This is a genomic window from Micromonospora echinofusca, from assembly GCF_900091445.1.
GTDB lineage: Bacteria > Actinomycetota > Actinomycetes > Mycobacteriales > Micromonosporaceae > Micromonospora > Micromonospora echinofusca.
Window position 1 is genome coordinate 5305745 of the sequence record NZ_LT607733.1, and the last position, 56955, is coordinate 5362699.

Sequence of the window (56955 nt, forward strand, 5' to 3'; positions counted from 1 at the left end):
AGCAGGGCGAGGTCGTCCTCGCCGTTGACCACCATGCGCTGGTCGAGCAGGCCGGCGGAGAGCCGCTGGGCCGTCCGGGCGGCGACCCGCACCGGGGTCACCACCAGCCGGGTGACCAGGCCGGCGAGCAGGCCGAGCAGCAGCACCAGGGCCGCCCCGGTGGCGGCCACGGTGTCCCGGACCTCGGCGGCCGTGGCGTCCTGCCGGGCCAGCGGTACGAGGTAGTAGAGCTCCACCTGACCGAACCGGGTGGGCACCGGGGAGCCGTAGACCAGGTACTTCGTGCGCTCCTCGCCGAGGCGCCCGGTGCGGATCTGGCTGGCGACCTTGCCCCCGGCGACCGTCTCGCGCAGCTCCGGGCTGATCAGCGGGCGGACGTTGACCGCGGGCGAGGAGCGGGGCTGGATGGCGTCGTTGTGGTTGTCGGCGACGAGCGCCACGATCACGCCGGTGGTCTGCTGCGGGTCACCGCCGGCCAGGTAGTTGACCGTGCCCTCGATGGTCTCCTGCAGCTGCGTCTCCTGCGGCTGGTCGTAGAGGCCGAACTGCTTCGCCGCGTAGTCCGCGCCGCTGTCCAGCCGCACCCGCACGTCCGTCTCGACGTTCTCCACCAGGATGCCGGTGATCTTGTCGGCGATCAGGTAGGCGAAACCGCCCACCAGGAGACTGGACGCGACCAGTGTGATGGTCACCACCCGCAGCTGGAGCGACCGCCGCCAGGCCTGGTGCAGGCCGGCGAGCAGGCGCGCGGCCCGGCCGTGCACGCCACGCCACAGCTCCCGCGCGGCGACGTGCCGGCGCGGGGCTGCCGTCGGGGGGTCCGGGATGAGGGAGGTGGCCACAGTGTGACCAGGCTATCCGGTGCCTGCCTTGTAGCCCACGCCCCGCACGGTGAGGATGATTTCCGGCCGCTCCGGATCCGGCTCGATCTTGGCCCGCAGCCGCTGCACGTGCACGTTGACCAGCCGCGTGTCCGCCGCGTGCCGGTAGCCCCAGACCTGCTCCAGCAGCACCTCGCGGGTGAAGACCTGGCGCGGCTTGCGGGCGAGCGCGACCAGCAGGTCGAACTCCAGCGGCGTCAGCTTCACCTCCTCGCCGTTGCGGCTGACGGTGTGCGCCGGGACGTCGATGGTGATCTGGTTGCCGGGCGGCCCGATGGTCAACATCTCCGGGGCGACGTCCTCGCCGCGGCGCAGCCGCGCCCGCATCCGGGCGACCAGCTCCTTGGGCTTGAACGGCTTGACCACGTAGTCGTCGGCCCCGGACTCCAGGCCGAGGACCACGTCGACCGTGTCGCTCTTGGCGGTCAGCATGACGATCGGCACGCCCGACTCGGCCCGGATCGACCGCGCCACGTCGATGCCGCTCATGCCGGGGAGCATGAGGTCGAGCAGGACGATGTCGGGGCGGTTCTCGCGGAACGCCGCCAGTGCCCGCTCGCCGTCGGCGACGAACGAGGGCAGGAAGCCCTCGCTGCGCAGGACGATGCCGAGCATCTCGGCGAGCGCGGGGTCGTCGTCGACCACCAGTACCCGGGCTCTCATGGGGTTAATGTTTCCATCCCCTTCAGTTCGGTGGGATCCCCGTCACCCGGCACGGTACTGCCGTGGGACGTCGCCGCCCAGCAACAGGTGCCCGGCGTCGCCGCCCCGACGTGCGGGTCCACCCGATCGGAACGGGCGTGTCACCATGATCCCCGCGTGCGCCGTCACGCGCCACCGCCGTCCCTCCCCAGGAGTACGCGTGCCCGACGCCGGCCCGACCGCCGTGCTTCCGCGCCGCCCCCTCACGGTCGGCGAGCTGCTGGACTCCGCGGTCCTGCTGCTGCGCGCCCAGGCCCGGGTGCTGGTGCCGGTCGCCCTCGCGCTGGCCGTGGCCGAGCAGCTCCTGCTGTACCCGCTGCGCCTCGCCGCCGGCACCGTACCGCCGGTCTGGTTCGTCGAGTTCGACCGGTTCGGCGTGTTCTGGCTGCTGCTGGCGGTGGGCGCGGCGACCGAGGCGATGATCATCCTGCTGCTCGGCAACCCGGCCGCCCGGGCCGCCGGGGCCGCGCTGTTCGGCCGCGCGACCTCCCCACTGGAGCTGCTCCGCCCGGCCGGCGCCCGCTGGGGCGCCACCGCGCTGCTCGCCGCCCTGGTCGGCCCGCTGATGTTCGGGGTCGCGCTGTTCGGGCCGGTGTGGATCGCCGGTTTCGCCCTGCTCGGCGCCGTGGCGCCGGCGCTGGTCGTGGACCGGGTGCACCCGCTGCGCGCCCCGTTGCGCTCCGCCGCCCTGGCCGTCCGGGGCGCCGGCCGGGCCGGCTGGATCCGGCTGCTCGGCTACCTGGTGTGGTGGATCGTGCGCCTGGGCCTCGGCATCGGCGTCTACCTCGGGCTGGACTCGTTCGACCTCGTCGACCGGGCCTGGGCCGGCTGGCTGTCGCTGGCCGTCTGGGCGGGCGTGAACGCCGTCGCCTACCCGGCCCTGGCCTGCCTCGACGCGGTGCTGCACCTGGAGACCCGGATGCGTACCGAGGGACTGGACATCCGGCTCTCCCGGGCCAGGGCGGGCACGCCCGAGGCCGTCCTGCTGGCGGCGGGGCGATGAGCTTCAGCCGGTGGTGGACCGAGACCACGGCGGCGCTCAGCGACCGGCTGCCGCTGCCCCTGGTCGCGCTGCTGCTGGTGCTCGCCACGGTGCTGGTCGCGGCCGGCTGGTACACGTTCCCGGCCTGGATCCCCCGGCGGCTGCCCCGGCTGCGTCGACGCCGCAGGCCCGCGCCGCCGGAGGCCACCCCGCAGCCGGTCGTCCCCGCGCCCCGCGAGCCGGAGCTGCCGGCCGCCGCGTACGTCTCCCTCGCGGACCGGCTCGCCGCCGAGGGCCGGTACGCCGAGGCCGTCCGGGAGCGGCTGCGGGCGATGGTCCGGGAGCTGGCCGCCCGCCGCGTGGTGCAGCCGCAGCCCGGCATGACCGTCGTCGAGCTGGTACGCGCCGCGACGGACAGCCGGCCGCAGGTGGGCCCGCCGCTCGGCGCCGCCGGGGCGGTCTTCTCCGAGATCTGGTACGGCCAGCGCCCGGCCTCCGTCGAGCACGACCACCGGATGCGGGAGCACGCCGCCGAGCTGGACCGGGTGCTGACCGGGCACCCCGAGGACGGGCCCCGAGCATGAGCGCAACCGCCACCGCCGCCCCGCCGGCCCTCCGGCCCGCCGCCGCTCCCCGGCGCCGCCGGCACCGGCTGCTGATCCCGCTGGGCCTGGCCGCGCTGCTGCTGACCACGACCCTGGTCACCCACGCGGTCGACCAGCCCGACCCCGACGACCGGGGGTTCCTCTCCCCCGTCGCGACCGGGGACGACGGCGGCAGCCGGCTCGCCGACGCGCTGCGCGAGCGGGGCGTCACCGTGCAGCGGGAGACGGAGACGCTGCCGGCGCTGCTGGCCGCCCGCAGCGGTGCGACCACGCTCTTCGTGCCCGCGCCGACCCTGCTGCACCCCGACACGGTCGGCGCGTTGGACTCGCTGCCCTCGACCACCAGGCTGGTGTTGGTGGATCCGCCGCGCCGGGTGCTGGAGGCGGTCGGGCTGCCCGTGGAGCCGGCCGGCCGCCGGTGGGCCGCGCAGGCGGTGGGGCCGGACGCGCGGGGCCTGCCCTGCCCCTTGCCCGAGCTGCGCCAGCTGGGGCGGGCGGCGGTCGGGCGGCAACGCTACGCGGCCACCCCGGACGCCTCGGCGCCCGTCCGGTTCTGCTTCGCCGACGGGCTCGCCCTGCTGCCCCGGGTCCCCGACGGCACGGTGGTGGTGGGCGCCAGCGACCCGTTCCGCAACGACCGGATCGACGAGTGGGACAACCGGGCGTTCGCCACCGCGCTGCTCGGCCGGCCCGGTCGGGTGGTGTGGCTCGACCTGGACGGCCCCGAACCCCCGCCGGTCTTCGGCAACGGCAGCACCGGCCGCCCGGCCTGGTCGCCGACGCCGGGCGGCTCCACCGGGAACGGCGGCCCCGGCACCGGAGACGGGACCGGCGACGGGCGCCCCGGCGGCTCGGCAGCCCCGGTCGGGGAGCCCGACGACAGCGACAGCGAGGGCCGGGACGGCTCCCGGGCCGACAGGCCCGATCCGCCGAACCCGCTCTGGTCCGCCTTCCCCGGCTGGCTGTGGGCGTTGCTGGCCCAGCTCGCCGTGGCCGCCCTGCTGGCCGCGCTCTGGCGGGCCCGGCGGCTCGGCCCGCCGGCCCCCGAGCCGCTGCCGGTCACGGTCCGCTCGGCCGAGACGGTGCTCGGCCGCGCCCGCCTCTACGAGAAGGCCGGCGCCCGGGACGCGGCCGCCCGGACGCTGCGGGCCGCCGCCCTCGACCGCCTGACGCCCCGGCTGCACCTGCCGCCGACCGCGCCGCCGGCCGACGTGGCCGCCGCGGTGTCCGCCCGTACCGGCGACGACCCGCGGTGGACCGACGAGGTGCTGCACGGCGCCGAGCCCGAGACCGACGGGGAACTGCTGGACCTGGCCCGCGCGCTGGACCGGCTCACCCGAGCCGTCGCACCGCACACCACCGACGGACCGTCCCCGCACGCCGGGGCACCGCACCCGGCCGCGGTGCCGTTCCACGAGGGACCGCCACCGCCCGCCGAGGGACCGCCACCGCCCGCCGAGGGGCCGCCACCGCCCGCCGCACCGCATCCGCACCGAGCCGAAGGAGACCCCCGGTGACCCGACCCGCCGGCACCGCCGAGCCGTCGACCATCGAGCCCGTCGACCCGCGCGCCGCCCTGCACCGGCTGCGCACCGAGGTCGCCAAGGCGGTCGTCGGGCAGGACGCGGTCGTCACCGGCCTGGTGATCGCCCTGCTCTGTCGCGGGCACGTACTGCTGGAGGGCGTGCCGGGCGTGGCCAAGACGCTGCTGATCCGCACCGTGGCCACCGCCCTCGACCTGGGCTCCAAGCGGGTGCAGTTCACTCCCGACCTGATGCCGGGCGACGTCACCGGCTCGCTGATCTTCGACCCGCACACCGCCGCCTTCACCTTCCGCGAGGGGCCGGTCTTCACCAACCTCCTGCTCGCCGACGAGATCAACCGGACGCCGCCGAAGACCCAGTCGGCGCTGCTGGAGGTGATGGAGGAACGGCAGGTCTCGGTGGAGGGCGAGCGGCGGCCGCTGCCCGACCCGTTCATCGTCGCCGCCACCCAGAACCCGATCGAGTACGAGGGCACCTACCCGCTGCCGGAGGCACAGCTCGACCGCTTCCTGCTCAAGCTCACCGTGCCGCTGCCCAACCGGGACGAGGAATTGGGCGTGCTCCGCGCGCACCACGCCGGCTTCGACCCGCGCGACCTGGCCGCTGCCGGCGTACGGCCGGTGGCCGACGCGGCCGACCTGGCGGCTGCCCGGGCGGCGGTCGGCCGGGTGCACGTGGCCGAGCCGCTCTTCGGCTACATCGTCGACCTCTGCCGGGCCACCCGCAACACCCCGGCGCTGGAGCTGGGCGCCTCGCCCCGGGGCGCGACGGCGCTGCTCAACACGGCCAAGGCGTGGGCCTGGCTGGCCGGCCGTGACCACGTCGTACCGGACGACGTGAAGGCGGTCGCCCGGCCGACGCTGCGACACCGGCTGCGGCTGCGCCCCGAGGTGGAGCTGGAGGGCGTCGGCGTGGACGCGGTGCTGGACACGGTGCTCGCCACCGTGCCGACGCCGCGATGACCTGGCGGGCGGCGCTCCTGCTGGCGGTCGGCGCGCTGACCCTGCCGGCCTGGCCGGCGCCGTTCGTCGGGCTGCTGGTGATGACCGGGACGGTGCTGCTGCTGGTACTGCTCGACCGGGCGCTGGCCGCGCCGCCGGGCGCGCTCACGGCCGCCCGGCAGGGGGACCGCGCGGTCCGGCTCGGCGGCACCGCCACCGTCGCGCTGCTGCTGCACAACCCCTCCGGCCGTACGCTGCGGGCCAAGGTCCGCGACGCCTGGGTGCCCTCCGCCGGTGCCCGCCCCGACGTGCCCCCGTCGCGGCTCGTACGCGTCGATCCCGGCGTGACGGTGGCGCTGCCCAGCCGGCTGACCCCGCTGCGGCGGGGCGACCGGCCGGCGGTGGCGCTGACGGTGCGCTCGTTCGGGCCGCTGGGGCTGGGGTTCCGGCAGCGCTCCGGCCGGCCGGCCACGCCGCCGTGGACGCTGCGCGTGCTGCCGCGCTTCGACTCCCGCCGGCACCTGCCGGAGAAGCTGTCCCGGCTGCGGGTCATCGACGGCACCCAGGTGAGCCGCGGACGGGGCCAGGGCACCGAGTTCGACACGCTGCGCGAGTACGTGGTCGGCGACGACGTCCGCTCGATCGACTGGCGGGCGAGCGCGCGCCGGGCCGACGTGCTGGTGCGTACGTGGCGGCCGGAGCGGGACCGCCGGCTGCTGTGCGTGCTGGACACCGGGCGGACCTCGGCGGTGCGGGTCGGCGACGAGCCCCGGCTGGACACCGCCATCGACGCCGCCCTGCTGCTCACCGCCCTCGCCGCCCGCGCCGGCGACCGGGTCGACGTGCTCGCCGCCGACACGGTCGTACGGGCCACGGTCACCGGCACGGGCGGGCCGGCCCTGCTCCCGCGCGTGGTGCACGCCCTCGCCCCGCTCCAGCCGACGCTGGCGGAGACGGACTTCGACCTGATCGCCGGCGAGCTGCTGCGACGGCAGCGCCAGCGCAGCCTGGTGGTGCTCTTCACCGCGCTGGAGGCGGGCGCCCTCGGCGAGGGGCTGCTGCCGGTGCTCCCCCGGCTGGCCGCCCGGCACCGGGTGGTGATCGCGGCGACGCATGATCCGGTGCTGACCGCCCTCACCACCACCGTCCCGCAGCGCCCGGCGGACGCCTACGCCGCTGCGGCGGCCTGGCGGGCCCTGGCCGAACGCGACCGCGTCCGCACCGCCCTGGGTCGCCACGGCGTGACGGTCGTGGACGCCCCGGCGGGCCGCCTGGCCCCCGCCCTGGCCGACACCTACCTCCGCCTCAAGTCCCTCGGTCGGCTCTGATCAGGTTCGGCGGCGACGGCGCGGCGGCCGAGGAGCACCACGTACGCCAGGAAGGCGAGCCAGACGGCGGCGCCCACGGCGACGCGCACCGGGACCGGCACGGGCGCCGGGGTCACGAACGCCTCGATGACGGCGGAGACCGCGAAGAGCCCCACCAGCCCGACCGCGACCAGGACTCCCTCGCGGCCGGCCCGGGCCACCGCCTGCCCCCGGGTGAGCTGTGTCGGTGGCGCGATCCAGGACCAGCCGATGCGCAGGCCCACCCCGGCGGCCACGAAGACCCCGGTGAGTTCCAGCAGCCCGTGCGGGGTGATCAGGCCGAAGAAGACGTCCGCGCGGCCGTAGGCGACCATCACCCCGCCGACCACGCCGATGTTGAGGGCGTTCTGCCAGAGCAGGTAGAGCACCGGCACGATCAGCACCCCGGCGGCGAGGCACTGGGCGGCGAGCCAGGCGTTGTGCGTCCACAGGTGGAAGGCGAAGGTCGGCGCGGCGTACTCGGTGTAGTAGCCGGCGAAGCCGGACTCGACCAGGTCGGCGGCCGCCTCGTCGCCGATGAAGGCCGCGGCCGTCTGCGGGTTGTCGGCCACGTACCAGATCAGGAAGAGGCTGAGCAGGGTGAAGCCCGTCGCCACCCCGCACCACCAGGGCCAGGCGCGGTAGACGGCGGCGGGGAAGCCGGCCACGAGGAACCGCCCGACCGCCGCCCACGACGGACGCGGGCGGCCGGTGAGCCGGGCCCGGGCGCGCAGCACCACCTGGGAGAGCTGGCCGACCAGCGCCGGGTCGGGTGAGCGGCTGCGCAGCACCGACAGCTGGGTGGTGGCCCGCTGGTAGAGGGCGACCAGCTCGTCGACCTCGGCGGCGTCGAGCCGGCCGCGCCCGGAGAGCTCCTCCAGCCGTCGCCACTGTCCGCTGTGTTCCGCGACGTACGCGTCGAGATCCACCGTCACCCCCGTCCGGGGATCATAGTGTTCACTGTCGGGGTGAGAGCACAACCGCGACCCGCACCGTGGGCGGACGCCGGGCTGGTCAGCGGGGAGGCCGTGGAGCTGGACGTCCGGGCCGCCCGGATCGGTTCCCGGGTGCTCGCGCTGCTGCTCGACGTCCTGGCCCAGGCGGCCCTCATGCTGGCGCTGTCCATGAGCGTCGGCACCGCGCTCCTCGGCCTGCCGGACGGGCTGGTCGACGGCGCCCTGGCCGGCGGGCTCGCGACGGTGGGCATGATCCTGGTGCTGGTCGGCTACCCGGTGCTGTGCGAGCGCTTCAACCACGGCCGCACGCTGGGCAAGATGGCCGTCGGGCTGCGCGTGGTCAGCGCCGACGGCGCCCCGGTCGGGGCGCGGCAGTCGCTGATCCGGGCGCTGGTCGGCGTGGCCGTGGAGTGGCCCGGCCTGGTGCTGCCGCTGCTGAGCTGGGTGGCCGGGGTGTCGGTGATGCTGACCGACCGGCGCGGGCGTCGGCTGGGCGACCTGGTGGCGGGCACGCTGGTCGTGCACACCCGCGCGGCGACCGCCTGGCGGCCGGTTCCGACGGCGGTGCCCGCGCTGGCCGGCTGGGCGTGCACGGCGGACCTGAGCCGGCTGGACGACGACCTGGCGCTGGCCGCCCGGCAGTACCTGGCGCGGGTGCACCAGCTCGCGGAGCCCGCGCGCGGGCGGCTGGGGCGCGGCCTGTGGGCCGAGGTCTCCGCGGTGATCGCGCCGCCCCCGCCCGTGGGCATGCCCGAGTCGGTCTACCTGGCCGCGGTCCTCGGCGAGCGCCACCGACGGGCGCGGTACCGGCTGGCGGTCGGCCGGACGGCCGTCGCGTCGCTCTGGCCCGAACTGGTGCCCGCGCCGCCCGCGCCGGCCGGCCCGGTCCGGCCGCCGGCACCCGACCTCGCGCCAGCGCCCCGGACCGCCGTGCCGACCCAGGCCACGCCCGCGCCGGCCGTGACCGTACGGCCTGCGGTTGCCCCGTCGGCGTGGGACGGCGGCGGGTCGATCGCCGGCAGCTGAGCGGGCTCGGCGGTCGCCCCGAACCGTCCGGGGAGGCGTGCCGCGCGTCGATTGTGGCAGGATCCGGCTCGCCCCTACCGAGACAGGATCACCGTGGCCGACGACCTGTTCACCCCCACGATCGCGCCGGCGGCGTACGAGACGCGGCGCCCGCCGTGGCGGCCCCAGTCGTTGATCTTCCCCGCCGTCTTCGGCGGCCCGACGGCCGTCACCGTGCTCGCCCTGCTCAACGGGCGCCGGCTCAGGGTGTCGCGCCCGGCGCAGATGGCGGTGCTCGGCACGGGCCTGGTCGGGTTGCTCGCCCGGCTGGCGATGACGCTCGCGATCGTCGACGACGGGGCCGGCCGACCCGTACGGCTGGTGGGGGCGCTGGCCGGCGCGCTGGTCTGGCTGGTGGCCGCCGCCACGCAGAAGCGCCCGTTCCGGTCGTACGAGCTGCGTGGCGGCCAGCCCGCGTCGTTGTGGCTGCCCGGCCTCGGGGCGGTGCTGCTGCTCGGCTTCACCGAGGCCGTCCTGGTCTTCCTGGTGGCCGTCGCGTGACCGGCCCGGAGCCGCAGCTCGCCCGGGTCGCCCACCTGCTGGAGGTGAACCGCCCGGAGCAGGCCCTGACGGAGGTCGACCGGCTGCCCGCCCCGCTGGCCACCAGCCGGCTCGCGTTCCGGCTGCGGGCGGGCGCGCTGACCGTGCTCGACCGCTGGGACGACGTGGTGACCGTGGCGCGGCAGGGGCTCGCCGAGCACGGCCCGGACGCCGAACTGCTCGGCCGGCTCGGCCTCGCGCTGCGCCACCGCCGCGAGCACGCCCTCGCCGAGCGGGCGCTGCTCGACGCGCTCGCCATCGAGCCGGAGAACCCGTGGCTGCTCTGCCAGTACGCCGACCTCTGCTCGGCCGCCGGCCAGCCGGACAAGGCGGAACGCCTGGTGGCCCGCGCGGCGGCGATCGCGCCGGGCGCGCCGGCCGTCTTCGCCTCGCGGTTCCAGCTCGCGTACGCCCGGGGTGACGACCGGGCGGCCGAGCGGGTGGCCCGGGAGTTCCTCGGGGCGTGGCCGGGCAACCCGGTGGCACTCGCCCTGCACGGTGTCGCCGCCGCCCAGCGCGGCCGGGTGGGCGCCGCGCACCGCGCCTTCGGGCAGGCGTCGGCGCAGGACCCGACCGACGCCGACTACGCCGACGCGGCCTGGGAGACCCGGGTGTACGCGCACCCCCTGCTGCTGCCGTTGCGCCCGCTCTACCGGCTGGGGATCCTGCGCACCTGGCTGCTCGCGGTCGGCGTGATCGTGCTGCTCTCGGCGGCCGGCCTGGACGTGCTCGGCGGCCTGTTCGCCCTGGCCTGGATGCTCTTCTGCGTCTGGTCGTGGATCGCTCCGCCGCTGGTCCGGCGGATGGTGCTCGGCCGGTGGCGAGCGTGAGGGCGTTCGGGCCGTGGCTGGCCGTACTCGCCGTGGTGCTGCTGCTCGACGCGCTGCGCCTGCACGTGCTGGCCGCCGTGGTGTCGGTGGCGTGGCTCGTCTGGTGCGTGTGGAGCTGGGTCCGCCCCGCCCGCCGCCGCGCCCGCCGGGACTGACCGCCCGGCGGCACGCGTCCGCCGCGCGGCAACGCCGGCCGGCTCGCCCCCGTGCCGGCGGCGCGCCCACCCCCGGAAAAGCCGACCGGGCCGGCCGCTCGGCTGGGAGCGGTCGGCCCGGTCGGTGCGGCCGGGATCAGTAGCGGTAGTGCTCCGGCTTGAACGGGCCCTCCACGGAGACGCCGAGGTAGGACGCCTGCTCCTTGGTCAGGGTGCTCAGCTTGGCGCCGAGCGCCTCGAGGTGCAGCCGGGCGACCTTCTCGTCGAGGTGCTTGGGCAGCACGTAGACGCCGATCGGGTATTCCTCGGTCTTGGTGAACAGCTCGATCTGGGCGATCGTCTGGTTGGCGAACGAGTTCGACATCACGAAGCTCGGGTGGCCGGTGGCGTTGCCCAGGTTCAGCAGGCGGCCCTCCGACAGCACGATGATGGCGTGCCCGTCGGCGAACTTCCAGAGGTCGACCTGCGGCTTGATGTTGACCCGCTCGACGTCGGAACGCTTCGCCAGGCCGGCCATGTCGATCTCGTTGTCGAAGTGGCCGATGTTGCCGACGATGGCCTGGTGCTTCATCCGGGCCATGTGCTCGTTGGTGATGACGTCGAAGCAGCCGGTGGCGGTGATGAAGATGTCGGCCTGCTCGACCACGTCGTCCAGGGTGGCGACCTGGTAGCCGTCCATCGCCGCCTGGAGGGCGCAGATCGGGTCGACCTCGGTCACCACGACCCGGGCGCCCTGCCCGCGCAGCGACTCGGCGCAGCCCTTGCCGACGTCGCCGTAGCCGAGCACGACCGCCATCTTGCCGCCGATCAGCACGTCGGTGGCCCGGTTGATGCCGTCGATCAGCGAGTGGCGGCAGCCGTACTTGTTGTCGAACTTGCTCTTCGTCACCGAGTCGTTGACGTTGATGGCGGGGAAGAGCAGGGTGCCGGCCCGGTGCATCTCGTAGAGCCGGTGCACGCCGGTGGTGGTCTCCTCGGTCACGCCCTTGATGCCGGCGGCGATCCGGGTCCACCGCTGGCCGTCCTCGGCGAGCGAGCGGTGCAGCACGCCGAGGATGACCGCGTACTCCTCGGAGTCGGCGGACTCGACCGGCGGGACGGCGCCGGCCTTCTCGAACTCGGCGCCCTTGTGCACCAGCAGGGTGGCGTCGCCGCCGTCGTCGAGGATCATGTTCGGGCCCTGCCCGTCGGGCCAGGTGAGCACCCGCTCGGTGCACCACCAGTACTCCTCCAGGCTCTCGCCCTTCCAGGCGTAGACCGGGACACCGGCCGGGGCCTCAGGGGTGCCGTCCGGGCCGACCACGATCGCGGCGGCGGCGTGGTCCTGCGTGGAGAAGATGTTGCAGGACGCCCAGCGGACCTGCGCGCCGAGCGCGACCAGGGTCTCGATCAGGACGGCGGTCTGGATGGTCATGTGCAGCGACCCGGTGATCCGGGCACCGGCGAGAGGCTGGGCGTCGGCGAACTCACGACGGATCGCCATCAGGCCGGGCATCTCGTGCTCGGCGAGCTGGATCTCCTTGCGCCCGAACTCGGCGAGCGACAGATCCGCCACCTTGTAGTCGCCCTCGGCGAGAGTGCTCGGCCGGGCCTCGGACGGCGTGCCACTGGCGGACGCCGGGAGGGTGCTGGTCATGGAATCTCCTGTCGGACGATGTGCTGCGCGACCATTCACCTTACGCTCGCGAGCCGCCGCCGCGAGGACCGGCCGGGTGAAGAGGACACGAAGACATCGGCGGACAGCGCACGGGGCGACCGGTCGTGGACGAGGTCCCGTCCATGGCCGCCCGCCCCGTGCATCCCCCCGGTTTGGTTCCCCCGCGCGCGTTCTCGGACCGTCGTCGCGATAACGCTGCGTACTCATAGAGTCACACTGCGCCAAGGTGGAGTCAAGCTATTCCGGGAAAGTCGGACTCGTGTCGCCGTCCCGGCGCCGGTCAGCGCAGGCCGCAGCTCGCGACGTACGCCTCCCCCGCGCCGCCCACCCGCAGCGCTCCGGCGGTCGCGCTGCCGACGGCGGCCCGGCCGGGCCCGAGCGTCACCGCGCCGACCCCGTCGTCGACCGAGACCTCGCCGGAGCGGCAGAGCACCACCCGGGGCCCCGGCACCTCGACCGTCACCCGCGGCAGCCCCGCGCCCACCGTCACCCGGTGCAGCGCGAAGTCCTCCACCGGCACCGGCCAGGTGACCAGCCCCGGGGCCACCTCCAGCGGCGGCACCACCGGGTCGTGGAGCACCTCGAAGCGCAGCACCCGCAGCAGTTCCTCGACGTCCACCCGCTTCGGCGTGAGCCCGCCGCGCAGCACGTTGTCGCTGGCCGCCATGATCTCGACGCCGGTCCCGCGCAGGTAGGCGTGCAGGTTGCCGGCCGGCATCCAGATCGCCTCGCCGGGCGCCAGCCGCACCCGGTTGAGCAGCATCGCCACCAGCACCCCGGGGTCGCCCGGGTAGGCGCCGGCCAGGTTCCGGGCCAGCTCCGCGTCCGGCCCCGCGACCGGCGCCGACGCCACGGCCGCCACCAGCGCGTCGCGCCGGTCGACCGGCCAGGTCAGCAGCAGCCGTACGGCGTCGCGCAGGCCGGCCGGGCCGGTGCGCAGCGCCGCCAGCACCGGCTCCAGCGCAGGTACGCCGAAACCGGTCAGCACCGCCGCCGAGGCGGCCGGGTCCCGGAAACCGCAGAGCGCCTCCATCGGCGAGAGCGCGACCAGCAGCTCCGGCTTGTGGTACGGGTCGACGTAGTTGCGCTGCCCGTCGGGGCGGGCCGCGTCGGCGGCGTGCCCGGCGCGGGCCTGCTCGGCGTCCGGGTGCGCCTGGAGGCTCAGCGGGGCGTCGGCGGCGAGCACCTTGAGCAGGAACGGCAGCCGGGTGCCGAACCGGCCGACCAGCCGCTCGCCGAGCCAGTGGTCCGGCTCGGCGAGCAGCAGGTCGGTCAGGCTCACCCGGTCGCCGTCGCGGTCGACCGCGGCCGGCGCGCCCGGGTGGGCGCCCAGCCACAGTTCGGCCTCCGGGCCGTCGCTCGGCACCGGCCGCCCCTGCAGCTCGGCGATGGCCGAGCGGGACCCCCAGGCGTAGTCGCGGATCGGACCGTGCAGCAGTTCCACCGGTCAGCTCCCGGGCCGCCCGGCGGCCTCACCCGACTCGGCCCCCGCCGCGGCGGACGACGCCGCGCCGGCACCCGCCCGCTCGGCGGCGACGCTGTAGATGTCCGGCTCCAGGTAGATCACCCGGGCCGTCGGCACAGCGGAGCGGATCCGGGTCTCGACCGTGTTGATGCTGCCGGCCAGCACCTCCGCGGTGACGCCCGCCGGCACGGCGACCTTGGCGGCCACCATCAGCTCCTCGGGACCGAGGTAGAGCGTCTTCATGTGGATGATCCGCTCGAACTCAGGCCCGTCGGTGACCGCCTTCTCGATCGCCGCGACGTCCTGCGCCTCGGCGCCCTCGCCGAGCAGCAGGCTCTTGGTCTCGATGGCGAGGATGATCGCGATCGCCACCAGCAGCACACCGATCATCGCGGTGCCGACCGCGTCCCACCGGCCGTTGCCGGTGATCAGCGTCATGCCGACGCCGAAGAGCGCGAAGACAAGACCGACCAGCGCGCCCAGGTCCTCCAGCAGCACCACCGGCAGCTCCGGGGCCTTGGCCCGGCGCACGAACCTCACCCAGGACTGGTTGCCCCGGACGAGGTTGGACTCCTTGATGGCGGTACGGAAGGAGAACGTCTCCATGATGATCGCCGCCACCAGCACCGCGACCGGCACCCAGTGCCACGAGGTGATGCCCTCCTTGTGCGACCACTTGTGGTACGCCTCGTAGAGGGCGAACAGGCCACCGACGCTGAACAGCACGATGGACACGATGAACGCGTAGATGTAGCGCTCCCGGCCGTAGCCGAAGGGGTGCTGCGGGGTGGCCGCGCGCTTGGCCCGCCGCCCACCGAGCAGCAGCAGACCCTGGTTGCCGGAGTCGGCGACCGAGTGGATCGACTCCGCCAGCATCGACGACGATCCGGTCAGCAGGAACGCGACGAACTTGGTGACGGCGATGCCGGCGTTGGCCAGCAGGGCGGCGACGATCGCCTTCGTACCACCGTTGGCGCTCACGCGGTCGCTCCGTCGCGTCGCGCGGCCCCGCCGGGCGTCGGCGCGGTGCGCCGCTCGGCCCGTTCCCTGCTATCGCTCACTGGTTTGCCAGCTCCTTCATTTCGGTGATGGCCGGTACGGCCATCGGGTCCAGTCCGTGTGCCAGGGCGAGGTAGATCGAGGCGAAGTCCGGCACGGCGACCAGCGAGGCGAGCCGTTCCAGCGCGGAGCCGCCCTCGGCGGTCACCACGTCGCAGCGCACGCCCCGCCGCTCGGCGAGGGTCTGCACCGCGTCCGCGCGGCGCTCCTCGACGTCGAGCGGCTCGTCGGCGTCGTCCTCCGGATTCAGCCCGCCGTCGCGCAGCAGGACCAACCGCAGCCGGGTGCCCGACGGCTCCTCCTCGTCGGGGTCGGCGAAGATGTCCCGCTCCCCCTCCGCCAGGCCGCCGAAGACGCCGTCGAGCAGGCCGACCCGGCCGCGCCCCGCCTCGCCGAGCGCACCGCTGACCACCGGGTAGCGGGCGTTGGCGGACAGGGTGTCGCCGAAGCGGCGGGCCGCGACGGTCGCCAGCGGCGACGAGCCCCAGACGATCGGCACCGAGCCGGCCAGGCCCAGGGCCAGCGACTTCGCCGGGTTGACGAAGGACTCGGCCGTCGGGCGGCAGCGGTCGGCGTCCGCGTCCAGCCGGGCCGCGGTCTCCGCCAGGTCCGCCTCGTTGACCTTCACGAGGCCGAGCGTACGGGCGGCGAGCAGGACCGGCACGGTGAGCGCCCAGAGGCTGGCCCGGGCCGGGGCGCGCCGGGGCACCGGGATGAACGGCGCCCGGGCCCGCTCCGCCACGGACTGCAACTGCGAGTCGGGCGCGCCGACGGCGACCAGCCGGGCGCCCCGCCGGTGCGCGGCCTCGGCGGCGCCCAGCGCCTCGGGGCTGCGACCGGAGGCGCTGACGGCGATCACCACGTCGGCGGCGCCCACCCAGCCGGGCACGCCGGCGCTGCGGTGCGGGATGACCGGCACCGGGCAGCGCGGCCCGGCCACGGTGGCCAGCACGTCGCCCGTACGCCCGGCGGTGCCGATGCCCGCGATGACGACCGCTCGCGGGCGGCCCTCGTCGGCGAGCACCTGGAGGTTGGCCTCGGCGGCCAGGGCGGCCGTCTCGCGGACCTGCGCCCCGGCGGAGGCGGTGTGCCGCAGCATGCCGCCCGGGTCGTGCTCGGCCAGCGCGGCCGGGTCGTCGAGGAGTGCCTCGTCGGGCTCGCGGCGGCCGCTGACCCCGGCCGTACCGTCGATCATGACTGCTCCGCGGGGCCGCGCGCCTCGTCCAGGAGCAGCACCGGCACGTCGTCGCGGACCTCGAAGATCCGGCCGCACTCGGTGCAGGTCAGCGTCTGCGCCTGCGCGTCGTAGTCGAGCGGGGCGTGATGCGTGTCCGGACAGGCGAGGATTTCCAGCAACTGCGGGTCCAGGGCCACGGCGCGGCTCCTTCCACGTATGCGGTTTCACCGATCGACGGTGCCGACCGGCGCAGGCGATCTTATCGGCGAACCCGGTCGAGCACCTCGTCGCGGAGGGCGGTCATCCGCTCCCGGGTCGGGGCCTCGACGTTGAGCCGCAGCAGCGGCTCGGTGTTGGAGGCGCGCAGATTGAACCACGCGCCGTCCGGGAAGCGCAGGGTCAGCCCGTCCAGCTCGTCGGCGTCGGCCTGCGGGTACGCGGCCCGCACCTCGGCCACCTTGGCGGCCTGGTCGGCCACCGTCGAGTTGATCTCGCCGGAGGCGACGTAGCGCTCGTACTCGGCGGCCAGCACGGACAGCGGCAGCGACTGCTCGCCCAGGGCGGCCAGCGTGTGCAGCGCGGCCAGCATGCCGGTGTCGGCGAACCAGAAATCGCGGAAGTAGTAGTGGGCCGAGTGCTCGCCGCCGAAGATCGCGTTCGTGCGGGCCATCTCCGCCTTGATGAAGGAGTGCCCGACACGCGCGACGACCGGCTCGCCGCCGTGCTCGCGAATGATCTCCGGCACCGCCCTGGAGGTGATCAGGTTGTGGATCACCGTCGAGCCGGGGTGCTTGGCCAGCTCGCGGGCCGCCACCAGGGCGGTGATCGCCGACGGGGAGACCGGCTCGCCCCGCTCGTCCACCACGAAGCAGCGGTCGGCGTCGCCGTCGAACGCCAGGCCGATCTCGGCGCCGTGCTCGATCACCGCGCGCTGGAGGTCGACCAGGTTGGCCGGGTCCAGCGGGTTGGCCTCGTGGTTGGGGAAGGTGCCGTCCAGCTCGAAGTAGAGCGGCACGATCTCCAGCGGCAGCGCCGGCAGGACGGTGTCGCCGAGCACGGCCGGAACGGTGTAGCCGCCCATGCCGTTGCCGGCGTCGACGACCACCTTCAGCGGGCGGATGCCGGAGAGGTCGACCAGCTGCCGCAGGTACGCCGCGTAGTCGGCCAGCAGGTCGCGGCGCTCGGCCGGCGCGACCGACGCGTCGGCCGGGCGGGCCTCGTCCTTGTCCAGCAGGGCCTGCGCCCGCTCGCGGATCTCGGCCAGCCCGGTGTCCTGCCCGATCGGGCGGGCCCCGGAGCGACACATCTTGATGCCGTTGTACTGCGCCGGGTTGTGGCTGGCCGTGAACATCGCGCCGGGCAGCCCCAGCGCGCCGGAGGCGTAGTAGAGCATGTCGGTCGAGGCGAGGCCCAGCTCGATGACCCCGCGACCCTCGGCGCGTACGCCAGCGGCGAAGGCGGCGGCCAGACCCGGACCGGTGGCCCGCATGTCGTGCGCGACGAGCACTTCCCCGTCCTGCTCGCCGAAGCCGTTCAGCACCTGCGCGAAGGCCGCGCCGAGGGCCTCGGCGGCGCGCTCGTCCCACTGGTCCGGCACCGTCCCACGGACGTCGTAGGCCTTCACGATCTGGGACAGATCAGACACCGGTCTCGCTCCTTGCGCCGCAGGTCGTCAACGGCCTGAGCGTATCGGAGGGGCGCTGCGCTCCCCGGCTCAGCCGGGGAGCCGGGGCATGAACACGGTGTGGTCGCCACCGCCGGCCTCCGGCGGCGGGTCGCCAGGCTTGCGTTGACCGGGCGGCGTGGAGGTCGGCGGATCACTCGGCCCGCCCTGACCGGACGGCGCGGCGGGCGGCTGGCCGTACTGCCCCGCGGCCGGCGGCTGGCCGTATTCCCCGGGTGCCGCCGGTGGGCCGTACTGTCCCGGTGCTGCCGGTGGGCCGTACTGCGCCGGTGCCGGGGGCGCCGACCTGGGGCTGGCGGGCGGGGCCGACACGGGCGGGGAGGCGGGCGCGCCGGGCACCACCTGGGTGGCCTCCGGCGTCGGGCGGCTGCCGTACACGCCGCCGGCCGGGCGCGGCGCGGGCGTGCCGCCGTACAGGCCGGGGGCGGGAGGTTGCTGGCCGTACACCTGACCGGGCGAACCGGGAGCGACGGTCGGGCCCTGCCCGGAGCGGTAGGTGGTGCCGCCGGGGTTGCGGGGCAGCGGGACGTGGCCCGGGTCGCCGGCCGGCTCCTTGTCCGCCCGGGAGCGGCGGAAGAGCAGGACGATGAGCAGGATCCCGACGGCGACCATCGCGATGCCGAAGAACATGACCACCGAACCGCCGGAGGACTCCTCCTCGGCGGCGTTGCTGACGGCCCCGGCGCCGGCGCCCCGGCCGGCGCCGGCGGCCAGGCTCGGGTCCTCCGCGCCGGCCCGCACCTCGGTGGCGGTCGCGCTCGGGGTCGGCGACGGCTTCTTCGAGGGCTTCGGCGTCGGCGAGGCCGACGCCCGGCCGCCGACCACCCGGGACGCCTCGGCGCCCCGGCCCAGGGCCCGCCCGAGCGCGTCGCTGGCCACGCCGCTCACGGTCAGCCGACCGGCCGGCGCCTCCGCGGCGAACGCCACCCGGTAGCGCACCGTGATGCCCTTGCCCTTGCAGAGCCTCGGGTTCAGCGGTGAGGTGGCCGACGTCGCGGCGCTGCCGCGACCCCCCGTGAGCGGCACCGGGAACCAGCGTCCGCCCACGTTGACCTGCACGCTGGCCTGGTCGGCGCGCAGGCCGGCCAGGCGCAGCCCCACGGCGGTACGCAGCAGCACGCAGCCGTCGCTGCGCTTGCGCACCTCGATCGAGACGCCTCCGGCGGAACCGCCGGCGGTGAAGCTGCCCGCCGAACGCACCCGGACCGAGTCGCCATCGGCGAGCGCCGGCGTCGCGCCGAGCGCCACCAGGCCGCTCAGCAACGTGCAGACCGTCGCGAGCCGCGCCGCGTGCCGACGTACCGCCATGATCACCTCGCCGTTCCTCCCCCGACGGGGGTCCGCCGGTCAGGCTACTACCGGGGCCTGTCAGGGCCCGGTCATAGAGTGCTCCGGATGTGCGCCGTATTACCCGGCGGCCCGGTCCGCGTACCTGGCCGGCGGCGAGACTGTCACGCGGCCTTCGGGCCGGGTCGCCGGAACCGGTGGCGGCTTCAGGCGGCGCGGGCGGCCGCTCCGGCGGCGGCCAGGGCGTCCCGGCAGAACCGGTCGGCGGTACGGGTGGTCTCCGGCAGCCGGTAGCGCGGCGTCAACGCCAGCACCCGCGCGGTCGCGTCGTCGAGGCTCATCCGGTGGCCGACGCTGACGAAGACCGGCTTCACGCCGTCGCGGGTACGTAGCACCCGACCCACGATCTCGTCCCCGTCGCGCAGCGGCGCCCACGCCCCCCGCCGGTCGTCCGGCGGCATCCACTCGCCGAGTAGCGGCGTCTTGCCCACCCCGATCGCCGGCAGGCCGGTCACCACGCCCAGGTGACAGGCGAGCCCGAACCGGCGCGGATGGGCCAGCCCGTGTCCGTCGCAGACCAGCAGCTCGGGCCGCACGGTCAGCCGGTCGAGCGCGTCGAGCAGCGCGGGCAGCTCGCGGAAGGCGAAGAGCCCCGGGACGTACGCGAACGCGGGCCGGCCCACGCTCACCGCCGAGTCGACCACCGCGAGGGTCCGGGCGTCCAGCACGGTCACGGCCGCCGCGAGCCGGTCACCGCTCTCGGCGTACGCCACGTCCAGGCCGGCCACCGTCGCGGGCTCGGCCGGACCGGGCCCGACCAGATCCACCAGCGGCCGCAACCGCTCCTGTACGGCCAGCGCCTCCGCCACGCTGCCCGGCACGACCGTCCGAGGGTCCGGCGCCCCGGTCGTCCCCACCCGCACGGCGACGGGTTCGCCCGACGTCACGACGGCCCGTCGGTACGCGACCTGTCGGCGCCCTGCCCGTCGGTACCCGGCGTCCCGGCACCCTCCGGGCTGACTCTCTGCCGCTCGGCGCCCTGCTCGTGAACGTTCTGCCCGTCGTCGTCCTCGCTGCCGGGATCGCTGACGGCGTCCTTACTGTCGTCGTCCTCGCTGTCGGCGCTGTCCTCGTCATCGCTGTCGTCGTCATCGCTGTCGTCGTCCTGGGTGCTGCCGGCTCCCAGGGCCACGGCGAAGGCGACGCCCATGGCGACACCGATTGCCACACCGGAGGCTCCGTCCAGGGCTGCCAGGCCGATGACCAGACCGAGCATGAGGCCGACCGGCCACGCCCAGGCGTTGGACTGCCACCTCCCCGGGCCGGACGACTTCTGCCCATTGTCTGATTCAGCCATTTCGCCATGGTATTCCGGCCCGGCAACCCGACCCGGTTCCGCGCCCTGCACGACCGCAGACCCCCCGGGGCGGCCCATGCGCTGCGGCGCTTCGGCGCGTCCTCGCCAGGCACCGTCCGCAGGAACGAGGCCGGTCCAGCTCCGTCAGGTGCGCCATCAGGCGAAGTCGTGACACCGTTGATGGCGGCAGGGCCCGTAGCGAGTGCCGCGCGGCTCGCCGCACCTCAGCGCAGAGGCGAGGAGCCGGCCCCGGGAGAAGGCACTATGCCTGGTTTTCCGCACCCAGGCCAGGATCAGCAGCCGGATCGCCCGATTGCTGGAGTTGCTCCTCGAACATGACGAACGTCCTGCGCTGAATTCCGGTGATCAAGGCAAGTTCCGTCGGCGTAGGGTAACGCCTTTCGCGGGCCACTTCGTCCTGGATCGCCCGTACTGTTTCGTACAGGGCGAAGACAGGGCCCTCGCCGCGCAGGTAGTAGCCACGGTCATGTTCAGTAAGTTGGATGAACTCTTCACGGGTCAACTCTTCAACCTCGTCGCTTTCGCCACTGAGCAGGATGCCCACGAGGCGGTCTGCCTCAACCCAGCCGCCCGTGTCCTTGGACAAACGCCAGGCAGCGACAGCCCCTTCGCCCGTTCCGACGATCTTGACCGGGGATTCGTAGTAGCTGTAGAAGGCCGGGACATCGACGCCAGGAGGAAGTTCCACAACAGTCACGCCCCGTTCCGCTCGTCGCCCATCGCTCGCCAGTAGGCGGCCTGGCCTTCGCGGTTCAGCCCACGCCGCACGGCTTGCTCCATCGGGGTGAGCGGTCGGTTCTGCGCTTCTGCGAGCGCCTCAAGATCTCGCCGGACCTCGTATAGCGGATGTTCCCACTCGGCAACCTCGTCGATGGCGGCAAGATGCAGACGGAGTTCAGCAACGTGCCCGTTAGGCATGCGGAGATTGACAAGGATGTCGCGGTACCCGCTGCGCATTGGCCTGAGGAAGCGATCCTTGATACCAGCGATCACCACCTTGGGGTCTCGATCCAACTGGTCCAAGGCGTTGTAGAGATCTTCGAGTCGATGGAACTCCACCTTTGCCGCTGCCAGGTCCTTGAGCCGGGACGCGTCGTTTTCGTACTCGACAAGCTTGTCCTTCACTCGATCTACACCCTTCGGCTTGGCGCGCCAGCCTGGCCTGCCTACGCCAGCGGCCAGACTAGTCGCCAGCCGGTTCAACTCCCGCTGGGCCTCCGTCGACTCGACAAAGAGACGCTGCACGAAAGCCCACCGATAGTCATCGTCGTGACGCCTCGTCGTGTCGAAGCCCATCTGCACGGGCGAATGCCCTCGAGCCGCCACACGTTCACTCAGTAGTCGCTGCGCATCGGTCAGTTCCGCAGGCCGTGGGGAGGCGACGCCTTCTCCGATGACAGCCGCTGTGCCTCGCCGATCGATGTCACTGAGCACGAAGCCGAGGACGTCGATCGCCCGCTGCTGTCCAGCTAGATTGAGCATCGTCAGCGGCCTGGCGGTCAACGAATTCAGCAGCTCGGGTGTACCCAAAACCATCCGTGCAAGGTCGGGCCGCTGTACCAGTCGTCGGACGAGGTTCTCGGCCAACATCGGCTCGTCCTTGGGCGGCTGCCGCCACGTCTCGTCCAGCATCCGCCGCACGCGTGGATCCGCAAACAGCCGTGCCACGTCTTCAGCGCCCGCGTCGTCAAGTTGCGGCACGAGTCGCCGGAGTGCCGAGGGGTCTACGCCGGCCGCCACCTCGGCCGACGTCACGCCGGCCGCGAAGACCCGTTCCAGGTCGGGCTCTGCGGCCAGGATCGCGCCGACGGCAAGCGGGTTCCCCGCCCGTTCCGCCTGCGCGCGTTCCCGCGCCGTCCGCAGGTCCTCGGACGGTGTGTCGCTGTGTTCGGGGGCCGGTCCCGCCTCGTCGGACTGTCGTGGGGGCCCCGATGGCATCGACCCGTCGGACGGCGCCGCGCCGGGACCATCGAGCAGGTGCATGCGGTTGAGGAAGATCTCGCCGTAACCCTGGTCGGTCTCGACGGGTGGGTATTCCGGCAGGTCCGGTCGCTGGCTGAACCGCCCCCGCCGCAGCCCGCCCAGCGGCATCGGTCTGCCGTCGGAGCCGATCACCAGCACTTCGGTGTCGACGGCGTTGTGCGGATGCGGGACGCCGTGATGCCGGTACAGGGGCGCCGTCGAAACGGCCCCGGTCTGCGGGTCGAGGTAGAGAATGGTGCCGTTCTGGTTGAGGGCGACCCAGATGTGGGCGCCGCCCTGTTCCCAGTTGTTGATGACGAAGGCGAAGCTGCCGTGGCCCCCGAGGCGGAGCTGGTCGTGGAGGTTGCGGTATCCCGTGTCGATGGCCCGCTGCCGCTCAACACCCTGGACGTCCTCGGTCGGCTGGCAGAGGCGCTGGAAGCGTCCTCCGGTGATGTCCTCCACCCGCCCGATGCCGTCGCGTTCGCCGTTGATGGGGCACGTGACGTCGCCCGCGACGTAGGCGTCGAAGGTGCGGGGCGCGGCGACGCGGGGGCGGGCGTGCATCCAGGTGTCGAACAGCGACAGGGTGCAGTCGATGCAGTTGATGCCGCGGGTCGGGTCGGCCTGCGGCCCGCCGTCGTTGACCAACCCGAACCAGCCACCCACTCGCGGGTCGGCGGTGCGCCGGACGCTCCCGTCGGGTGCTCGGGGCACCTGCCGCTCGATGTCGGTCTGGTGCAGGGCCAGCGGCGGACGCAGACCGCCGGGCCGACCGTAGTTCCGGGACCGGTCGATCGGCGGCGGGTAGTCGTCGCCCGTCAGCGCCGAGCGGTCGACGGTCTCCACGGCACCGTACGCCAAGTCCCCGACGTCGTCGTTGATCCGCCGGAAGTCCGCGGGATCGACGACGCCCACGACGGACGGCACGACGCCGCCGGCCAGTACGGCCTCCGCGTAGTCCAGGTGTTGCCCGTACGCCCGCATCTCGTCGTTCGCCGCCCGCTGCCACCCGTCAGCCTGGCGCGCCTGGCCCGTGCGGTGCAGGTGTAGGGCGTGGGCGGCGAAGTCCCGCGCCACCTGATGGTGCTCGTCCGCGCGTGCCCTGAGGCGTGCGGCTTCGTCGAAGCGACGCTTGTCCTCGAACCACGCTCGCTGGGATTCGTAGTAGCCGCGGTAGCGCCGCCTCTCGAAGGCCTCCCGGTCCAGGGCCCACTGCTCCGCGTACCACTCGGGGGTCCTGAACCGGGGGCCTGCCGAACCATCCGCACCGACCGTCACCGACGTGTCCGGGCGGACGCGTGGATCCCGCCCGGGTGCCGCCGCATCGGGGGTGGGCAGCGTCGGTGGCTGCGGCGGTGCCGGCACCGTGCCGGCGGCGCCTCGTTCGGCGGCGGGCGCGGCGGGCGCAGCCGGCGGAACGTGGCCCGCACCGGGGACGGACGCGGCCGTCCTCGGCTCGGGCAACGACAGGGCGGGGGGCGGCCCGACAGTCGGAGCGCCCGGCCCCACGCTGGGTCCGCTTGCCGGGGCCGTCGACGCTGACGTGTGCCACGAGGCAGCGCTGTTCGCGGCGTTGCCGGATCCGGCACCACCTGCGGCGTTGCCGGCGTTGACCGTCTGACCGTCCACTGCGGTCGGGACGCCCCCGGCGCCGAGGACGGGCGCCGCCGTCGCGGCAGAGGAGAGGGTGGGGCTCAGGGCTGACTCCGGCAGCGCGGACGAGGTGGCCAGGGAGTGCGCGCCGGCGTGTTCGACACCGCCAGCGGGCAATGGCGCGTTCGTGTCTCCGGCGCGGGCGGCGATCGTCGTCGCGGATTCGGTCGGCGTCGTCCGGGCCTCGCCCGACGGCGGAGCCGGTGGTGCCGTGTCGACGCCGCTCGCACCTCGCTGGTCGGCGACCGGCGCACCGGCCGATGTCCCTGGCCCGGGAGTCGGCGGCTCCACGCCCACACCCGGCACCACAACGGACGGCCCCACCCCCGCGCTGGGCATGACGACAGGTGGCCCATCCGCTGCCGGCACTTCGGGAGGCGTCGAGAGCCCGCCAGCTTGCGTCGACGTCAGCGGCATCCCGGCCAGGGCGCTGAGCTGGCCGTTCAGCCGTGCCTGCAACGCCGCGTCGGCCTGCGCGGTGGCGGAACCCCGGACCCCGGACGCGGCCGCACGGGCGGCGTCCTCCATCGAGGTCAGCCCCTGGCCCGTAGCCAGGCTCGCGGCCTGGTCGGCCATCACCTCACCGGCCATCTCGCGGCCAAAGTGCTCCCCGACCCGGGCACCCCGACCGGTCGCATGCCGCCCCAGACCCGCCAGCGGCGCCACCGCCCCACCGGCCATACCGCCGAGCGCCGTAGCACCCAACTCCGTCACGTCCAGCCCGTGCCGACGACCCGTCGAGTTCTGATACGCCTGCGTGGCAAGGTTGATGCCGCCCTCCTCGGCCGCCTCCGACACACCGCTCAACGCCGCCCGCCGGCTGAACCCCCGCACACCGCCCCTCGTGACCTCCTTCGCGGCCCGCTCACCGGCCTCCTTCAACCCCTGCCTGATCGACTTGCGGGCAAGCTGCGCCATCAGCCGCTTGAAGATCTGCTGCACGATCAACCTGGTGGCCGCGATCGCCGCCCCAGCGGCGGGCGACGCCGCACCCGCCGTGAGCACCGCCGCGACGGCCAGCGCCAGCAACTCGACCACCAGGATGCCCAACTCGATCCAGACCTCGAGCTTGGCACCCTCGATGTCGCAGCCGCACTCCTCCACCAGCCGACCCAGCTCGGCGCTGACCGCCAGCAGCACCGGCAACGGCGCCTCATCGCCCTCCGCCACCCGCCGCCAGGCGCTGTCGAAGGCGGCGGCCACCGCCCCGACACCGCCGTAGCCGTCACGCACCTCACGGGCGGCAGCCACCGCGTCAGCCCTCGGCCCCGCCAGGACGGTCGCCACCGCATACCACTGATCGGCGAGTTCCCAGACCGCCCGCTCGTTGCCCTCCGGCCACTCCACACCGATCACCCAGTCGAGGGCCTCGTAGACCCAGCCCGGCAACTGCCACGGCGAGTAGTCCAGCGGATGCGGAATGGGGCTCGGCAACACACTCATCCGAAACTCCTCAGCAGATCAACGCTGCTGCTGCCGGTCACCGACACGCCCGAACCGACCCGCACTCGCCGCGTCCGTCCGCAGGTTCGCGTCCACCGACCGGACCACATCGGCACCGAGGCCCTCCACGTGCCGGCCGATCCCCTCCCACGTGCGCAGGACCAACTCCTCGAAGCCGCGGTACTTCTGCTCGAAGGCGGCCCCGATGTCGTCCTTTCCCCACGGCGACCGGCCGCTCGCTGCCGCGATGGCACCGCCCGCCTGGCGGCGACGCGCCGTGATCGCCTCGCCGGACAACGAGAGGTCGGCGCCCCCACGCCGGGCGCGCTGCGGGTCGAGCCAGAGCTGACCGTCCATCATTCGCTCCGGCGCAGCACGGCGTCGGCGCGGCCCAGCAGCGACCCGAAGTCACCCGTACGCAGGAAGTCCGTCGCCCCGGAGCCGGCGGGCAGGTAACCGGCCACGAGTTCCTGGGTGGCGGCGACCGCCGCGGCGCCAGCCCGGTGGACGGTGGCGGTGATCTTGCGGCCCAACGCCTTCGCGTCCCGGTCGTTGAAGACGGACGGGTGCAGCTCCACCGAGATCACCTCGCCCCGGGCCCCGGCGGTGGCGGTCACCTGGCCGTCCTCGGAGCGCTCGGTCACCCGCAGCTCGGCGAGCCGAACCTGTAGCTCGTCCAGGCCGGACCTGAGTCGTTGATAGTCCCCGTACACCTCGTCGAACCGCGCCCGCAGCGCACGATTGGCGTCCCGGTCCACACTCTCGGCCAACGCCACCCTCCCCGATTACCGTCGGTAGGGCGAACCATACCGGCCGCCACGAATCCGTGGGGTCCGGTACTTTCGAGCCGTGATCGATCGCCAACAGGCCGAGCAACTCGCCGCCGTCTGGGCCCACCGCGAGTCACAACGCCTGGGACACGAATGCCACCACCACGTCGACGAATTCGACCTCGGCTACATCATCACCTCCACCGTGCCCATCGAGGCCAGAACCGCACCCGGCGACCTGCCCACCACCGTGGTCGACAAACTCACCGGCGAGGTGACCACCTGGCCCCGCGTGCCCGCCGACACCGTCGCGCAGATGTACCGCCGCAGCCGCCCACAAGAACCCGCCGCACCCCGCACCATCGACCCGGCGAGCCAACTGCTCCGCGAGATCCGCCGCCGGCCGGCGCCCACCACGGCGGCGCACCTGACCGTCGAAGGACGACTATTCCGCGCACAGGGCGCCAAGGGCGACGTCACGCTCAACCACCACCCACTCGTACGCTCCTATCTGGACGGACTTCCCCCCGGGCGCCTCGTACGCGGCGGCGAACGGCACGCCGAACTCATCGTCGTCTCCGACGTCCTGCACCACTACGACCACCACCGCGCCGCCGAAGGCATCGCCCCCCTCGTCATGGCCGACGCGAAGGACATCCTCCAGACCGCCCGGTTCGAGGTCTATCGCGTACGCGAGCCGGGCGATCCGAACGGCGGCCTCGCCGACCGCCCTTGCGACTCGTGCGTCGACATGCTCGTGGACTTCAACGTGCTGCCCTGGTCCGACCGGGCGTTCACGATGCCGTGGCAGCCCGACCCACAGCCGGACCCCGCCCCGGGCCGCTTCCACCCGGAGGTCGCCCAGGCGCTCGTCGCGGCCGGCTGGCGCCCGCACTTCGGCGACGAGATCGTCGCCCTGTCCGCCATCAGGGACGTCGGTGCCATCAGGGGTGAGACCTCCGCGCATGCCGACTTTCCCGCCGTCCTGGCGACTCTCACCGCCTTCCCGAGCCTGGTGGGCGCCCGGCGCGGGCCGGGCGAGCAGGTCTGGATCTCGCGCTTCGACATCCGTCCGCGACAGGTCGCCCACACCGCCGACACGCTCGCGGACTTCGCCGCCGTGCTCGGCGTACGGCTCTTCCCCATCGGCACCGAGCGGCAGGAGAGCATCTTCGCCGTCGACGAGCGCGGCCGGATCTTCGCGTTGGACCAGGCCGGCGAGTGGTTCCTCGGCGATGACATCGACGCCGCGCTGACCACCCTGCTGCTCGGCCGGGCGCCAGCCCGCGTACGCGACGACGGCACCTGGTGAGCGGGCGGCGCCGGGCGAACGGCTACAGCGACAGGCCGGTCAGCACCATCACCCGGGGCTCCGTGTAGTCGTCCATGGCGCTGCGCAGGCCCTCGCGCCCGACGCCGCTGCCCTTCACCCCGCCGTACGGCATCTGGTCGGCCCGGTACGACGGCACGTCGCCGACGATCACCCCGCCCACCTCCAGCGTGCGGTGCGCGGCGAAGGCCGTGTCGAGGCGGTGGGTGAAGACGCCCGCCTGCAACCCGTACGCCGAGTCGTTGACGGCGGCGAACGCGGCCTGGTCGTGCGCGACACGGGCGACCACCAGCACCGGCCCGAAGATTTCCTCCGTGCGGACCCTGGCGTCCGCCGGTACGCCGGAGAGCACGGTCGGCGGGTAGGTCGTGCCCTCGCGCCGGCCGCCCGTCTCGATGGCGGCGCCGGCGGTGACCGCCTCGTCCACCCACGCCTCGACCCGCGCGGCGGCGTCGGCGGAGATCAGCGGCCCGACGTCGGTGAGCGGGTCGGACGGGTCGCCGACGCGCAGTTCCCGCACCGCCGCGACGAGCCGGGGCAGGAACGCGTCGTAGAGCCATTCGTGCACGTAGACGCGCTGCACGGCGATGCACGACTGGCCGGCCTGGTAGTTGGAGAACGTCGCGATGCGGTGCGCGGCGAACGTCAGGTCCTCGTCGGTGTTCCAGTCCTCGCAGATCACGGCGGCGGCGTTGCCGCCCAGCTCCAGGGTGACGTGCTTCTCGGGCACGCGGCGGCGGATCGCCGCGCCGACCGGCCCGGAGCCGGTGAACGAGACCACCGGCAGCCGGGGGTCGACGACCAGCTCGGCAGCGCGCTCGTTGGGCAGCGGCAGGACCGAGAACATCCCCGCCGGCAGGTCGGTCCCGGCGAGCAGCTCGCCCAGCAGCAGCGCCGACAGCGGGGTGGCGGGGGCGGGCTTGACGACGATCGGGGCGCCGACGGCGATGGCCGGGGCGACCTTGTGCGCGACGAGGTTCAGCGGGAAGTTGAACGGCGTGATGCCGAGCACCGGCCCCTTCGGCACCCGCCGGACCAGGGCCATCCGCCCGGTGGCGGCGGGGTCGGTGTCGAGGCGTTGCAGCTCGCCGGAGAATCGCCGGGCCTCCTCGGCGGCCCAGCGGAAGGTGGAGACGGCGCGGCCGACCTCGGCGCGGGCCCACTTCAGCGGCTTGCCGTTCTCGGCGGTGACGAGCCGCGCGAACTCCTCGGCCCGTTCGGCGAGGCGCCGGGAGACGTGGTCCAGGGCCGCCGCGCGGGCGTGCGCGGGCAGGGCCGCGGCCTCCGCGGCCACCCCGGCGGCTGCCGCGACGGCCGCTTCGACCTGGTCGGCGGTCGCGAGGGTGGTACGACCGACGACGCGCCCGTCGTACGGGTGGTGGACGGTCAGCTCACCCTCGCCGTGGGCGGGGCGGGAGGCGACATGGAACGCGACGGAGTCCACACGCAGCAGCGTAGACCCTCCCGCAGGGAGCTGATCCGCACGAGCGGGCGGCGGCCGGGACCTCGCGAGGCGTCGATGCATTACCGCAGCTTGCCTCCCAAACACAAGTCCCCCTCACGTCTCCACTTTTTGCCGTGGAGGCCCTACGCTCGTGCTCACTTTGATCAATTGCGATCGATGGCGGGATCCGTCGTCGTGTAGCGAGAGGAACACCCGAGGGATGACACTGCCCTACACAGCCGTGCGCCGCTGGCGCGCCGGTGTGCTGACCGCCGCCGTCGCCACCGCCGTGGCGTTCGGCGCCCCGGCGATGGCCGCCCCCGCCGAGGGACAGATCCTCATGGCCGGCGGTGCCACCGCCGTCGACGAGTCGTACATCGTGGTGTTCAAGGACACCTCCGTGGGCCGGGCCGACGTCACGAAGAAGGCGCGTGACCTCGCCGGCCGGCACCGCGGCGCGGTCAACCGGACGTACCAGAACGCGCTGCGCGGATTCGAGGCGCGGATGTCCGAGGCGGAGGCCAAGCGGCTCGCCGCCGACCCCTCGGTGCGCTACGTGCAGCAGAACCACACCATGCGGATCAGCGGTACGCAGAGCCCCACCCCGTCCTGGGGCCTGGACCGGCTCGACCAGCGCGCGCTGCCGCTGAACAACTCCTTCACCTACCCGAACACCGGCTCGGGCGTGAAGGCGTACATCATCGACACCGGCATCCGGTTCAGCCACAGCGACTTCGGTGGTCGTGCCGTCTCCGGCTTCGACGCCATCGACGGCGGCACCGCCGACGACTGCAACGGGCACGGCACGCACGTGGCCGGCACGGTCGGCGGCACCGCCTACGGCGTGGCGAAGGGCGTCACGCTGGTCGGCGTACGGGTGCTCGACTGCGCGGGCAGCGGCACCAACGCCGGCGTCATCCAGGGCGTCGACTGGGTGACCGGCGACCACGCCGCCGGTCAGCTCGCGGTGGCCAACATGAGCCTCGGCGGCGGCTTCAACCAGGCCGTCAACGACGCGGTGGCCCGCTCCATCGCCGACGGCGTCAGCTACGGCCTCGCGGCCGGGAACGACAGCGGTGCGAACGCCTGCAACAGCTCCCCGGCCAGCACCCCGGCCGGGATCACCGTCGGCTCGACCACCAACACCGACGCCCGCTCGTCGTTCTCCAACATCGGCACCTGCCTGGACATCTTCGCCCCCGGCAGCTCGATCACCTCGGCCTGGCACACCGGCAACACGGCCACGAACACCATCAGCGGCACCTCGATGGCCACCCCGCACGTGGTCGGCGCCGCCGCGCTCGTGGTCGCCGCCAACCCGACGTTCACCCCGCAGCAGGTGCGCGACAAGCTCGTCGCCGACGCCACCAGCAACGCGGTGACCAGCCCCGGCACCGGCTCGCCCAACAAGCTGCTGTACGTCGGCGACGGCGGCACCACGCCCCCGCCGCCGCCCCCGCCGACCGGCTGCACCCAGACCAACGGCACCGACGTGACCGTCCGCGACAACGCCACGGTGGAGAGCACCATCACCATCGCGGGCTGCACCGGCAACGCCGGCGCCGCCAGCACCGTCGCCGTCGACCTGGTGCACACGTACGTCGGTGACCTCGTCGTCAGCCTCGTCGCCCCCGACGGCAGCGCCTACACGCTGCACAACCGCACCGGCGGCTCCGCCGACAACATCAACCAGACCTACACCGTCAACCTCTCCTCCGAGGTCGCCAACGGCACCTGGAAGCTGCGCGTCCAGGACGCCGCCAGCGGCGACACCGGCTACCTGAACAGCTGGACGCTCAACCTGGGCGGCTCCGGCTCGACGGACTGCACCGGCAGCAACGCCAACAACGTGACCGTCGGCGACAACGCGACCGTCACCAGCAGCATCGCGATCACCGGCTGCACCGGCACCGCCTCGTCGACCAGCAAGGTCGCCGTGCAGATCGTGCACACCTACGTCGGTGACCTCGTCGTCAGCCTCGTCGCCCCCGACGGCAGCGCCTACACGCTGCACAACCGTTCGGGCGGCTCCGCCGACAACATCAACCAGACCTACACCGTCAACCTCTCCTCGGAGACCCGCAACGGCACCTGGAAGCTGCGCGTCCAGGACGCCGCCACCGGCGACACCGGCTACATCGACGGCTGGACCCTGACCCTCTAGGGTTCGTCAGCTCCAGGTACGGCCCGCAGCACGGCCGCGCCGAAGGGCCCCTCGCCACCGCTCACGCGCGGCGAGGGGCCCTTCTCGCCCGCCGCCCCCGTAGGGTGCCGGCCAGCACCAGCAGCAGCGCGACCGCGAACATGGCGGTGCCGATGACGTTGACCTGCGGCGGGATGCCCCGCTGGGCGGCACCCCAGACGTACATGGGGAACGTGACGGTGGTGCCGGCGTTGAAGTTCGTCACGATGAAGTCGTCGAAGGAGAGCGAGAACGCCAGCAGCGCGGCGGCCACGATGCCGGGCAGCGCCAGCGGCAGGGTGATCCGCCGGAAGGTCTGCCACTCGCTCGCGTAGAGGTCCATCGCGGCCTCCTCCAGCCGGGAGTCCATCCCGGCCAGCCGTGCCTTGACGGTGACCACCACGAACGACAGGCAGAACATCACGTGCGCGACGACGACGGTCCAGAAGCCCTGCGGCACCCCGGCGGAGACGAAGAGGGCCAGCAGCGAGGTGCCCATCACCAGTTCGGGGGTGGCCATCGGCAGGAAGATCAGCACGTTGATCCCGTCGCGGCCGCGGAACCGGTGCCGCGCCAGCGCGAACGCCATCAGGGTGCCCAGCACCGTGGCGAGCACGGTGGCGACGAAGCCGATCTGGACGCTGCGCACCACCGCGTCGCACATGTCGGAGGTGGCACACGGGTTGCGCCAGTTGTCGAGGGTGAACTCGGCGAAGTCGTACGACAGGCGGCTGGAGGGGCGGTTGAAGGAGAGGGCGGCGACCACGGCGATCGGCAGGAGCAGATAGCCGAGCACCAGCAGGGCCACGCCCATGACCCACCGGTCGGCCAGCCAGCGTCCGAAACGGTGTCCCACCGGTCAGAGCACCTCCTGCGTGCCGGTCCGGCGCAGGTAGCCGAAGACCACCGCGAGGATCGCCGCCATCAGCAGGAACGACAGCGCCGCGCCCTGCGGGTAGTCCAGCCGGACCAGGAACGCCGAGTCGATGACGTTGCCGATCATGTATTCGTTGGGGGTGCCGAGCAGTTCGGCGTTGATGTAGTCGCCGCTGGCCGGGATGAAGAACAGCAGCGTGCCGGCGACCAGGCCGGGCGTCGACAGCGGCAGCGTGACCCGCCGGAAGGTCCGCCACGGGCCGGCGTAGAGGTCGCCGGCCGCCTCCAGCAGCCGGGGGTCGAGCCGCTCCAGGCTCGCGTACAGCGGCAGCACCAGGAAGGGCAGGAAGTTGTACGTCAGGCCGAGCACCACCGCGACGGGGGTGGCCAGCAGCCGGCCGTCGGCGCCGAGCAGGTGTACGTCGCGCAGCAGCCCGACGAGCCAGCCGTTGTCCGACAGGATGGTCTTCCACGCCAGCGTGCGCACCAGGAAGCTGGTGAACATCGGCGCGACCACGCAGACCAGCAGCAGGTTCTTCCACCGGCCGGCCTTCTGCGCGATGGCGTACGCGAGCGGGTAGCCGACCAGCAGCGCCAGCACCAGGGCGGCGCCCGCGTAGCCGAAGGAGCGCCCGAACTGCGGCCAGTACGCGGCCAGCGCGTCGGGGTAGTTGGCGAACGCCCAGCCCATCGCGTACCCGGTGGCGAGCGAGCCGGCGGGGTCGTAGAGGCTGGCGGCGGCGAGCTGCACCAGCGGCACCGCGAAGAAGAGCACCAGCCACGCCGCCGCGGGCAACAGCAGCAGGTACGGCAGGAGCCCCCGCCGTCCGGGCCGGCGGGGCGGCGCCGGCTCGCCGGCTACGGTGGGCAGCCGCGCCGGGGCGCTCACGGGGACGCGCCGACCGGCTCGTCCCGCACGGGCGCGCCCCGATCCTGCTCGCCGGCCTCCCGGGGGAGCAGGAAGGCGTGCCGCGGGTCCCAGTACGCGACCGCCTCAGCGCCCACCGGCACCGGCCGGGCGGTGCCCGTGTTGGCCACGAAGGCCGACAGCTCGCCGCCCCAGCCGGTACGCAGCAGGTACTGGGTGCTCACCCCCACGTAGGAGGCGTCGGTGACGATGCCGGTGACGTGCTGGCACCCGACGGGGACCTGGTCGGCGGAGTCGACCAGGTGCAGCTTCTCCGGGCGTACGCCCAGGTGGACCGGCCCCCGCTCGACCCGGGCCCGGCCGGCGGGCACCGAGAAGCGACGGCCGTGCGCCGACACCGACACCTCGCCGCCGCCCGCGCCGGCCGCCTCGCCGGCGAGCAGGTTGGACCGGCCGAGAAAGTTCGCCACGAACGCCGTCGCCGGGTACTCGTAGAGGTCGGCGGGGGCGCCGAGCTGCTCGATCCGCCCGGCGTTCATCACCGCGACGGTGTCGGCCAGCGTCATGGCCTCCTCCTGGTCGTGGGTGACGTGCACGAACGTGATGCCGACCTCGGTCTGGATCCGCTTGAGTTCGAGCTGCATCCGCCGGCGCAGCGTCAGGTCCAGCGCGCCGAGCGGCTCGTCGAGCAGCAGCACCTGCGGGCGGTTCACCAGGGCGCGGGCCAGCGCGACGCGCTGCTGTTGCCCGCCGGAGAGCTGGGCGGGGCGGCGGTGGCCGTGGTCGTCGAGCTGCACCAGCGCGAGCATGCCCATGACCTCGTCGTCGACGGAGCGGATGCCCCGCCGGCGCAGGCCGAACGCGACGTTCTCGAAGACGTCCAGGTGTGGGAAGAGCGCGTAGCTCTGGAAGACGGTGTTGACGGGCCGCTTGTGCGGGCGCAGCCGGGTGACGTCCCGTTCGCCCAGCAGCACCTGCCCGCCGGTGGGCTCCTCCAGGCCGGCAATCATCCGCAGCGTGGTGGTCTTGCCGCAGCCGGACGGGCCGAGCAGGGCGAAGTACGCGCCCTGCGCGACGGTCAGGCTGAGGTCGTCCACCGCCGTGACGGCACCGAACCGCTTGGTGAGGTCGGCCAGCCGCAGGTCGCCGGCCGGACCCCCGCGCGCCGCAGTCGTCCCACCCATCCCGCTCACGCCCCGATGACCTGCTGGAACTTGCCCTCGTACTCGCGTTCCTGCTTCTCGTCCAGCGCCATGAAGACCTTGGACCTGGCGAGCATGGCGTCGTCGGGGAAGATCAGCGGGTTGGCGGCCAGCGCCGGGTCGATCTTCTCCATCTCGGCCTGGGCGCCCCGCACGGGGCAGATGTAGTTGACGAACGCGGCGAGCCGGGCGGCGATCGCCGGGTCGTAGTAGTGGTCGACGAGCCGCTCGGCGTTGCCCCTGTGGCTGGCCCTGTTCGGCACCACCACGTTGTCCGACCAGATCATCGCACCGGAGTCGGGTACCACGAATCGGATCTTGTCGTCGTCGAAGCCGAGCTGGACGGCGTCGCCCGACCAGCCGATGCAGGCGGCGACGTCGCCTCTGGCGAGTTCCGGCGCGTAGTCGTTGCCGGTGAACCGGCGGATCTGCCCGGCGGCGACGGCCTTCTTCAGTTTGGCGAGCGCGTCGTCGAACTGGGCGCCGGTGAAGTTCGCCGGGTCGTGGCCGTTCGACTGGAGCAGCAGGCCCATGGTGTCGCGCATCTCGGCCAGCGCGGTCACCCTGCCCTTGAGGTCGGGGCGGGTGAGCAGTTCGTCGACCGTACGGATCTCCCTGGTCACCCTGCCGTTGTAGGCGAGGCCGGCCAGGCCGGACTGCCACGGGATGGCGAGCTGGTCCTCGGGGTCGAAGGACCGGCCGCGCAGCGAGGGCAGCAGGTTGGCCTCGACGTTGGGCAGCTTCGACGTGTCGAGCTTCTGGACCCAGCCGAGCCGGATCATCCGCGCCGACATCCAGTCGCTGAGCACCATGATGTCCCGCCCGGTGGGCTGGCATCCCGCGAGCTGGTTCTGCACCTTGCCGAAGAACTCGTTGTTGTCGTTGATGTCCTCGGTGTAGGTGACCTGGATGCCGCTCTTGGCGACGAACGCGTCGAGGGTGGGCCGCTTGGCGGTGTCGGCGTCGTCCACGTCCATGTACTGCGGCCAGTTGGAGAACGTCAGCGTCTTCTCGGTGCCGGACAGGTCCTCGCTGACGCAGCCGGCCTCCGTCCGGGTGGCGGCCCTGGTGCCGCAGCCGGCCAGCGATCCGCCCCCCGCCAGCAGCGCCGCCGAGCCGAACGCGCCGGTCAGCAGCCCGCGCCGGGTGAGGGGCCGGAGGGGAGTTCGCATGTGACGACTCCTTGAGGTCATCGTCGGCGGGCAGGCGGGAGTGGCGCGCCGACGGGACGTCAGGTGCGGTGAACGACAGATCTTGGCATGGGCCGACGGCGACGACGGACGGCGGGTCCGTGTCCGACAACGCCGCCGGGTTCCGGCGGCGACGGCGGTGCTGTCTTCCCCGTCCCGATACCCCACAGGTATTTGTATGCCACACCGGTATCAGCGCTCCGGCGGCATGGTTCGTCCGCTGCACGCGCCTTGAACGTCTTCCATCAGCCGGACCGCACCGCGAGCCCACCGGTCAAGGGGCCGCCTGGTCACCGCCTACGCCGTGACGTCGATCAGACTCGTCCACAGGTCGCCTGAGCCGAAGCTGCGTGGGCAGGCGTACGCCTGGGGCACTGCCCGGTCAGCCGGCGCGCCCGTGCCGGCCGACCCGACGAACGCCCGCCAGGCGTCCGGCGCGAAGGTGAGCACGCCCCCGGCGCGGTCCTTGCTGTCCCGCACGAGCACCCGACCGGGCAGGTTGTCGGCCACCTCGACGCAGTCGCCGCCGTTGTTGCTGCTGCGGGACGCGGTGCGCCAGCGGGCGTCGGTCACGTCCATGCCGTCGCCACCTCCCTGATCAGCTCGATCGACCGGCCGCGCGGCAGTGCCTCGCCCGCGACGCTCTCCCATCTCGCGCCCAGGCTAGCAATGTCGGCACTCTCCGTCACGACCTGACCGCGAAGTTGGTTGTCCACATAGGCCGTCTCGGCGCCGTCGGGCAGCCGGATCAGCACGAACGGCCCGGCGAGGCCGGTGTGCCACGGTGCCTCGGCGGGGATCACCCGGACCTGCACGTGCTCCTGCGCGGCGACCGCCAGCAGGTGGGCCAACTGCCCGGCCATCACCGCCCGGTCCCCCACCCGCCGACGCAGCACCACCTCGTCGATCACGGCGACGAGCTGGGGCGGGGCGTCCCGGGCGAGGATCGCCTGGCGGGCCAGCCGGCCGCCCACGATCTCGTCCACCTCGGCCGCCGGCAGCAGGCCGCCGGTCGCAAGCACCGCGCGGGCGTACGCCTCCGTCTGGAGCAGGCCCGGTACGAGCGAGGGCTGGTACGACCGGATGGTGATGGCGTCCTGCTCCAGCTCGGCCCACGGCCGGAACCACGGCAGGTCGCGGCGGCGGAACGGCTCGGGCCACAGCTCGGCGGCGTCGCGCCCGAGGACCTCGGCGACGGCGAGCCGGGTCCTGGGATGCGGGATCCGGCCCGAGGCGAGCCACCGCCCCGCCGTCTTCGGGTCGACGCCCACCTTCTCCGCCAGCGACTCGGCCGTCTCCCCCTTCTCGGCCATCGCCACCCGCAGTGCCTCGTTCACCATCCGGCCTCCCGCGCCCGCGATCACACTGGGGCGCACGCTAGCCACGCTGCGTGCCCTTGTCGTCACACTGCCGGCGTGTCGCGGCGGGATCTGTTTCGCGCGCCCGAGGTGGCCGACGACCGCCCGGAAAAGGCCCTGGACATGCCCCGCCGCAGCGTCGGACCAGGCACCGGAACGAGCGGGATCGCACCTCCGGTGGGCCGCGTGGCAGCCTTGTCCGACCACCTCACCCGCGCTGTCGAACTGATGTCGCAGGCGACCCAGCCCCCGCGTGGAGCGCCGCGATGTCGCAGACGATTCAGCTCGACAGCGCCCGGCGTGCCCGTACGGCCCGCAGGCAAGCCACCGAACCCGCGCGGACCTCCCGTCTCGGCGCCCGTGACTTCCGCACCGACCACCGGCTGCGGCCGGGACGCACCGAGGCGGAGGTGGGCGCCGACCTCCGCAGAGGCGGCGGGTCAGTGGTTCGGGGGGATGACGCGCAGGTGACCCCGGCGGCCCGTCTGGGGGGTCGAGTTGGTGGCCTGGTCGTCCTCGGGCGGGCGCGGGGCCACCGGGCGGGCGGCCTCGCGGACGGCCTCGGCGAGGGCGACCAGGTCGTCGGTGGTGGGCGGCGGAGGCTCGAACTCGCCCTCGTGCCGGACGACGTCCCAGCCGCGCGGCGCCGTCAGGCTCCGGGCGTGCGGTTCACAGAGGTCGTACGTGTGCGGCTCGGCGAACGCCGCCAACGGGCCGACTACCGCTGTCGACTCGTTGTAGACATAGGTCAGCGTGGCGACCGCTTGCCGGGGGCAGCCATTACGGGAGCAGCGCCGTGGTGACCTCACGGCGGCAGGGTATCTCCATTACCGGGTCGGGCGCACTGCTTCGCGTTGCGACACGCCCGTCACGGTGATCACAATTCGGCCCGGTCGGTCGCGCCGCGCCGCGCCAGTGCCGCTGCCGCAGGCCAGGTCGGTGCGGGCGCTAACCTTTCCTCATGACGAGCCCGGAACACCGCCGCCCCGGCCCCGGCCGGCGCGCCCACCGCGACCGGCACGGCCGCGGTCTGCGCGGGCGGCTGGTGCCGGCGACGGTGCCGTTGGCGCGTACGAAGGCGGAGATCTTCGACGATCTGGTGCTGGACACCGTCGAGACCCTCGAACGGCGGTTCGCCAAGGAGTTGGCCGGCGTCGAGTTCGCGGTGGAGGACGTCCCGCCGGACCTCAACGTCTACGACTCCGACGTGCTGGAGGACGGCGAGGTGCCGCTCGCCCGGCTGCTGCCGGGCCGGCCGGGCCGACAGGAGGTGCCGCCGCGGATCGTGCTCTACCGCCGGCCGTTGGAGTTCCGTGCGATGGATCGCGAGGACCTCGCGGATCTCGTACACGACGTGATCATCGAACAGGTGGCCAATCTGCTCGGGGTGGACCCCGACGAGTTGGCCTGAGCCGGGCGGCCCCCACCGCCCCGGCCCGGCAACGCTCAGGCGGCCCGCCGCTTGAGCTTGCGCCGCTCCCGCTCCGAGAGCCCACCCCAGATCCCGAATCGCTCGTCGTGGCCGAGAGCGTATTCGAGGCATTCCGTCTTCACCTCGCAGCGCGAGCAGATCCGCTTCGCCTCGCGGGTCGAGCCGCCCTTCTCGGGAAAGAACGCCTCCGGATCGGTTTGGGAGCAGAGCGCCCGCTCCTGCCACTCCGGCGCGTTTCCGAGCAGGTCGGCCACCTCAAGCTGGCCGTCCATCAGATGCCTCCTTGTCGCGCACCGGCGTCATCGCCGCTGCAACCCCCCACGCGGAAGGCGTGCTTGTCCGTACGGTCCCGATTTGTTGCGTTCCGTGCGAACAACCCCATTCAAATTACACGCGTGTAATGCGTGCGCCGTCAAGCCGGACTTGATAATGGAGTCGCCCTCCCGACAACACTCCGGACGGCCACCCGACCACCCGGCCCCGCAACCTGCCCTATCGATTCAGACCCCGGCCGAGTAACGCCCTCTCCGGCGAGTTGCCCGAGTTTTCTCCCGTGGCGCTTCCCCATCGGACCGACGGGGCAGGACGATGGAGACCCTCGGAAGTCACCCACCACGATCCGTTGATCTTGGTGGGGCACAGGTTAACCCGACTTGGCGCGTACCGCCCGCCGAGCCCGGGACGGCGACCGCGCCGCGCCCACCATGTGGACGCGGCGCGCCGGCGCGAGGCAGCCTCCCCGCTTCCGGTCAGCCGCCGACACGCTGCTGCGCCGGGCGCTTCCGGCGGCGCTCCACCCGCGACGGAAATCCCGCCCGATCGAAGCCCTTGGGTCCCAACAGGCGGTACGGGCACGGCCGTCGCGCCCGCCCTGACGACGGCGCGGGACGCGGAGTCCGGCGTGGACGGTCGCCACGGCCGTCGATGTCCACCGCAGCCGACCAGGGGGGACCGCCACGCGACCGGTCAGTGCGGATCGACACGCGACCGGTCAGAGCGAGACCACCGCGCGACCGCTCAGTGCGGGCCGCCGGGCGTCGGCCGGGCTATGGCCGGGGGCTGCCGTACGCCGTCGTGCGCCTGCGGGCCGGTCGACCGGCGGCCGCCGCCATCGCGATCAACTGCTCCTCGGTACGCGCCGAGCCGTTGCCGGAGCCGGCCATCCGGGAGATCGTCTCCTCCATCAGCGTGCCGCCCAGGTCGTTGCAGCCGCCCCGGAGCATCACCGCCGTGCCCTCGTCGCCGAGCTTCACCCACGAGCACTGGATGTTGTCGATCCGGCCGTGCAGCAGCAGCCGGGCCATCGCGTGCACGACGCGGTTCTCCCGCCACGTCGGCCCCGGGCGGGCGATGCCGGCCAGGTAGATCGGCGCGTTGGTGTGCACGAACGGCAGCGCCACGAACTCGGTGAACCCGCCCGTACGGTCCTGCAACCCGGCTAGCACCCGGAAGTGCGCGAGCCACTGCGCGGGGTGGTCCACGTGGCCGTACATCATGGTGGAGCTGGACCGGATGCCCAGCTCGTGGGCCGTGCCGACCACGTCGACCCAGGCGGCGGCCGGCAGCTTGCCCTTGGTGAGCACCCAGCGCACGTCGTCGTCGAGGATCTCGGCGGCGGTGCCCGGGATGGTGTCCAGCCCGGCCTCGCGCAGCCCGGTCAGCCACTCCCGCACCGACACGCCGGCCTTGGCGGCGGCGGTGACGATCTCCATCGGCGAGAACGCGTGCACGTGCATCCCCGGCACCCGCGCCTTGATCGCCCGGACCAGGTCGGCGTAGACGGTCACCGGCAGCTTCGGGTCGATCCCGCCTTGGAGGCAGACCTCGCTGGCGCCGGCCGCCCACGCCTCCTCGGCCCGGTCGGCGACCTGCTCCACGGAGAGCCGGTACGCGTCGGCGTCGCGCTCCCGCTGGGCGAAGGCGCAGAACCGGCAGCCGACGTAGCAGACGTTGCTGAAGTTGATGTTGCGGTTGACCACGTACGTCACGTCGTCGCCGACCGCCGCCCGGCGGACGTCGTCGGCGAGCCGGCACAGCTCGTCCAGCGCCGGCCCGTCGGCGGCGAACAGCGCCAGCGCCGCGTCGGCGTGCCTCGGCTCCAGCAGCGCGGCCGGGTCGTCGGCCGCCAGCCGCAGCCCGGCCCGCAGGTCGCCGTCGGTCCCGCCCCCGCCGCCGGCGGTTACCTTGCCGGCCACCTCGGACCAGTCGCCGTAGACGTGGTCGAAGTCGCCGCGCCGGTCGCCGGTCCGCCCGGTGGTGTCGATGGTCTCGTGCAGGTCGGTCCGCCCGCCGTACGTCTCGTCGGGCTCCTGCCAGGGACGGCCCACCGGCCGGGCGTCCTCGACGCCCAGCCCCGTCGCCGGGTCGGCCAGCGCACCGACGTGCGGCAGCAGGCGCGGGTCGAGCCACGGGTCGCCGGCCCGCACGTACTCGGGATAGATCGTCAGCCGCTCGCGCAGCGTGAAGCCCGACTTCTCCGTGTGTCGGGCCAGCTCGTCGATCTGCGGCCAGGGGCGTTCCGGGTTGACGTGGTCCGGGGTCAGCGGGGAGACCCCGCCCCAGTCGTCGATGCCGGCGCGCAGCAGCAGGTCGTACTCGCCCGCGATGAGGTTCGGCGGCGCCTGGATGCGGGCCTTCGGCCCGAGCAGCACCCGGGTCACCGCCACCGTGGCGGCCAGGTCGTGCAGCTCGGCGTCGGGCATGCCGCGCATCGCCGTGTCCGGCTTCGCGCGGAAGTTCTGCACGATCACCTCCTGGAGGTGGCCGTACTCGCGGTGGGCCCGGCGGATCGCGAAGATCGCGTCGACCCGCTCGGCCGGGGTCTCGCCGATGCCGATCAGGATGCCCGTGGTGAACGGCACCCCGACCCGGCCCGCGTCGTCGAGCACCCGGAGCCGTACCGCCGGCTCCTTGTCCGGCGAGCCGAAGTGCGGGCCGCCGGGCTCCGACCAGAGCCGCGTCGCCGTGGTCTCCAGCATCATCCCCATGCTGGGCGCGACGGGCTTGAGCCGCTGCAACTCCGACCAGGAGAGCACGCCCGGGTTCAGGTGCGGCAGCAGCCCGGTCTCCTCCAGCACCGCCACCGCGCAGGCGCGCAGGTAGTCAAGCGTGGAGTCGTAGCCGCGCTCGTCCAGCCACCGCCGGGCCGCCGGCCAGCGCTCCTCCGGCCGGTCGCCGAGCGTGAAGAGGGCCTCCTTGCAGCCCTGGGCCGCCCCCGCCCGGGCGATCGCGAGGACCTCGTCGCGGTCGAGGAAGGCCGCCGGCAGCCGGTGCGGCACCGTCGCGAAGGTGCAGTAGTGGCACCGGTCCCGGCACAGCCGGGTCAGGGGAATGAAGACCTTCTTCGAGTACGTGACCACGCCCGGCCGCCCAGCCTCGCGCAGCCCGGCGTCGCGCACGGCGCCCGCCACGTCCAGCAGTTCGTCCAGCGCCCCGCCCCGGGCGGCCAGCAGCGCGGCGGCCTCGTCGACGTCCAGCGCCCGCCCGGTCGCGGCCCGGTGCAGTGCCCGCCGCACGCTCGCGTCGGTCGGGCCGGGCACGGTGCGATCAACCATCCGCCCAGCCTAGGCGCTCATCCGCCCCGTTCCGCCCCTGCCCACCTGGGCCCACGACGTGAACATGCGCACCCCCGCGCCCACCCCTCGCCACCGTGCTGAGCCCGCCCCCGTCTTGCCGGCCCGCCCCTCGCAGTGCTGACCCGCCCCTCGCCGGCACCGCCCGACGACCCAGCGGTGATCAGGACGTCATGTACCTGAAGCGGGCCGGGATACGTCCATGCCGTCCTGATCACCGGGGTGCCGCGAGGCGGAGGCGGGCGCTCGGGGTGGGACTTGGGTGGTGGGACGGCGGGGCGGGACGGGTGGGACGAGGTGCGGTGGTGGGACGGCGAGCGGGGTGGGCGGGACGGCGAGCGGGGTGGGCGGGACGGCGAGCGGGGTGGGCGGGACGGCGAGCGGGGTGGGCGGGACGGCGAGCGGGGTGGGCGGGACGGCGGGGCGGGACGGGTGGGACGAGGCGGGGTGGGTGGGACGGCGAGCGCCCCGCACGGTGGGCCGTGCGGGGCGCTCGGATGGGACGTGACCTCGATCAGCGAGGGGCGTCCGGGTTGTCGCCGGGATCGATGCGCTGGGTGCGGTCGGTCTCGTCGCCGGTGGGACGCGGGATCGCCTGGGTGGGCTCGGCGTGCTCGACGGGCTGGCGCGGGATCGCCTGGGTGGGGTCGGCCGAGGGCGGCGGGCCGAACGGCGGGGCGCTCTGCGGCTGGCCGAACGGCGGCGGCGCGGGGGTGGCCGGGGGCGCGGACTGCGGCGCCGGAGCCGGGGGCGCCGACTGCGGCGCCGGGGCGAACGGGGAACCCTGCTGCGGGCCGCCGGCGAACGGCGCGGGCTGCTGACCGTACGGGGCGCCGTAGGGGCCCGGCGCCTGCCAGCCGCCCTGCTGGCCGGGGACCTGCTGACCGGGGACCTGCTGACCGGGGACCTGCTGGCCCGGGGCGGGGTAGCCGCCCTGCTGCTGGGGCCACCCGGGCTGCGGCTGGCCGTACACGCCGGGCTGGGGCTTCGGCTTGGGCACGTGGTAGAGGGTGCGCCAGATCTTGAACACGACGTACGCGGCGACCGCGAAGAGCGCCAGCCAGGCCACGCGGCTGAGCAGGCCCAGGAAGGCGTCGAGGATCTCGCCCTCGGCCAGCCGGTCGACCGTCCAGAAGAGGAAGGTCAGCCCGCCGAACAGGGCGCTGACGGCGTACTCGCCCAGGGCGACCTGGGTGATCAGCTTCGCCTTCGGCACCGGGGGCTTCACGTGCGTGGCGAGCAGTACGGCCAGCAGCGGCAGGAAGACCGCCTCCACGCCGACGAAGGCGAAGAAGGCGCTGCCCGCCCGGCCGCCGAATGTGCTGTACTCGGTCGGCGTCACCAGCCGGATCAGGCCGACGAAGAGGAACACGGCGTTCGCGCCGAGGAGCACGAACGCGGCGAGTTCACGTAGCGGCTTGGTCAGCTGGCTGGCCTGCGTCGCGTCGTTGGACGCGGGCTCGGCGGGGCTGGTCACGGGATCCCCCTCGGGGCGAATGCGGACGGTTGCCGACGTGAGCCTAGTCTCCCCGCCCATCGGCGGACCGGAGGCGGCCCGTGCGCGAGGATGGGCGACATGCGCATCGTGGTTCTGACGGGCGGCATCGGAGGCGCTCGCTTCCTGGTCGGCGTGCGGGCGTACGCCCGCGAGGTCGGCGCCGACGTGACCGCCGTGGTCAACGTCGGTGACGATCTGCTCCTGCACGGGCTCAAGGTCTGCCCCGACCTGGACAGCGTCATGTACACGCTGGGTGGCGGCGCCGACCCCGAGCGGGGCTGGGGGCGCGTCGGCGAGAGCTGGACGGTCAAGCAGGAACTCGCCGCGTACGGCGCCGAGCCCACCTGGTTCGGGCTCGGCGACAAGGACGTCGCCACCCACCTGGTGCGGACCACGATGGTCAACGCCGGCTACCCGCTGCACGCGGTCACCGAGGCCCTCGCCGAACGCTGGCAGCCCGGCGTACGCCTGCTGCCGGCGACCGACGACCGGCTGGAGACGCACGTGGTGGTGGAGCTCGACGGCGGCCAGCGGGCGATCCACTTCCAGGAGTGGTGGGTGCGCCACCGCGGTGACGTCCCCACCCACCGCTTCGTCTTCGTCGGCGCGGAGACCGCCCGGCCCGCGCCCGGCGTGCTGGAGGCGATCGCCGGGGCCGACGTGGTGCTGATCGCGCCGAGCAACCCGGTGGTGAGCGTCGCCCCGATCCTGGCCGTGCCCGGGCTGCGCGAGGCGGTCGCCGACGGTCCCGCCCCGGTGGTCGGCGTGTCGCCGATCATCGGCGGCGCACCGGTGCGCGGCATGGCCGACCGCTGCCTGGCGGTGCTGGGGGTGGAGTGCAGCGCGGCGGGCGTGGGGCGGCTCTACGGCGGCCGGCCGGCCGGCGGGCTGCTCGACGGCTGGCTGGTCGCCGAGGAGGACGCCGGCGCCGTGGTGCCGGAGGTGACGGTCCGCGCGGCGCCGCTGCGGATGACCGACGAGGCGGCGACGGCGGCCATGGTCCGCGCCGCGCTGGAGCTGACGTGAGGCTGGAGATCCTGCCGGTGCCGGGCATCGGCCACGTGTCCGAGGGCGACGACCTGGCGGCCCTGATCGCCACCGCCGCGCCCTGGCTGCGCGACGGCGACGTGCTGGTGGTGACCAGCAAGATCGTCTCGAAGGCGGAAGGGCGCCTGGTCGACGTACCGGCGGACGGCCCGGAGCGGCTCGCCGCGCGGGACGACGTGCTGGCCGCCGAGACGGCACGGGTGGTGGCCACCCGGGGCGCCACCCGGATCGTGCAGACCCACCACGGCTTCGTGATGGCGTCGGCCGGCATCGACGCCTCGAACGTCGACAAGACCCGGCTCGTCCTGCTCCCCGAGGACCCGGACGCCTCGGCCCGGGCGCTGCGCACCGCCCTGCGCGAGCGCCACGGCGTGGACGTCGCGGTGATCGTCAGCGACACGATGGGCCGGCCCTGGCGCAACGGGCTGACCGACGTCGCGCTCGGTGTCGCCGGGATGGACGCGATCCGCGACCACCGGGGCGAGGTCGACCCGTACGGCAACGAGCTCCAGCTCACCCAGATGGCGGTGGTGGACGAGCTGGCCGGCGCGGGCGAACTGATCAAGGGCAAGTGCGACCAGATGCCGGTGGCGGTGGTACGCGGCTACCTCACCGCCCCCCGGCCGGACGACGGAGTCGGCGCGTCGGCGCTGGTCCGGGACGCCTCGATGGACCTGTTCTCGCTGGGCACCGCCGAGGCGAGGGCCGCCGGGCTGGCCGCCGCCGCCACCCTGGCGGACGGCCTCAACCCGACCCCGCCCGACCCGGAGGCCGTACGCCGGGCGATCGGCGCGGTCGCGGGGGTCGTCGCGCCCGGCACGGTCTTCAGCCTGGTCGGCGACGAGGAGGCTCGCGCCGGGCTGACCGCCCGGGTGCCCGGGTGGCCGGCGGAGGCGACGACGCTGGTGCTCGGTTCCCCGGCCACCCCGGCCGGCCCGGCCGATCTGGTCCGCTTCGGCGCCGACCTGCAACGTTTCCGCACCGCCCTGGCGGCCGAGGGCGTCGCCTCCCTGCTGCTGCCCCCACCCCCCGGCACCACCGCCAGCGCCGCCCTGGCCCTGTGACGGCCCGCGCGCTCAGGAGTTGAGCATCGACCGCCCCAGCGGGGTCAGGGTGTGCAGGACGGTGTTGCGGTCGCGCTGGCTGACCAGGAGGCCGGCGTTGCGCAGCACGGTGGTGTGCTGGCTCGCGGCGGCGGCCGAGATGTTGAGCCGGCGGGCCACCTCGCCGGTGGTGCAGCCGTCGTCGCTGGCTGCCAGGACGGCGGCCCGGGTACGGCCGAGCAGCGCGGCCAGCGCCTCCCGCCCCGGGTCCGGCGTGCCGACGCCGCCGCCCTCGCCGGGGGCCGGCAGCAGGCCGCCGAGCCGGTCCACCGGATAGACCAGGACCGGCGGCAGCGCCGGGTCGAGCAGGGCGACCGGCGTCGACGCGCAGAAGAACGACGGCACCAGCAGCAGCCCGCGCCCGCCCAGGTGCAGCTCCCGGCTGTGCGGGTAGTCGCGGATCTCCAGCACCCCCGACTCCCACCGCATGGCCGGCCGCAGGCTGCCCAGCAGTCCTTCCACCCCGCCGTCGAGCAGGGCCCGGGCCCGCCGGGCCCGGTCGGCCTCCACCGCCGCCTGGATCCGGGTCCAGTACGGATCGATGGCCAGGCCGCGGTAACGCTCCATCGCGCCGGTCAGGTCGCGCAGCGTCTCCGGCTCGCCCCGGGCCAGCGGAGCGGCGCCGGCCGGCAGGGAGCTGCCGGCGGCGAGCAGCGCCAGGTCGCGTTGCAGCAGCGCCACGGGGGTGCTGCGGACCGCCTCCATGCCGGCCTCGAACCCCGACATGCTCTGGTACGGGGTGAGGAAGTCCGGGAAGTAGCCGCGGGGCGGGTTGAGCGTCAGGAGCAGTCGCAGCCCCGCCGAGTCACTGCCCTCACGCAGCCCACGCGTCACGCTACGCCGCCAGCCCGCCAGCAGCGGGTCCCGGCCACGGCCGGGCAGCAGGTGCAGGCTGAGAACCAGCTCCCACACCGGGTCCGCCGCCGGAGCCACCCGGGTCCGGAGGATGTCCTCGGCGGAAAAGTAGATCTTCAGCATGGACGGCTCCCGCGTCGCCCGGCAGGGGGGATGCCTGGCAACCGTTTGCACTGTACCTGGCCGGCACTTATCTCCGTTTTTAAGCGTGGGCTGAAAGACCTCGACGCCCCCCGGGGCCGTTGGGCATGCTTCCACTGCCCGCGCACGGGGGCGGGTGCCTCACCCGCCACGCCCGGAACCGGGCGCCCGGGGGCGGGGAAGACCGGCGTCCGGGCGACACCACGAGGGTCTGCGGCCTTGCTCCGCGGAGGTGTCGTCCGGTCGTCGGCCACCGCCGGTCAACCGACCCAGAGCGCCACCCGATGGTCCTCGTCGGTGACGTAGAAGCTCTGCCCGCCGCACTCGGCCACCCCCTCCACGTGGTGGAACGGCGCCAGCTCGGCCACCACCTCGCCGGGGACCAGGTGCCCGTCGCCGGGCGGGGGAAACCGGACGTGCCGGGAGGTGACCTCGCCGCCGGCCGGATGGTCGTCGAGCAGCACCGAGCCCTTGCCCAACGCGTCGATCGACCCGACGATCGCCGCGTAGCCGCCGTCGTCCGTGGGCGTGATCGCCCGGAAGCCGGCCAGCGCGCCGGGCGGCGTCACCCCCGTCAGGACGTACGCCCCCGACGCCTGCGGCCAGCTCGGCACGGGGTCGAACATGCCCGGCACCCCGGTCAGCTCGACCAGGATCGGCTCGCCGTCGGTGGTGACCGGGAAGCGCAGCCCGAGCAGGACACCGCCGGTCGGCGTGAAGGCCGCCGCCTCGACGTTCAGCGGCAGGTCGTCGGGGACGAGCCGGCTGACCCAGCCCTTCGCGCGGGCCGTGCCCCGGGCGACGGTCTCCCCGATGAACCGGGCCCGCACCCGCTCGCCCGGCGGCAGCGGGATGAACGCCGCCTTGAGCAGGGCGTCGTTGACCGCCCGGTGCAGCCGGAACCGGTTACGCACCACCTGCACCGGGACCGGGCCCGCCGCCGCGTCGTCCTCACGGAACCGGGCCACGAAGGCGCGTCGCGGGCGCAGCGGCCCCGCCTTCGAGCCGAAGTGGGAGCCGAAGACGTACACCCAGCCGTCGTGGTGGGCCAGCGCCTCGCCGTCCTCCGTACGGCCGTTCTCCGCCCCCGCGTCGGCGGCCACGTGATGGGCGACCCAGCGGCCGTCGTCCAGCTCCAGCAGCAGGGCCAGGCACTGCTCCACCGGCCCCTCGTCCAGCACGGTCCAGAAGCCGCGCCGGGCACCGTGCGCCCGCAGCAGCGGCGCGGAGCGCACCGGCAGCAGATCGCTGGCCTCGTTGCCGGCCACGACGAACTCCAACAGTCGCAAGGTCACCGGGCCAGGGTACGAAGCGTCGGCTCGTACAGTGTCGGCATGGCCGACTCCCCCACCGCCGCCTCCCGACCGTCGCCGGACGCGGAGGCGCGGACTGCGCCGCCCGCCGAGGCGCACACGGCGCTGCACGCCGACGCCCTCGCGACGCTGAGCCGCTGGGAGCCCACCGGCCCGGACGCCGCCGAGGCGCGCGACCGCACCCTGGCGCTGCTGGCCGCCGGGCCGGTGGCGATGAGCCGGGCGCACCGGCCCGGGCACGTCACGGCGAGCGCGCTGGTGCTCGACGCCACCGGGTCACGGGTGCTGCTCTGCCTGCACGGCAAGTTCCGGCGGTGGGTGCAGCTCGGCGGGCACTGCGAGCCGGTCGACCGGACCCTCGCCGCCGCGGCCCTGCGCGAGGCGGGCGAGGAGTCCGGCATCGCCGGCCTGCGGATCGACCCGGTGCCGATCGACGTCGACATCCACCCGGTGAGCTGCCAGGGCGGTTCGCTGCACCACGACGTACGCTTCGCCGTGCTCGCCCCGCCCGGCGCGGTCGAGCGGGTCAGCGAGGAGTCCGAGGCGCTCGGCTGGTTCCCGCCGGACCGGCTGCCGCAGCCGCTGGCCGGCGGGACGGCACGCCTGGTCGCCCCGGCCCTCGCGACACTCAGACGAGCCCCTCTTCGCCCCGTTCCTTGAGTTCGTCGACGACCTTCTTGACGTCCTGCGCCCGGTCCCGTGGGCAGACCAGCAGCGCGTCCGGCGTGTCGACGATGATCAGGTCGTGTACGCCGACGGCGGCCACCAGGCGCCCGGAGTGGGGCACCACCACGAGTCCGGTGGTGTCGCGCAGCAGCACCCCCGGCTTGGCGTCGGCGCCGAGCACCACGTTGCCGTCCGCGTCGGCGGGCAGCACCTCGCCCAGCGTGTGGAAGTCGCCGACGTCGTTCCAGCCGAAGTCGCCCGGCACGGTCGCCACCCGGCCGGCGGTCGCCGCGCCCTCCATCACCGCGTAGTCGACGGAGATCTTCGGCAGCGTCGGCCAGACCGTGCCGAGCACGTCGTCCTGCTCCTCGGTGCCCCACGCCTCGGCGATCGCGACGATCCCGGCGTGCAGGGCGGGCTGCTGGCGGGCCAACTCGGCGAGGAACACGTCGACCCGCCAGACGAACATGCTGGCGTTCCAGAGGTGCCGCCCGGAGCGCAGGTACGCCTCGGCCACCTCCGCGCTCGGCTTCTCCTTGAACTCGGCGACCGGCCGCAGCGGGCCCCCGTCGACCGGGTCCCCGGTCTGGAGGTAGCCGTAGCCGGTCTCGGCCCGCGTCGGGGTGATGCCGACCGTCATCAGCAGGCCCCGCTCGGCACCGCGTACCGCCTCCAGGACCACCTCCCGCCAGCGCTGCGGGTCACCGATGAGGTGGTCGGCGGCGAAGGAGCCCATCACCGCCTCCGGGTCGCGCCGCGCGATGACCGCGGCGGCCAGGGCGATCGCCGCGCACGAGTCCCGGGGCGACGGCTCGACCAGGATGTTCTCCTCCGGCACGCTGGCGAGCTGGCGTGCGACCGCCGCCACGTGCGCGGTCCCGGTGACCACCAGGGTGCGCTCGGCGGTGGTCAGCGGGCCCAGCCGGTCCACCGTCGCCTGGAGCAGCGAGGCGGTGGAACCGGTCAGCGGGTGGAGGAACTTGGGGTGGCCGGCACGGGACAGCGGCCACAACCTCGTGCCACTGCCACCCGCCGGAATGACGGCGTAGATCACCCGCACATCATGCCCGATTCGCCTGACCGGGGACGCATTCTCGCGACGCCGGTCGCGGCGGTCAGGACCGGGCCCGGCTCCAGGCGGCGATGTGCACCTCGGCACTGGACTCCCAGGTGAACTCCTTGGCCCGGTCGAAACCGGCCTTGGCCAGGGACAACCGCCGCTGCTCGTCGTCGAGCAGCGCGGCCAGGTCGGCGGCGATCTGGTCGGGCGCCTCGCTGGTGTACGCGACCGCGTCGCCGCCCACCTCCGGCAGCGACAGCCGGGGCGTGGTCAGCACCGGGGCGGCGCACGCCATCGCCTCCAGGATCGGCAGGCCGAAACCCTCCCCGTAGGACGGATAGGCGGCCACCAGGGCCCCGCCGAGGAAGCCGGGCAGGTCCCCGTAGCGGAGGTAACCCGGGCGGAGCAGCCGCAGGTGCGACGGGACCTCCGCCACCGCGCGGTCGATGTCGTCGTCGTGCCCCTGGCCGCCGGCGATCACCAGGGCCGGCGGGTCCTCCCGCTCGGCCACCGCGCGCGCCCAGCCGCGGATCAGGTTCGGCACGTTCTTGCGCGGCTCCTTGGCACCCAGGAAGGCCACGTAGTTGGTGCCGCCCAGCCCCAGCCGCGCCCGGACCCGGGCCTTCTCCTCGTCGCTGGGCGCGTGGAAGGCGGCATGGTCGACGCCGTGGTAGGCGACGTCGATCCGGGTGGGATCGGCGTCGAGCAGCCGGATCAGCTCGTCGCGGGTGGCCTTGCTCGGCACGATCACCCGGTTGGCACGGCGCAGGGACGTCTTGATCGCGCTGCGGAAGAAGGTGCGCCGCGACTTGTCGTAGTGCTCCGGCTCGGTGAAGAACGTCGCGTCGTGCACGGTCACCGTGACGGGACAACCGGCGCGCAGCGGGCAGGTGTAGAAGGGCGAGTGCAGCACCTGCGCGCCCACCTGCTGGGCGAGCAGCGGCAGGCCGGTCTGCTCCCAGGCGAGCCGGGCGGGGCGGTGCGCGACGGCGGCCGGGGCCGGGATGATCTCCGCGCCGGGCAGCATCCGGGTGTAGCGCTCCAGGTCGGTGCGGAGGCAGACGACGGCCAGCTCCACCCCCGACCCGCACACCTTGCCGAGGGCGCCGAGCAGGCCGTCGACGTATCGACCGACGCCGCCACGGTCGACGGGGACACTCGTGGCGTCGATGAGCACGCGGGGCGGGCGACCGGCGGTCACGGGGCGACTCCTTGCACTGACGGATCTGTGGGGAACAACACTCCGGCAAGCCTACGCCGGAGCGCGGCGCCGACGCTGACTGCGACCCGACGGTACGCCGACTTGTCGCCGTCATCGAGTACGGCCGTCGGGGGCGTATCGTTCGCGCCGATGGCCGACAACATTGCCCGGGTCTTCGCTGACGCGATCGCGACCGACCCGACCAGACCGCTGCTGACCTGGTACGACGACGCCACGGGCGAGCGGACCGAACTCTCCGGCGCCACGCTGGCGAACTGGGTGGCCAAGACGGCCAACCTGCTCGTCGACGAGGTGGCCGTGGGCCCCGGCGACGTCGCCGGGGTGGTGCTGCCCCCGCACTGGCAGACCGCCGCGGTGCTGCTCGGCTGCTGGTCGGCCGGGCTGACCGTCGCCGACACGCCGGGCGACGTGGACGTGCTCTTCGCCGCCGAGACGCGCCTCGACGAGGCGGCGGCCTGGTCGGCGGGCGAGCGGTACGTCCTCGCCCTGCACCCGTTCGCCCTGCCGATGCGCCAGGTGCCGGCCGGCTACGCCGACTACGTCTCCGAGGTACGCGCCCACGGCGACCACTTCAGCCCGTACGCCTCCGGCGGCCCGGGCGAGGCGGCGCTGCTGGGCCGCGCGGCCGCCCGCGCGACGGAACTGGGCATCGCCCCCGGCGACCGGGTCCTGATCGACACGGGCACGTACCCCGACCCGGTCGACTGGCTGCTCGCCCCACTGACGGCCGGCGCCACCACGGTCCTCTGCGCCAACGCCGACCCGGCCCGCCTGCCCTCGCGGGCCACCACGGAACGGGTGACCCGCCCCCTTCGCTGACCCCGCCGTCGCGGGCACCTCAACTCCGCGAGCAGAGCCCCCATGTGGCCACGAACGGACATTCCGGGCTCTAGGGTGGCGCACATGGGACGTCCACCAGCGGCAGGCCGTGACCGCTACCGGCGGCTGCGCGGGTTCAACGTGCTCGTCGGTCTGATCCTGGCCGTCGAGGGCGGTTGGATGTGGGCGGCCAGCAACGACCTGTCCCTGCCGGTCACCGCGTCGTACCTGACGGCCGACCCGACGACGCTGCGCGACGCCACGCTCCCGGAGGTGGCCTTCCGACTCGCCATCGGCCCGGCGGTGGCGGTCTTCCTGCTCCTCGCCGCGCTCGACCATCTCGTCACCGCGGCCCCGGGCGTGCACTCCTGGTACGCACGCAACCTGGATCGCCGCACCAACTACGCCCGCTGGATCGAATACTCGGTCAGCGCCTCGATCATGATCGTCCTGATCGGGCTGTTCGTGGGGATCCGCGATCTCGCGGCGGTCATCGGGATCTTCGGCGCGAACACCGCGATGATCCTGTTCGGCCTGCTGATGGAGCGGCAGCAGGTGCCGGGACGCGCCGACTGGAGCGCCTTCTGGTTCGGTTCGCTGGTCGGCCTGGCCCCCTGGCTGGCGATCGCCGTCTACGTCGCCCAGCCGCCGGAGATCCCCGGCTTCGTCTGGGCGATCATCGTCATCCAGTTTCTCCTCTTCGCGAGCTTCGCGCTCAACATGGCACTGCAGTACGCCCAGCGCGGTCGATGGCGTGACTACCGCTACGGCGAGGTCTCGTACATCCTGCTCAGCCTCGTGGCCAAATCCGCGCTGGCCTGGCTCATCTACGCCAACGTGCTGCGCACCTGACTGCCCGGTCCCCGCCAGGGCCTCCCGCTGCTCGGCCGGCGCGGGGTGATCGCGCCGGCCGAGCCAGGCAGCTCGCCGTCCCACCAGACGGCACCGCACCGCCGCCAACGCGGCAGCGGTCAGGGGCGGGGGCCCCGGCGTTCGGCGAGGGTGGCGAAGGCCGTCAGGGACTCCGGGTTGGCCAGGGCGCCCTTTGCCGCCGCCGAGTCCACCGGGGTGCCGGTGAGGATCTTCTTCACCGGGACCTCCAGCTTCTTGGCCGACAGGGTGCGCGGGACGGCCCGCACCTGGTGGATCTCGTCCGGCACGTGCCGGGGCGACAGGGCGGTACGCAGCTCGCGGCAGATCTTCTTCCGCATCGCGTCGTCCAGCTCCAGCCCTTCGGCGAGCACCACGAACAGCAGCAGCTCACCGGCGCCGCCCTCGTCGTCCTCCAGGTGCACGACCACCGAGTCGACGACCTCGTCGAGCCCCTCGACCACCGAGTAGAACTCGGCGGTGCCGAGGCGTACGCCGCCCCGGTTGAGGGTGGCGTCGGAGCGGCCCGTGATCACGCAGCCGCCCCGGTCGTTGATCGTGATCCAGTCGCCGTGCCGCCAGACGCCCGGGTAGAGGTCGAAGTACGCCTCCCGGTAGCGGCTGCCGTCCGGGTCGTTCCAGAAGCCCACCGGCATGCTCGGCATCGGCTCGGTGATCACCAGCTCGCCCAGCTCGCCGACGACCGGGGTCCCGTCGGCGGACCGGGCCTCCACCTTGGCGCCGAGCGCCCGGCAGGTGATCTCCCCGGCGTGCACCGCCAGCAGCGGCACGCCGCCGACGAAGCCGGTGCAGACGTCCGTGCCGCCGGAGAGCGACTGGAGCTGGAGGTCGTCACCGACCGTCTCGTACACCCAGGTGAAGCCCTCGGCGGGCAGCGGCGCGCCGGTCGAGCCGACCCCGCGCAGCGCGGACAGGTCGGCGGTCTCCTTCGGCACCAGCCCGGCCTTGCGGCAGGCCAGCAGGAACGGCGCGGAGGTGCCGAAGTACGTGGTGCCGGTCTCCTCCGCCAGCCGCCACAGCGCGCCCAGGTCGGGGTGGCCGGGGTTGCCGTCGAAGAGCACGATCGTCGCGCCCACCGCCGGCCCGGAGACCAGGAAGTTCCACATCATCCAGCCGGTGGTGGTGAACCAGAAGAACCGGTCCGCCGGGCCCAGGTCGTGGTGCAGGGCCAGCATCTTCAGGTGCTCCAGCAGGATGCCGCCGTGGCCGTGCACGATGGGCTTCGGCAGCCCGGTGGTGCCGGAGGAGTAGAGCACGTAGAGCGGGTGGTCGAAGGCGACCGGGGTGAACGTCAGCGGCTCGTCGGTGTCGGCGGCCAGCTCCGACCAGGCCAGCGCGCCCTCGAACGGGGCCGGCGTCCGGTCCGTGGCGCCACCCGGGGGCGCGGGGGCCGGGTCGAGGTAGGCGATGCCGACGGTGTGCTCCAGCGACGGCAGGGCGGCGCGGATCGCGGCCACCTCGGCCCGCCGGTCGACCGGCTTCTCGCCGTAGCGGTAGCCGTCCACCGCGACCAGGACCTTCGGCTCGATCTGCTGCCACCGGTCGGTGACGCTGCGGGTGCCGAACTCCGGCGCGCAGGAGGAGAAGATCGCGCCCAGGCTGCTGGTGGCGAGCAGCAGCACGTACGTCTCGGGGATGTTGGGCGCGTAGGCGGCGACCCGGTCGCCGGCGGTGACGCCGAGCCGGCGCAGCCCGGCGGCCACCCGACGCACCTGCTCGCGCAGCTCGGCGGCGGTGAGGGTGACCGGCGCCCGGGTCTGGCCGTGCGCGATCACCACCGGATCGTCGTCGGCCCGGCCGGGCATCCGCAGCACGTTCTCGGCGTAGTTGAGGGTGGCCCCGGGGAACCACCTGGCCCCGGGCATCCCGCGGTCGGTCAGCGTGGCCGTCGGCGGGGTGTGCGCGACCACCTCGAAGTGGTCCCAGACCGACCGCCAGAACGCGTCGAGGTCCGTGACCGACCAGCGCCACAACTCGTCGTAGTCGGCGAAGTCCAGCCCCCGGTGCTCACGCAGCCAGCGCAGGTAGCTCCCGATCCGGGACCGCTCGCGTACGTCCGCCGGCGGCGCCCACAGCACGTCACCCACTGCTCCACCCTCCCCTGGCCCCGCACGACACTGTGAAATGGGCCGTGGCGCCATCTTGCCCTACCTCAGAGCGCCATTCTCCGCACCCGACCTCCGCCGGCGCACGTGCGGAGCCCACATGCCCCGACCCCACCCTGTGTGGGCCCGGGCCGGCAGGCGCGTCAGCCGGCGCGGTGGGCCTGGATGGCGCGGCGGCGGGCCAGTCGGTGGGCGCGGCGGATCTCCGCCTCCCGGAACCGGCGCTCGTCCTCCGGGCTCTCCGCCAGCACCGGCCGGACCGCCCGGGGCGCGCCGCCGAGGTCGACGCCCACGAAGACGAGGTACGCGGTGGCGACCCGCACCGGCTCGTCCTCGGCCGAGTCCCACCGCTCCGCCACGACCCGGACCCCGACCTCCATGGAGGTCTGCCCCGTCCAGTTCACCTGTGCGTGCGCGTGCAGCAGGTCACCGACCCGGACCGCCTCGGTGAAGACGATCTCGTCGATGGCGGCGGTGACCGCCGTACCGCCGCTGTGCCGGGCCGCGGCGGCCCCCGCCACGTCGTCGATGAACTTCATCAGCACGCCGCCGTGCACCGTGCCGTAGAGGTTGACGTCGACCGCGGTCATGATCCGGCTCAGGGTGACGCGGGAGTAGGAGGTCGGCTTGCCGGCCGGCGCGGTGGAGGGGTGCTCGGTCATGTCGAAGACGGTACGGTGCGCGGATGCGACATCTCTGGAGCTTCCTCGCGGGGTTGGTGGTGGTGCCCGTCACGTGGGTGCTGGTCACCCTCGGGCAGGACGGGTCGGCGGGCACCGTCGGCCGTTGGGTCGAGATCGGCACGTCGAACTCGGCCAATCTCATCGAGCCCGCCGTGTACCTCGCCGTCGGCGGGATCCTGCTCGGCCTGCTCGGCACGCTGCGCACCTCGCCGCTCGGCCCGCTCGTGGCCGGGCTGCTGCTCGCCGCCCCGTACGTGGGGATGTTCGTCGCGCCCTTCGAGGTGCGGGACCGCATCCCGGACGGCTGGAAGGTCTTCGGCGACCCCCTGCCGCTGCACCTGCCGGTCGAGAACGGCACGCTCTTCCTGATCGGCCTGCTGCTGCTCGTGGCCACCTTCAGCGGGCAGCGCTGGCGGCGCTGGCCCCGACCGGCGACCGAGCCGACGCCGGCGCCCGCCGAGGGGCCGGAGCGCAGCGACTTCACGCTGACCGACTGGCCGCCGGCCGAGCCGGCCGACCGGGACACCGCGCCGCCGAGCCTCGGCTACCCGGACCCGACGCCGACCGAGCCGCTGCCGCGCCGCACCGGCGGGGGGTCGCCGTGGTCGGCGCCACCTCGCGCCGGCAACCGGCCGGAAGAGGACACCACGACCGAGATCCGGTGAGGATGCGGGCGGGCCGGACGACCGGCCCGCCCGCCGACCGGTCAGCCCTTCAGGAGCTGGCGGGCCATCACGATGCGCTGCACCTGGTTGGTGCCCTCGTAGATCTGGGTGATCTTGGCGTCCCGCATCATCCGCTCGACCGGGTAGTCCCGGGTGTAGCCGTAGCCGCCGAGCAGCTGCACCGCGTCGGTGGTGATCTCCATGGCCGCGTCCGAGGCGAAGCACTTGGCCGCCGCGCCGAAGTAGGTCAGGTCGGCGTCGCCCCGCTCGGACTTGCCGGCCGCCGTGTACGTGAGCTGCCGGGCCGCCTCCAGCTTCATGCCCATGTCGGCGAGCATGAACTGCACGCCCTGGAACTCGGCGACCGCCTTGCCGAACTGCTTGCGCTCCTGGACGTACCCCTTGGCGTAGTCGAGCGCGCCCTGGGCGATGCCGACGGCCTGCGCGGCGATGGTGACCCGGGTGTGGTCCAGGGTCTTCATCGCGGTGCCGAAGCCGGTGCCCTCGGCGCCGATCATGCGGTCCGCGGGGATCCGGACGTTGTCCAGGTAGACCTCGCGGGTCGGCGAGCCCTTGACGCCGAGCTTCTTCTCCGGGGCGCCGAAGCTGACCCCCGGGTCGGACTTCTCGACCACGAAGGCGGAGATGCCCCGGGACCGGGCCGCCGGGTCGGTCACCGCGAAGACCGTGTAGAACTCGGAGACCCCGGCGTTGGTGATCCAGCGCTTCACGCCGTTGAGCACCCAGTGATCGCCGTCACGCACCGCGCGGGTGGTCATCGACGCCGCGTCGCTGCCGGCCTCCGGCTCGGAGAGGCAGTACGAGAACATCGCGTCGCCCGCCGCGACCGGGGTCAGGTACTTCCGCTTCAGCTCCTCGGAGCCGGCCAGCAGCAGCGGCATCGTGCCGAGCTTGTTGACCGCCGGGATCAGCGAGGACGAGGCGCAGGCGCGCGCCACCTCCTCGATCACGATGGCCGTGGCCAGGGCGTCCGCGCCCGCGCCGCCGTACTCGACGGGGATGTGTGGAGCGTGGAAGTCGGCGGCCCGCAGGGCGTCGTAGGACGCCTTCGGGAACTCGCCGGTCTCGTCGGCCTCGGCGGCGTGCGGCGCCACCTTGGCCGCACAGACCTCACGGACCGCCTCCCGGATCGCCTCGTGTTCCTCGGGCAACCGGTAGACGTCGAACGACTGCTCTGCGGCCATGTCGGCCCCTCCCCTTCACCGCTATCATGCGCAGTCTGTAGCGTCTCCTGACCGCCGACGGCGCAGACTGAAGGATAGCGACAGAGTTCAGGTGATGTTACCGCCGCGTAGCCTCGAACGTGGCAGAGCGCCGAAGCCGCCCG

Annotated in this window: 51 protein-coding genes and 1 pseudogene (1 of these 52 running past the window's edge); 18 read left to right on the forward strand and 34 right to left on the reverse strand. The window is 73.8% G+C overall.

Going from position 1 to position 56955, the window contains the following annotated elements:
* Both mtrB and mtrA read right to left on the reverse strand, forming a co-directional pair.
* Positions 1-842 carry the 5' end (the start) of an MtrAB system histidine kinase MtrB gene (gene mtrB, locus GA0070610_RS22520; protein ID WP_089001892.1) on the reverse strand. 946 nt of this gene lie to the left of the window's left edge, so 842 of the gene's 1788 nt are visible here — the first part of the coding sequence; its start codon is at positions 840-842; its stop codon lies off the left edge, out of view.
* Positions 843-854: 12 nt separating this feature from the next.
* On the reverse strand, positions 855-1544 hold the full coding sequence (gene mtrA / locus GA0070610_RS22525) for an MtrAB system response regulator MtrA (RefSeq protein ID WP_089001893.1): 690 nt from the start codon (positions 1542-1544) through the stop codon (positions 855-857).
* 199 nt (positions 1545-1743) lie between these two features.
* Here mtrA and GA0070610_RS22530 point away from each other — a divergent pair, with 199 nt between their 5' ends.
* From GA0070610_RS22530 to GA0070610_RS22550, 5 genes are read left to right on the forward strand one after another with little or no spacing between them, the layout of a single operon-like run.
* Complete coding sequence (locus GA0070610_RS22530; protein ID WP_089001894.1) at positions 1744-2586, forward strand: hypothetical protein; 843 nt, start codon at positions 1744-1746, stop codon at positions 2584-2586.
* Positions 2583-3149, forward strand: coding sequence for a DUF4129 domain-containing protein (locus GA0070610_RS22535; RefSeq protein ID WP_089001895.1), 567 nt, complete (start codon positions 2583-2585; stop codon positions 3147-3149). The genes GA0070610_RS22530 and GA0070610_RS22535 overlap by 4 nt, the downstream gene beginning before the upstream one ends.
* Positions 3146-4687 carry a DUF4350 domain-containing protein gene (locus GA0070610_RS22540; protein ID WP_231925774.1) on the forward strand — a complete coding sequence of 514 codons (1542 nt, stop codon included), beginning with the start codon at positions 3146-3148 and terminating at the stop codon, positions 4685-4687. The genes GA0070610_RS22535 and GA0070610_RS22540 overlap by 4 nt, the downstream gene beginning before the upstream one ends.
* Positions 4684-5676, forward strand: coding sequence for an AAA family ATPase (locus GA0070610_RS22545; protein WP_172896577.1), 993 nt, complete (start codon positions 4684-4686; stop codon positions 5674-5676). Before GA0070610_RS22540 ends, GA0070610_RS22545 begins: the two co-directional genes overlap by 4 nt.
* Complete coding sequence (locus GA0070610_RS22550; RefSeq protein ID WP_089001896.1) at positions 5673-6983, forward strand: DUF58 domain-containing protein; 1311 nt, start codon at positions 5673-5675, stop codon at positions 6981-6983. Before GA0070610_RS22545 ends, GA0070610_RS22550 begins: the two co-directional genes overlap by 4 nt.
* On the opposite strand, the gene GA0070610_RS22555 is transcribed toward GA0070610_RS22550, so the two are convergent.
* Positions 6950-7936, reverse strand: a complete 987-nt coding sequence (locus tag GA0070610_RS22555) for a stage II sporulation protein M (RefSeq protein ID WP_231925775.1) — start codon at positions 7934-7936, stop codon at positions 6950-6952. The genes GA0070610_RS22550 and GA0070610_RS22555 overlap by 34 nt on opposite strands.
* 33 nt (positions 7937-7969) lie before the next feature.
* Between GA0070610_RS22555 and GA0070610_RS22560 the strand changes: the two genes are divergently transcribed.
* From GA0070610_RS22560 to GA0070610_RS30685, 4 genes are all read left to right on the forward strand, one after another.
* Positions 7970-8983, forward strand: coding sequence for an RDD family protein (locus GA0070610_RS22560; RefSeq protein ID WP_231925776.1), 1014 nt, complete (start codon positions 7970-7972; stop codon positions 8981-8983).
* Positions 8984-9076: 93 nt separating this feature from the next.
* On the forward strand, positions 9077-9523 hold the full coding sequence (locus GA0070610_RS22565) for a hypothetical protein (protein WP_089001898.1): 447 nt from the start codon (positions 9077-9079) through the stop codon (positions 9521-9523).
* Entirely contained in the window at positions 9520-10392 is an 873-nt protein-coding gene (locus GA0070610_RS22570; RefSeq protein WP_089001899.1) for a tetratricopeptide repeat protein, read from the forward strand. The genes GA0070610_RS22565 and GA0070610_RS22570 overlap by 4 nt, the downstream gene beginning before the upstream one ends.
* Complete coding sequence (locus tag GA0070610_RS30685) at positions 10380-10547, forward strand: hypothetical protein (protein ID WP_157747211.1); 168 nt, start codon at positions 10380-10382, stop codon at positions 10545-10547. The genes GA0070610_RS22570 and GA0070610_RS30685 overlap by 13 nt, the downstream gene beginning before the upstream one ends.
* 136 nt (positions 10548-10683) lie before the next feature.
* Here the strand turns inward: GA0070610_RS30685 and ahcY are convergent, their stop codons facing one another.
* The 13 genes from ahcY to GA0070610_RS22635 form a co-directional block, all read right to left on the reverse strand.
* Positions 10684-12183 (reverse strand): adenosylhomocysteinase, encoded by a 1500-nt coding sequence (gene ahcY, locus GA0070610_RS22575; protein ID WP_089001900.1) that lies wholly within the window; start codon positions 12181-12183, stop codon positions 10684-10686.
* Between the two features lie 301 nt (positions 12184-12484).
* Positions 12485-13648, reverse strand: coding sequence for a mannose-6-phosphate isomerase, class I (manA, locus tag GA0070610_RS22580; RefSeq protein WP_089001901.1), 1164 nt, complete (start codon positions 13646-13648; stop codon positions 12485-12487).
* Between the two features lie 3 nt (positions 13649-13651).
* On the reverse strand, positions 13652-14650 hold the full coding sequence (locus GA0070610_RS22585) for a cation diffusion facilitator family transporter (RefSeq protein WP_089001902.1): 999 nt from the start codon (positions 14648-14650) through the stop codon (positions 13652-13654).
* A 76-nt stretch (positions 14651-14726) separates the two neighbouring features.
* Positions 14727-15923, reverse strand: a complete 1197-nt coding sequence (locus GA0070610_RS22590; RefSeq protein WP_089001903.1) for an SIS domain-containing protein — start codon at positions 15921-15923, stop codon at positions 14727-14729.
* Positions 15920-16102, reverse strand: a complete 183-nt coding sequence (locus GA0070610_RS22595; protein WP_089001904.1) for a Trm112 family protein — start codon at positions 16100-16102, stop codon at positions 15920-15922. The genes GA0070610_RS22590 and GA0070610_RS22595 overlap by 4 nt, the downstream gene beginning before the upstream one ends.
* A gap of 62 nt (positions 16103-16164) precedes the next feature.
* Complete coding sequence (locus tag GA0070610_RS22600) at positions 16165-17550, reverse strand: phosphomannomutase/phosphoglucomutase (protein WP_089001905.1); 1386 nt, start codon at positions 17548-17550, stop codon at positions 16165-16167.
* Between the two features lie 69 nt (positions 17551-17619).
* The gene (locus GA0070610_RS22605; RefSeq protein ID WP_197697764.1) at positions 17620-18897 is read right to left on the reverse strand and encodes a hypothetical protein; all 1278 of its coding nucleotides are present in this window, start codon (positions 18895-18897) and stop codon (positions 17620-17622) included.
* A 185-nt stretch (positions 18898-19082) separates the two neighbouring features.
* Positions 19083-19793 carry a deoxyribonuclease V gene (gene nfi, locus GA0070610_RS22610; protein ID WP_089003670.1) on the reverse strand — a complete coding sequence of 237 codons (711 nt, stop codon included), beginning with the start codon at positions 19791-19793 and terminating at the stop codon, positions 19083-19085.
* A gap of 26 nt (positions 19794-19819) precedes the next feature.
* Entirely contained in the window at positions 19820-20152 is a 333-nt protein-coding gene (locus GA0070610_RS22615; RefSeq protein ID WP_157747212.1) for a hypothetical protein, read from the reverse strand.
* Positions 20153-20495: 343 nt separating this feature from the next.
* The gene (locus GA0070610_RS22620) at positions 20496-20951 is read right to left on the reverse strand and encodes a hypothetical protein (RefSeq protein ID WP_231925777.1); all 456 of its coding nucleotides are present in this window, start codon (positions 20949-20951) and stop codon (positions 20496-20498) included.
* Complete coding sequence (locus GA0070610_RS22625) at positions 20948-25315, reverse strand: toxin glutamine deamidase domain-containing protein (protein ID WP_089001907.1); 4368 nt, start codon at positions 25313-25315, stop codon at positions 20948-20950. Before GA0070610_RS22625 ends, GA0070610_RS22620 begins: the two co-directional genes overlap by 4 nt.
* Positions 25316-25333: 18 nt before the next feature.
* A complete protein-coding gene (locus GA0070610_RS22630) occupies positions 25334-25672 on the reverse strand; it encodes a hypothetical protein (protein ID WP_231925778.1) in 339 nt (112 codons plus the stop codon).
* The gene (locus GA0070610_RS22635) at positions 25672-26091 is read right to left on the reverse strand and encodes a YbaB/EbfC family nucleoid-associated protein (RefSeq protein ID WP_231925779.1); all 420 of its coding nucleotides are present in this window, start codon (positions 26089-26091) and stop codon (positions 25672-25674) included. Before GA0070610_RS22635 ends, GA0070610_RS22630 begins: the two co-directional genes overlap by 1 nt.
* 73 nt (positions 26092-26164) lie before the next feature.
* Here GA0070610_RS22635 and GA0070610_RS22640 point away from each other — a divergent pair, with 73 nt between their 5' ends.
* Positions 26165-27397, forward strand: a complete 1233-nt coding sequence (locus GA0070610_RS22640; RefSeq protein WP_089001909.1) for an SUKH-3 domain-containing protein — start codon at positions 26165-26167, stop codon at positions 27395-27397.
* Positions 27398-27419: 22 nt separating this feature from the next.
* On the opposite strand, the gene GA0070610_RS22645 is transcribed toward GA0070610_RS22640, so the two are convergent.
* Positions 27420-28859 (reverse strand): aldehyde dehydrogenase family protein, encoded by a 1440-nt coding sequence (locus GA0070610_RS22645; protein ID WP_089001910.1) that lies wholly within the window; start codon positions 28857-28859, stop codon positions 27420-27422.
* Positions 28860-29079: 220 nt separating this feature from the next.
* On the opposite strand from GA0070610_RS22645, the gene GA0070610_RS22650 reads away from it, so the two are divergent.
* On the forward strand, positions 29080-31023 hold the full coding sequence (locus GA0070610_RS22650; RefSeq protein ID WP_172896578.1) for a proprotein convertase P-domain-containing protein: 1944 nt from the start codon (positions 29080-29082) through the stop codon (positions 31021-31023).
* A gap of 61 nt (positions 31024-31084) precedes the next feature.
* Here GA0070610_RS22650 and GA0070610_RS22655 read toward each other — a convergent pair whose 3' ends face one another.
* From GA0070610_RS22655 to GA0070610_RS22685, 7 genes and pseudogenes are all read right to left on the reverse strand, one after another.
* A complete protein-coding gene (locus GA0070610_RS22655) occupies positions 31085-31897 on the reverse strand; it encodes an ABC transporter permease (protein ID WP_231925780.1) in 813 nt (270 codons plus the stop codon).
* A gap of 3 nt (positions 31898-31900) precedes the next feature.
* Positions 31901-32806, reverse strand: a complete 906-nt coding sequence (locus GA0070610_RS22660) for an ABC transporter permease (RefSeq protein ID WP_089001911.1) — start codon at positions 32804-32806, stop codon at positions 31901-31903.
* Positions 32803-33969: an ABC transporter ATP-binding protein gene (locus tag GA0070610_RS22665; protein ID WP_089001912.1), complete on the reverse strand. Its 1167-nt coding sequence runs from the start codon at positions 33967-33969 to the stop codon at positions 32803-32805. Before GA0070610_RS22665 ends, GA0070610_RS22660 begins: the two co-directional genes overlap by 4 nt.
* A 5-nt stretch (positions 33970-33974) precedes the next feature.
* The gene (locus tag GA0070610_RS22670) at positions 33975-35159 is read right to left on the reverse strand and encodes a polyamine ABC transporter substrate-binding protein (protein ID WP_089001913.1); all 1185 of its coding nucleotides are present in this window, start codon (positions 35157-35159) and stop codon (positions 33975-33977) included.
* Between the two features lie 429 nt (positions 35160-35588).
* Positions 35589-35756, reverse strand: a pseudogene (locus tag GA0070610_RS31535) (DUF397 domain-containing protein); the annotation flags it as partial.
* Positions 35747-36514 carry a helix-turn-helix domain-containing protein gene (locus tag GA0070610_RS22680; RefSeq protein WP_089003675.1) on the reverse strand — a complete coding sequence of 256 codons (768 nt, stop codon included), beginning with the start codon at positions 36512-36514 and terminating at the stop codon, positions 35747-35749. The pseudogene GA0070610_RS31535 and the gene GA0070610_RS22680, both read right to left, overlap by 10 nt.
* 461 nt (positions 36515-36975) lie before the next feature.
* Positions 36976-37344: a DUF3499 domain-containing protein gene (locus tag GA0070610_RS22685; RefSeq protein WP_089001915.1), complete on the reverse strand. Its 369-nt coding sequence runs from the start codon at positions 37342-37344 to the stop codon at positions 36976-36978.
* Positions 37345-37496: 152 nt separating this feature from the next.
* Here GA0070610_RS22685 and GA0070610_RS22690 point away from each other — a divergent pair, with 152 nt between their 5' ends.
* Positions 37497-37946 carry a metallopeptidase family protein gene (locus tag GA0070610_RS22690; protein WP_089001916.1) on the forward strand — a complete coding sequence of 150 codons (450 nt, stop codon included), beginning with the start codon at positions 37497-37499 and terminating at the stop codon, positions 37944-37946.
* Positions 37947-37981: 35 nt separating this feature from the next.
* On the opposite strand, the gene GA0070610_RS22695 is transcribed toward GA0070610_RS22690, so the two are convergent.
* The 3 genes from GA0070610_RS22695 to GA0070610_RS22710 form a co-directional block, all read right to left on the reverse strand.
* A complete protein-coding gene (locus GA0070610_RS22695) occupies positions 37982-38239 on the reverse strand; it encodes a WhiB family transcriptional regulator (RefSeq protein WP_007455784.1) in 258 nt (85 codons plus the stop codon).
* 774 nt (positions 38240-39013) lie between these two features.
* Positions 39014-41521 carry a bifunctional FO biosynthesis protein CofGH gene (locus GA0070610_RS22700; RefSeq protein WP_089001917.1) on the reverse strand — a complete coding sequence of 836 codons (2508 nt, stop codon included), beginning with the start codon at positions 41519-41521 and terminating at the stop codon, positions 39014-39016.
* Positions 41522-42053: 532 nt separating this feature from the next.
* Entirely contained in the window at positions 42054-43016 is a 963-nt protein-coding gene (locus GA0070610_RS22710) for a hypothetical protein (RefSeq protein ID WP_089001919.1), read from the reverse strand.
* A 99-nt stretch (positions 43017-43115) separates the two neighbouring features.
* Here GA0070610_RS22710 and cofD point away from each other — a divergent pair, with 99 nt between their 5' ends.
* Positions 43116-44063: a 2-phospho-L-lactate transferase gene (gene cofD / locus GA0070610_RS22715; protein ID WP_089001920.1), complete on the forward strand. Its 948-nt coding sequence runs from the start codon at positions 43116-43118 to the stop codon at positions 44061-44063.
* The gene (locus GA0070610_RS22720; protein ID WP_089001921.1) at positions 44060-45148 is read left to right on the forward strand and encodes a coenzyme F420-0:L-glutamate ligase; all 1089 of its coding nucleotides are present in this window, start codon (positions 44060-44062) and stop codon (positions 45146-45148) included. The genes cofD and GA0070610_RS22720 overlap by 4 nt, the downstream gene beginning before the upstream one ends.
* Before the next feature lie 12 nt (positions 45149-45160).
* Here GA0070610_RS22720 and GA0070610_RS22725 read toward each other — a convergent pair whose 3' ends face one another.
* Positions 45161-46165 carry an ArsR/SmtB family transcription factor gene (locus GA0070610_RS22725; RefSeq protein ID WP_089001922.1) on the reverse strand — a complete coding sequence of 335 codons (1005 nt, stop codon included), beginning with the start codon at positions 46163-46165 and terminating at the stop codon, positions 45161-45163.
* Between the two features lie 278 nt (positions 46166-46443).
* Positions 46444-47478 (reverse strand): hypothetical protein, encoded by a 1035-nt coding sequence (locus GA0070610_RS22730; RefSeq protein WP_089001923.1) that lies wholly within the window; start codon positions 47476-47478, stop codon positions 46444-46446.
* 39 nt (positions 47479-47517) lie between these two features.
* On the opposite strand from GA0070610_RS22730, the gene GA0070610_RS22735 reads away from it, so the two are divergent.
* Positions 47518-48156, forward strand: a complete 639-nt coding sequence (locus GA0070610_RS22735; protein WP_089001924.1) for an NUDIX hydrolase — start codon at positions 47518-47520, stop codon at positions 48154-48156.
* Here the strand turns inward: GA0070610_RS22735 and GA0070610_RS22740 are convergent.
* Positions 48125-49216: a mannose-1-phosphate guanylyltransferase gene (locus tag GA0070610_RS22740; RefSeq protein ID WP_089003676.1), complete on the reverse strand. Its 1092-nt coding sequence runs from the start codon at positions 49214-49216 to the stop codon at positions 48125-48127. The two genes, GA0070610_RS22735 and GA0070610_RS22740, sit on opposite strands and share 32 nt — an antisense overlap.
* A gap of 61 nt (positions 49217-49277) precedes the next feature.
* Positions 49278-50423 (reverse strand): glycosyltransferase family 4 protein, encoded by a 1146-nt coding sequence (locus GA0070610_RS22745; protein ID WP_089001925.1) that lies wholly within the window; start codon positions 50421-50423, stop codon positions 49278-49280.
* A 150-nt stretch (positions 50424-50573) separates the two neighbouring features.
* Here GA0070610_RS22745 and GA0070610_RS22750 point away from each other — a divergent pair, with 150 nt between their 5' ends.
* Entirely contained in the window at positions 50574-51263 is a 690-nt protein-coding gene (locus tag GA0070610_RS22750) for a TIGR03089 family protein (protein WP_089001926.1), read from the forward strand.
* 84 nt (positions 51264-51347) lie between these two features.
* Complete coding sequence (gene heR / locus GA0070610_RS22755; RefSeq protein WP_089001927.1) at positions 51348-52115, forward strand: heliorhodopsin HeR; 768 nt, start codon at positions 51348-51350, stop codon at positions 52113-52115.
* A gap of 119 nt (positions 52116-52234) precedes the next feature.
* Here heR and GA0070610_RS22760 read toward each other — a convergent pair whose 3' ends face one another.
* Together GA0070610_RS22760 and GA0070610_RS22765 are read right to left on the reverse strand one after the other, a co-directional pair.
* On the reverse strand, positions 52235-54241 hold the full coding sequence (locus tag GA0070610_RS22760) for an acetoacetate--CoA ligase (protein WP_089001928.1): 2007 nt from the start codon (positions 54239-54241) through the stop codon (positions 52235-52237).
* A gap of 161 nt (positions 54242-54402) precedes the next feature.
* Positions 54403-54921: an acyl-CoA thioesterase gene (locus tag GA0070610_RS22765; RefSeq protein WP_089001929.1), complete on the reverse strand. Its 519-nt coding sequence runs from the start codon at positions 54919-54921 to the stop codon at positions 54403-54405.
* A gap of 23 nt (positions 54922-54944) precedes the next feature.
* Here GA0070610_RS22765 and GA0070610_RS22770 point away from each other — a divergent pair, with 23 nt between their 5' ends.
* On the forward strand, positions 54945-55607 hold the full coding sequence (locus GA0070610_RS22770; protein ID WP_089001930.1) for a hypothetical protein: 663 nt from the start codon (positions 54945-54947) through the stop codon (positions 55605-55607).
* Positions 55608-55648: 41 nt separating this feature from the next.
* Here the strand turns inward: GA0070610_RS22770 and GA0070610_RS22775 are convergent, their stop codons facing one another.
* Complete coding sequence (locus GA0070610_RS22775; RefSeq protein ID WP_089001931.1) at positions 55649-56812, reverse strand: acyl-CoA dehydrogenase family protein; 1164 nt, start codon at positions 56810-56812, stop codon at positions 55649-55651.
* Between the last annotated feature and the right edge of the window lie 143 nt (positions 56813-56955).

Excerpts from the sequence above, each read along its gene's own strand:
- mtrA (WP_089001893.1), bottom strand. The coding sequence starts at position 1,544 with ATGAGAGCCCGGGTACTGGTGGTCGACGACGACCCCGCGCTCGCCGAG.
- GA0070610_RS22535 (WP_089001895.1), top strand. The coding sequence starts at position 2,583 with ATGAGCTTCAGCCGGTGGTGGACCGAGACCACGGCGGCGCTCAGCGAC.
- GA0070610_RS22540 (WP_231925774.1), top strand. The coding sequence starts at position 3,146 with ATGAGCGCAACCGCCACCGCCGCCCCGCCGGCCCTCCGGCCCGCCGCC.
- GA0070610_RS22550 (WP_089001896.1), top strand. The coding sequence starts at position 5,673 with ATGACCTGGCGGGCGGCGCTCCTGCTGGCGGTCGGCGCGCTGACCCTG.
- ahcY (WP_089001900.1), bottom strand. The coding sequence starts at position 12,183 with ATGACCAGCACCCTCCCGGCGTCCGCCAGTGGCACGCCGTCCGAGGCC.
- GA0070610_RS22590 (WP_089001903.1), bottom strand. The coding sequence starts at position 15,923 with ATGATCGACGGTACGGCCGGGGTCAGCGGCCGCCGCGAGCCCGACGAG.
- GA0070610_RS22605 (WP_197697764.1), bottom strand. The coding sequence starts at position 18,897 with ATGGCGGTACGTCGGCACGCGGCGCGGCTCGCGACGGTCTGCACGTTG.
- GA0070610_RS22615 (WP_157747212.1), bottom strand. The coding sequence starts at position 20,152 with ATGCTCGGTCTGGTCATCGGCCTGGCAGCCCTGGACGGAGCCTCCGGT.
- GA0070610_RS22625 (WP_089001907.1), bottom strand. The coding sequence starts at position 25,315 with ATGAGTGTGTTGCCGAGCCCCATTCCGCATCCGCTGGACTACTCGCCG.
- GA0070610_RS22630 (WP_231925778.1), bottom strand. The coding sequence starts at position 25,672 with ATGGACGGTCAGCTCTGGCTCGACCCGCAGCGCGCCCGGCGTGGGGGC.
- GA0070610_RS22650 (WP_172896578.1), top strand. The coding sequence starts at position 29,080 with ATGACACTGCCCTACACAGCCGTGCGCCGCTGGCGCGCCGGTGTGCTG.
- GA0070610_RS22665 (WP_089001912.1), bottom strand. The coding sequence starts at position 33,969 with ATGGGTGGGACGACTGCGGCGCGCGGGGGTCCGGCCGGCGACCTGCGG.
- GA0070610_RS22670 (WP_089001913.1), bottom strand. The coding sequence starts at position 35,159 with ATGCGAACTCCCCTCCGGCCCCTCACCCGGCGCGGGCTGCTGACCGGC.
- GA0070610_RS22690 (WP_089001916.1), top strand. The coding sequence starts at position 37,497 with ATGACGAGCCCGGAACACCGCCGCCCCGGCCCCGGCCGGCGCGCCCAC.
- GA0070610_RS22695 (WP_007455784.1), bottom strand. The coding sequence starts at position 38,239 with ATGGACGGCCAGCTTGAGGTGGCCGACCTGCTCGGAAACGCGCCGGAG.
- GA0070610_RS22700 (WP_089001917.1), bottom strand. The coding sequence starts at position 41,521 with ATGGTTGATCGCACCGTGCCCGGCCCGACCGACGCGAGCGTGCGGCGG.
- cofD (WP_089001920.1), top strand. The coding sequence starts at position 43,116 with ATGCGCATCGTGGTTCTGACGGGCGGCATCGGAGGCGCTCGCTTCCTG.
- GA0070610_RS22725 (WP_089001922.1), bottom strand. The coding sequence starts at position 46,165 with ATGCTGAAGATCTACTTTTCCGCCGAGGACATCCTCCGGACCCGGGTG.
- GA0070610_RS22735 (WP_089001924.1), top strand. The coding sequence starts at position 47,518 with ATGGCCGACTCCCCCACCGCCGCCTCCCGACCGTCGCCGGACGCGGAG.
- GA0070610_RS22750 (WP_089001926.1), top strand. The coding sequence starts at position 50,574 with ATGGCCGACAACATTGCCCGGGTCTTCGCTGACGCGATCGCGACCGAC.
- heR (WP_089001927.1), top strand. The coding sequence starts at position 51,348 with ATGGGACGTCCACCAGCGGCAGGCCGTGACCGCTACCGGCGGCTGCGC.
- GA0070610_RS22765 (WP_089001929.1), bottom strand. The coding sequence starts at position 54,921 with ATGACCGAGCACCCCTCCACCGCGCCGGCCGGCAAGCCGACCTCCTAC.
- GA0070610_RS22770 (WP_089001930.1), top strand. The coding sequence starts at position 54,945 with ATGCGACATCTCTGGAGCTTCCTCGCGGGGTTGGTGGTGGTGCCCGTC.
- GA0070610_RS22775 (WP_089001931.1), bottom strand. The coding sequence starts at position 56,812 with ATGGCCGCAGAGCAGTCGTTCGACGTCTACCGGTTGCCCGAGGAACAC.